A 54,424-nucleotide genomic window follows, 5' to 3' on the forward strand; every position below is an offset into this window, starting at 1 on the left:
ATCGGACCGATAACAGCGACTTCGTTGCTGGCACTGATAGGCGATGTCAGCGAATTTAAACGCGGCCGCAATCTGTCGGAATATCTGGGGCTGGTGCCACGGCAAAACAGCAGTGGCGGTAAAGACCGCTTAGGCGGTATTACCAAAAAAGGCAATACCAAGCTGAGGACACTGCTGGTGCACGGCGCGCGCTCAGCACTGCGGGTGGCGCAGAAACGCCATGACAGGCTGAGCCTCTGGGCACAGGATGTCGCTAAACGCCGGGGCAACAACGTTGCGGCGGTGGCACTGGCCAACAAGCATGCCCGGATAATCTGGGCGATGTTAAAGAATCAAGAAGATTACCGAATGGCCGCTGCTTAACAGCAACAGCCTTCAGTAAAGAGCAGAGCGAAGGTTCAAGCCTTCCGGGAGTTGCAAACGTCAACAGGATGGTAAAGTAGGGTAAACCGACGACAACTGAGACTGGTGAATGTCCGTACATCAAGTACGTTAGCCTGATAAGCCAGTTGTCGTGCGGAGTTCATCCAGGCCAGGTGCGCACAAAGCGCGCACCATAAACAGGCCGTATATATGCGAGCGCCCCGATATTTACCACGAGTTGCCGTTGCAAAACGGGAGGGGACCATATATGACATTCATGTCAGGTGAGATCCTCACGTCAGGAAAGCAGTAAACGTATAGGAACGAAAATAGATGAACAAGAAGACAATAGCTGCGGCAGTAGTGGCACTCTCGCCGATGTTTACCGCAGCTCAAAGTTTGGGTGACAGTATTGAACTGTCTGTAGAGAACCAGATTATAGAAGCGACGCTTGCCGAGCGTTTGTCGTCCGCTAATAGTTACCGGCTGACCTTTGAGAACGCATCGGGTGACACTCAGCATTTAGGCTTTTTGCATCAACGTGGTGACAATCAGCTTATCTCAATTACTCATCCGCAACTTGGCTCTGTCAGTATTCGCCGAGTGGATGGTAAAACCGTTACAGAAAACACGAACCTGCCGCCGGCTGAGCCTAAGCGCCGGTTCACGGAGCCTCAAAAGGCATTAAGTCTTGATGCCAGAGCTTTACCTCAAAAGTCGTATTCTGTGAACACATCTTCTGCCCCGGCAGATAGTGTACAGTCATTTGATGACTCACTTGATGTGTTGTTCGTGTATGACGACCGTTTAGTCAGCTACGCCGAAGAGAACGATTACGATTTGGAACTGGCTATTCAAGGGGCAGTAGATACCAGTAATAGTATATTTCAACGTTCTGGTGTCCCGGTAACAATGACGATTGCCGGACTAGAGCCTTTTCGTCCGGACAGCACTACTGATTTCCCCAATGAAAACCCGGATCCCTTATTGGATGAGCTTATCGACGACCAGAGAATGGTTCGTTTAATTGACCGCTATAAAGCCGATTTGGTTCATTTCATTGGAGCTGACAATCCCGATGTATGTGGCATTGCGTTTAGAGCTTCGGACTTTAGTACCGAAAATAACCAGGTGAGTTTTGTTGGTGGCGGTGCCAATGCAGGCTACACGGCATTAAGTTGTATGGGAACAGGGACGGTTGCGCACGAAGTGGGTCATAACTTTGGCCTGCGTCACGATCGTTACACATTAGCTGATAACGCCAGTGGTGGAGAAGGTGACCAGGAAGACTTTCATATTCCTTACGGCTTCATCGATGAGCAGGGACGTTTTTATACGACCATGTCTTATGGTTCTGTGTGTCGTAGCGAATTCAGTGAAGGTGAGTGTGTCAGTGAAGCTGCATACTCAAGTCCGGACTTAGTTGATGGAAACTATGGTGTGCCACTGGGTAAAGCGGCTTCTGAAATTGATGCAGCCGATGCTAGCCTGGCGGCTCAGCGCAGCAGTATTATTTGGGCCAACAACAGTTCACGGATGAATGTTGCTAGTATGCAGGTCACTCGCTCGGCGAATGATGAAGTTACTCTCACGTGGCCCAAAGTTGAAGGAGCAGACAATTACGCCATTTATGCAAATGCGTGCGAAGAACTTAGCTCAATAAGCCAACAGCAGCTTTTAGACACTGCGGATAGTCAGGCAATTAATACTAACGGGGCGACAAGCCAGGCGAATGGAGGCTATGACAATATTTGTATTATTGCCATAGAAGAAGTCAACTCCACCGCTGCTCGCTGGCGCTTTGTCAGTAACGCTAGCTTCCTGGGTGACTATACCGACGCAGCAGCAAACTATTTATTGCTAAACAGTAATGTTGTCAGTTTGGTTGAAGCAGGAGACCAGGCTGCCGTCTCTATTGATTTATCTGATGAGACCACTGCCAACGCTTCTATTCAACTGGCATTGCCGGTTACAGCCAGCGGCACCGATGTAAGTCAGCAAGTTGGTATCGACAATGCGGCTGAGTGGTTTAACTGGGAAGTGACGGGATCTGGCAATACCCGAACTATGACAATAACTTTAAAACAGTCGCTTGCTGACATTAGCGCAGGATTAGACAAAGACAATGTGCATAATCCTTACCATTTGCCGTTGAAAGTGGTGAATACCGACGAGCCGGACTTTTCTGTTTCAAGCGGCCTTTGGGTGGATCCATCGAATATGACTGGTGGTGCTGCACAGGTATTTGTGAGTCAGGGAGAAAGCATTGGCGAACTGTTAGCCGTGAACTCTGCGGTGAGTGTTTATAATGTCCCTAACGACGTTGTTATCAGCGTGGAAGAACCGGAAGGCTTCATTTCAAACTTTAGCGCTACGGAAGTTGACCCGGAAGTTGAAGGTGAGCGTCGAATTCAACTGTCGGGCGATACACCGATGGTAGATGAAGCGTTATCTGTACCACTGCGTGTTGACTTTAGTGACGGCAGCGAAAGTGTAACGGTATCACTAACTGTTGAGCCAAGAGCAATAGCGCCAGGCATTAGCGGTTTCCGGGCCAGCAATACTGTAGAGGGTCAGACAGTGACGTTAACCGCTACTGTAACTGACGAGGACCAGAACCTGGACGCATCCAGCATTGAGATTGTCCGGGTAAATAGTGATGGCAGCGAAACCGAAGTTTCTAATGTCAGCACAACTGGCGATACGGTTACTGCTTCTGTTGGAAGCTTGTCTGCCGGTCAGTACCAGTATCGACTGAGTGCAAGCGATACTGAAGGTAACAGCGAGAGTGACAGCGTTAACTTCACGGTAAGTGCAGCACCGTCAGAAAGCAGTAGCGGCGGACACGCCGGCTGGTTGGTTTTATTAGGGCTTATCGCTCTGGGGCTACGCAAGCGCGTAGCCTGATGCTACTGGAATTGCAGCTCTTTGTAACTGAAGTTAGCTTTAACTTCTTTTTGCATCCATTCCAGCATAACAAAGCAGCGTGATTCACCATCCAGTTTGACAATTTTGGCAAGGAACCCACGGAAGGGGCCTTGCTGAATTTCGACGGTGTCGCCCACTTGGGGGGCTTGCTCGTCGGTTAGTTGATCCACGCCCCGCATTTGGTCTATCCAGCTTTGAGGGACTTTTGGAATGTTATCGCCAAAACGTAATACTCCGGCGACACCATAGGTACTGCGAAGTTTGTAAAATTGCTCGATAATGTCATCGGGTTTCACAAAGACATAGCCCGGAAACATACGCTCAACCACCGATGTACGCACACCTCTGCGCACTTTCTTCACCGTTAACTCCGGCGCAAACACCTCAAACCCCTGGTTCTCTAAGTTTAAAATGGCGCGTTCTTCCTGCTTTGGCTTGGTTCTTACTATGTACCAAACGTCGGATTGGAGTTCATTCATAACAGGTCCTTTTGCTGATAGGCGGCTGATCTTTCCACATTCAGTTGAGTTACGCAAATTAAGCCGATAAGCCAATTGACAGCGCCAGTCTTATCAGGCATTTTAACGTAAAAATAACAACATGGAGAAACAAATGGAATTTCGTCACGGTGGTTTTTGGTTGCGCTTTGTTGCCGCAATTATAGATGCGATTATTACCCAGGTTGGGTTGATGCTTATTGGTGCCATTCTAGGGATTTTTATTGGTATTTTTATGAGCGCAGGCGGCTCCTCAATGCAGAGTATTGAAATGGTTGCCGGCGGTGTGGGTTATGCGGTTGGCCTTATCGGGCAGTGGTTGTACTTTACCATTTTTGAAATTTCAGGCTGGCAGGCAACGCCGGGTAAAAAAGTGCTGGGTCTGAAAGTAACGAATATGGAAGGTCAGCAAATTGGTTTTGGTCAGGCAAACATTCGTTACTGGTCTAAGATTATTTCTGCGCTGATTCTGTTAATTGGTTTTATCATGATTGCCTTTACCGAGAAGAAACAGGGCTTGCACGATATTTTTGCTAAAACCTTAGTCATTAAAGATAAGCCTGCATAAAATCATTGCATAAAACTGAGGCGGCAAGGTAAGCTGAACAGGTCTTTCAACGCAATAAAGGCCAAAGTCTATGCGAGCCAACCGCCTCAGACGTGAGAATAATTCCCGCCGCCGCGCTGTTATCCGTAAGCGCAGACAACGTATCATCGATAGACGCGAAAAGTGGTTTCGCATAGTGAACCGCGAAGGTACAGCCAAAGTCGAGTAGCCTGATGTTCACGTCGGGTTCGATATTCCACCTGACATAAATGTCAGGCTACTGTATAATCTGCCAGCAAAAATCGCCCAGCTTTGGAGACCTTGCTTGTGGAAATCTACCGCGGTGCACCTGCCTTATCAGCCTTCAAAACAACGAAGCAACTTGAACAACTGAAACAGGCAGGGATTCCTGTCAAAGAGCTTTATGCCGAGTATCAGCACTTTGTTGATTTGCACAATGAACTGAGCGACGAACACCGTTCCGTATTGGTTCAGTTACTGAAGTACGGCCCCGAAATGCCGGCACACGAGCCTCAAGGTGCTCTGGTATTGGTTACTCCCCGCATTGGTACTATTTCCCCCTGGGCTTCAAAGGCCACTGACATTGCCCACAACTGTGGCTTGAAAAGTATTCATCGTGTTGAGCGTGGCGTGGCTTTCTACCTGCAGGGTGACTTGTCGGCAGAAGAACTGAAGCAAGCGGCGTTACTGTTGCATGATCGTATGACTGAAAGTGTTTTGTACGACATGAATGACGCGCAGCAGCTATTCCGCTCGCAGGAACCGCAGCCACTGTCATCGGTAGACATTCTGGCTGGCGGCCGTGAAGCACTGGCACAGGCAAATATCAGCTTAGGCCTGGCACTGGCCGACGACGAAATTGATTATCTGGTAGAGAATTTCCGCAAACTGGATCGCAACCCTAACGACATTGAGCTTTATATGTTTGCCCAGGCAAACTCTGAGCACTGCCGCCACAAGATTTTTAACGCCGACTGGACCATAGACGGCGCGGAACAGCCCAAGTCGCTGTTCAAAATGATTAAAAACACCTTTGAAATCACACCGGACTACGTGTTGTCGGCCTACAAAGACAACGCCGCCGTTATGGAAGGCCATGAAGCCGGGCGTTTCTACCCGCAGCCGGACAGTATGAGCTATGGCTACAGCCACGAACCGGTGCATATTTTGATGAAGGTGGAAACGCATAACCACCCAACCGCGATTTCTCCTTACCCGGGTGCCGCAACCGGCTCCGGCGGTGAAATTCGCGATGAAGGCGCTACCGGTGTTGGTTCTAAACCTAAAGCTGGCCTGGTGGGTTTCAGCGTTTCTAACCTGAACATTCCCGGCTTTAAGCAGCCGTGGGAAGAAAACTACGGAAAACCTGCGCGTATTGTTTCGGCGCTGGATATTATGCTGGAAGGCCCATTAGGTGGCGCAGCTTTTAATAATGAATTTGGTCGTCCGGCGCTGACCGGTTATTTCCGTACCTACGAACAAACGGTCGATAGCCACAATGGACGCGAGACCCGCGGTTACCATAAGCCAATTATGATTGCCGGTGGTTTGGGTAATATTCGTGAAGCTCATGTACAAAAAGGTGATATTCCGGTTGGCGCTAAGCTGGTTGTACTAGGTGGCCCGGCAATGAACATTGGTTTAGGTGGCGGCGCGGCATCGTCTATGGCGTCGGGTGAGTCGACAGAAGATTTAGATTTTGCCTCAGTTCAGCGTGAAAACCCGGAAATGGAACGTCGCTGTCAGGAGGTCATTGACCGTTGCTGGCAGTTAGGTGCGGATAACCCCATTGCCTTTATTCATGACGTAGGCGCTGGTGGTTTGTCAAATGCCATGCCGGAACTGGTCAGTGATGGTGGTCGTGGTGGTCGCTTTGAACTGCGCGAGATACCAAACGATGAACCGGGCATGACACCGCTGGAAATTTGGTGCAATGAGTCGCAGGAACGTTACGTTATTGCGATTGCACCGGAGAACATGGCGCGTTTTGAGGCATTGTGTGAGCGCGAGCGTGCAGAGTACGCGGTTATTGGTGAAGCGACTGAAGAGCTCACTATTTTACTGAACGACGCCAAGTTCTCGAATCAGCCGATTGATTTGTCGCTGGACGTATTGTTAGGCAAACCGCCGAAGATGCACCGCGACGTGGCCCGCTTGCAGGCCGAAGGTACGCCATTGCATTTGGAAGCCGCTGATTTGAACGACGCGGCTGATCGCTTACTGCGCTTACCGGCAATTGCTGAGAAAACCTTCTTAATTACCATTGGTGACCGCAGTGTTACCGGCTTGGTTGCCCGTGACCAGATGGTGGGTCCGTGGCAGATACCGGTGGCGGACGTTGCGGTAACCGCGTCCAGTTATGATAGCTACCACGGTGAAGCTATGGCCATGGGCGAGCGCACACCGTTGGCATTACTGAACTTTGGCGCTTCGGCCCGTATGGCGGTGGCAGAATCTCTGACCAACATTGCCGCTGCGGACATTGGTGATTTAAAACGCATTAAATTATCGGCTAACTGGATGTGTGCAGCCGGTCACCCGGGTGAAGATGCCGGTTTGTACGAGGCTGTTAAAGCTGTCGGTGAAGAGCTGTGTCCGGAACTGGGTATTACCATTCCGGTGGGTAAAGATTCCATGTCGATGAAGACTCAGTGGCAGGAAGACGGCGAAGACAAAGCCGTGACTGCGCCAATGAGTCTGGTGATTACCGCGTTTGGTCGGGTGAATGACATTCGTGCGACCTTAACGCCGCAATTGCGCACCGACAAAGGCCAGTCGCATCTGGTACTAATTGACTTAGGTAAAGGCCAGAACCGCTTAGGCGGTTCAGCGCTGGCGCAGGTATACCAGCAGTTGGGGCAACACACGCCAGACTTAGACGATACCGAAGCCTTTAAAGCCTTCTTTAACACCACACAGCAGTTGGTAACCGAAGGGCGTTTACTGGCTTACCATGACCGTTCTGACGGCGGACTGTTCACCACCGTAGCGGAAATGGCGTTTGCCGGAAACTGCGGTGCGAAAGTGGCATTGGATGAATTAGGCGAAGACAATTTAGCGGCTCTGTTTAATGAGGAGCTGGGTGCTGTTATTCAGGTTAGTGACGAGCAGTACCAAAAAGTCATGGACGCCTATAAAACCGCTGGTTTGGGCGACTGTGTTAAACGCATTGGTGAGCCAACACATGAAGACTTCATTGTCTTTACCCGTAATGGGAATGATGTTCTGGGGCAGAGCCGTACACACTGGCGTACGGTGTGGGCCGAAACCACGCATCATATGCAGCGTTTACGCGACAACCCGGTGTGTGCTGATGAAGAGTTTCGTCTGAAACAACGTGCCGACAACCCGGGTTTACAGGCTGACTTAACTTTTGACCCGTCTGAAGACATCGCGGCACCTTATATTGCCAAAGGTGTGGCGCCTAAAGTCGCGATTCTGCGTGAACAGGGCGTAAACTCGCATTACGAAATGGCAGCTGCCTTTGACCGTGCTGGTTTTGAAGCGGTTGATGTTCACATGAGCGACATTTTAGCGGGTCGTGTTTCGTTAGAAGACATGCAGGCACTGGCTGCTTGCGGCGGCTTCTCATACGGTGACGTATTAGGCGCCGGTGAGGGCTGGGCTAAGTCTATTTTATTTAACGACCGTGCACGCGAGCAGTTTGAAACTTTCTTTAAGCGTAACGATACGCTGGCGCTGGGTGTGTGTAACGGCTGTCAGATGCTATCCACGCTGAAGCAGCTCATTCCGGGAACCGAGCACTGGCCTCGTTTTGTGACGAACCGCAGCGAGCGTTTTGAAGCGCGCTTTAGCCTGGTGGAAGTGCAGGAGTCTCAGTCAATTTTCTTAGGTGACATGGCGGGATCGCGTATGCCAATTGCGGTGTCTCATGGTGAAGGCCGTGCTGAATTTGCTAACCCTCAGCAACAGTCGCAGTTAGAGCAAAGTGGTCAGGTTGCACTGCGTTACATTGATAACTGGGGTGAAGTGGCTAAGCAGTATCCGGCTAACCCGAATGGTTCACCGAAAGGTATTACTGCGGTAACCAGTGACGATGGTCGTGTGACCGCAATGATGCCACACCCTGAGCGTGTTTTCCGCACCGTAGCCAACAGCTGGCACCCGGATGAATGGGGCGAAGACAGCCCGTGGATGCGCATGTTCCGCAACGCCCGTAAGCACCTCGGGTAGCTGGGCGTGTAGCCTGACGTTTACGTCAGGTCCAGATCTCACCTGATGTGAACATCATATATGGTCCCCTCCCGTTTTGCAACGGCAACTCGTGGTAAATATCGGGGCGCTCGCATATATACGGCCTGTTTATGGTGCGCGCTTTGTGCGCACCTGGCCTGGATGAACTCCGCACGACAACTGGCTTATCAGGCTAACGTACTTGATGTACGGACATTCACCAGTCTCAGTTGTCGTCGGTTTACCCTACTTTACCATCCTGTTGACGTTTGCAACTCCCGGAAGGCTTGAACCTTCGCTCTGCTCTTTACTGAAGGCTGTTGCTGTTAAGCAGCGGCCATTCGGTAATCTTCTTGATTCTTTAACATCGCCCAGATTATCCGGGCATGCTTGTTGGCCAGTGCCACCGCCGCAACGTTGTTGCCCCGGCGTTTAGCGACATCCTGTGCCCAGAGGCTCAGCCTGTCATGGCGTTTCTGCGCCACCCGCAGTGCTGAGCGCGCGCCGTGCACCAGCAGTGTCCTCAGCTTGGTATTGCCTTTTTTGGTAATACCGCCTAAGCGGTCTTTACCGCCACTGCTGTTTTGCCGTGGCACCAGCCCCAGATATTCCGACAGATTGCGGCCGCGTTTAAATTCGCTGACATCGCCTATCAGTGCCAGCAACGAAGTCGCTGTTATCGGTCCGATGCCCGGTATCGTCATCAGCCTGCGGCTGTCTTCGTTGTTATCAGCCTGTGCCGCTAAGCGCTTATCCAGTGCTTTAACCTCTTCGTCCACCGTGCGAAGCATTTGATACAGGCGGTTTATTAAGTCCCGGGACTGAAGCGTCAGCGCATTGCTGTCGTCTTCCAGTATCTCCGGCACTCTCTGCAGTATGGTACTCACCCGCTTGGGTAAAATAATGCCGTACTCAGCCAACTGACCTCTTAGTCGGTTCGAGAACTGCGTTCTCGTCTGCACGAAGCCTTCTCGCTGGTTGACCATCAGCGCTAAATCCTGCTGCTCAATGCTTTTCAGCCTTACCGTCTGACGGTTAGGCCGTGATGCTGCCTCGGCTATCGCCCGGGCGTCATTTGCATCGTTCTTCTCACCCTGCAAATACGCTTTGACGAAGCGTGGTGGCAGAGCCACCGTTTTATAACCCAGTTTTTCACATTCGCGGCGCCAGTAATGACTCATGCCGCAGGACTCAACCGCTACTTCACAGTCATCCGTACGGCTCAGCGTCGCCAGCTTCGCTAACACCTTGTTGCTGCGCAGCTTTTTATTAAACACTTCCTGCTCATTTTCATCCAGCGCCAAAACCTGAATAAAATCCTTTGCCAAATCCAGGGCAATTCTGTTTACAATAGCCATTGGTCCTCTCCACTCTGTTCCTATAGAAGCTTGAACCTCTATATTGGCACATTGCGATGCCGTAAGAGGGAGGGGACCATCTCATCAGGCTACAACCGTATTAAGCCATTTTTGAACAGCTGTCGCTAGTTCATCCGGATGAAATTTTGCAATAAAATCATCGGCTCCAACTTTCTTCACCATAGCCTGATTAAAGACGCCACTCAATGATGTATGCAAAATAACGTGAACATCACGCAAATTTGGATCCGCCTTAATTTCTGCGGTTAAGGTATACCCATCCATTACAGGCATCTCAACGTCAGAAACTAATACCGGAACATGAGGATGCACCAGCCCCCCAACCTCTTTGGACTTCTCTTTTAAATAATCTAAAGCTTCTTTACCGTTCTTTTTAATCTCTAACGAAATACCCAAAGACTGCAGCGCTCGTTTAATTTGATTACGGGCAACTGATGAGTCATCAGTAATTAAAATGGTTAAATCTTCTTTAGCCACGTTGATTGGCGCATTGGCAACATCGTCGCTGACGTCCATATTGGTTGGCATAATGTCAGCGAGGATTCGCTCAACATCGATAATCTCAACCAGCTCATCCTCAATTTGAGTAACGGCTGTTAAGTAAGCGCCCCTGCCTGTGCCTTTCGGCGGTGGCATGACATCTTCCCAGTTAATATTAATAATGCGGTCAACCCCACCGACCAGGAAGCCCTGAATGGTTCGGTTGTACTCCGCAATAATTACAAAGCGATTTTCAATACCGGTTAACTCAGGTCCACCAGTCGCCATACTTAAGTCAATAATGGAAATAGCCTGTCCGCGAATGTGCGCAACACCACGAATGAGAGGATTTCGCCGAGGCATAGCGGTCAGTTTTGGGCAAGGCAGAACTTCGCGCACTTTAAATACGTTAATGCCAAACCGCTGCCTGCCATTAAGGTTAAACATTAAAAGTTCCAGCCGGTTTTGTCCGACCATTTGTGTGCGCTGATTCACTGAATCAAGAATACTGGCCATTATTCACTCCTGTTATATGGCAGGGAACCTATACTTCGGCACGGTACTTGCTTACATCAACAACAACCATACTGAAACCATCGAACTGCCGAACTTTTGACGTTATACCGTTTTTTTCGGCACTCGACCAGAGAACCTTAACGAATAACATCAGGAATTTTTATGATAGTACGTAAATCGCTACTGATCAGTTCGCTTTTTATTTTCGCTGCAGTGTTTACCGGTATAGACTCGGCTAACGCGGATGAAACCAGTAAAAAGCAGAACCTACGCTTTGATTATAAAGCTCTACAGGAGTTGGCTCACAATTACGTAGAGCAAAGAGTATCAGCACCTGATAACGGACGCGTGGAAGTTGTTGCTAATAATCTTGACCCTCGCATGACGCCAAAAGTCTGTCCACAACAACCTAAAGTTGATTTAGCCAATAACGCGACTTTAGACAGTTACACTACGATTGAAATTGAGTGCCCTGCATCGGCGCACTGGCGAACTTACGTACCTGTCCGTATATATCACTATAAAAATGTTGTTACGGCTGCTTCGCCAATGTCGCCGGGGCAAATGATAAGCGAGAGTGACTTAGTTTATTCTGAAGTTGACCTTAATCGTGTGCGCTCCAATGTATTCACCGACATGACTGCTTTAGTGGGCGCTCGCATTAAAAAACGCATTAGCGCAGGGCAAGCCATAAGCGCCAGCGACACCTGTCTTGTATGTGAGGGCCAAAGCGTTACAATAGTAGCTCAGGATAAAACATTGCGAATTACTGCTGCCGGAAGGGCGTTGGCTGATGGCCTTAAAGGTGAATCTGTGGTTGTTGAAAACGCACGGTCGAACAAATCGGTACAGGCTGTTGTCACAGGATTAAATGAAGTGACCGTCAATTTATAAAATTGTTAAAATATTTACTTAAGTTTTTTTGAGTACGGTCGATAAGTAACCGAGAGACTTTATCTAGCGAGGCTAAACACAATGCCAATTAATATTAACAATGCCGGGCTGAAAAATGCCAACATTGACAGCAAATCCAGTAATCGCCAAGTGCAGAACGATGCTCCGGGTAAGCCTACATCGGTTTCGCAAAAAGGCGGAGACGCCGTTTCTCTAACAAGTGAAGCGCAGCAACTGGGTGGCTTACAAGAAAAAGCCATGAACAGCAGCGGAATTGATCAAGCCAAAGTTGACAAGATCAAAGCGGATATTGAAAGCGGTTCATACAAAATAAATGTTGAGCAGTTAGCAAATAAACTGGCTCAGTTTGAATCTGACTTGTTCAGTAACGGCAATAACGAATAATGACCGTGTTGGCGCCTGTCAATGAGCTCCTTCAGGAAATGGCGGACTCGCTAGATACCCTTGCGTTGTTACAGCAACGTGAGCTAAACGCCATAGTTGACCGCCAACACGCTGATGTAAATGCCATTACAGAAGCAAAAGAAAAAGCCCTGGCCAGAGTTAATCAACTCGACCAACAGCTTGCCGAACACCCCGATAAAGAACAGCTCAAAGATGATCCCGATTTAGCCCAAGCCGTTGCTGCAATAAAAAGCACCCTGAGTAACGTTCAGCACCAAAGCCAGGTCAACGAGCAAGTGGTGCAGTCAACATTGAATAGCATCGACCAGTTGAAGCAAACCATTTTGCAGTCTGCACGAAAAGACAGCCTCACCTACGATAGTAAAGGCAAAATCCGCTAAAGATTTCTGCCATTCAGCCGTTACAACCATAAGTACTTTGTTCTATCAGAGGTCGTTATGGCTAAGCATCTACTTTCTTTCGCGTTACTCGCATCTACACTGCTATTAAGCGGATGTAGTGCTTACAACAACTTAGCGTATGATCAAAAACACGTTGAGTGGGAAACTCAGACCCCGGATGAATTCCCGGTTCTGAATGCGGTTGGTTACGCTCCTATCGAAACTCAGCAAGGCGAAAACGCTCAGCTAAAAGATCTGAACGCTATGCGTGCCTCCAAACTTGCGGCCTATCGCGAGCTGGCCGAACAAGTGTATGGTCAACGTATTGCCGGTGGTAGTTCAGTTGAAGACTGGGCGTTAAACCAGGACAGCTTTCAGGCTTCCGTTGACGGTGTTATTCGTGGTGCCGAAGTGGTAAAAACCTACACGGTTGGCGATTATTACGCGACTGAACTACGTCTGGATTTTGAGAAAGTACATCGCCTGTATCAGAGTACAAACCGCCAGCAAAAAGTGAAGCGCGTTGTTTATTACTAGGTTCTGATTTCCTCTTTCAACATGGCAGGGTTTTTGCAGCTAATTCCAATAGCAAAGTAACGACTAAAAACTGACACTTGGGATGCATAACACCATGAACTGGAAAACCCTGCTGCTGATCACTTCTGTTTTCTTTATCGCTATGCCGAGCGAAGCACGTTGGGTAGAAGCCCAGGGTACCGCCCGCATTATAAACGGCGATACCGATGCAGCACGTCAAAAAGCTATAGAAAATGCGCTGCAACAAGCGCTTCTCACTTCTGGCGGAAATATCTCCAGTATTCAACAAGTGGTTGACGGCGTATTACGAAACACTGAAACCCAATGGAGCAGTCAGGGTAACGTGGACCAAGTCACTATTGTTCGCGAAGAAGTTCGTGATGACCGCGTTATTGTCCTGCTGCGAGCTGACATCTGGAACCGCGAAGGCGATTGCACTCGAAGCAGTTACAAAAACTCCGTTACTATCGTCCCGTTTGAATTGCGCGATCGCGCCCATGGGACCTGGGGACAAATCTGGGAAATTGGAGAAGTTGCCGCAGAGCGTTTAGCGCGTGAGCTTGGCGGTGTCGGCAGCCAACTGCATATTTCTCATACCTTGCAGCGACATGCGGGACTCGGGCAAGCACTGAATGGCCTTAACCTGGAAGAGCTGGGCCGCATGGCTCGTAGCCTCGGTTTAGCCAACGACAGTCAGTTTGTTGTCTTTGGTATGTTTGACGACTTAGCCATGATGGACACCAGCTCTAACTGGTTCTGGTCCAGCGATCCAAACCGCCACTACGCCTTAACGCTTTACCTGCTGGATGCGACAACCGGACAACTGGTTACCCGCGCACGAGTCGAAGACACTCAGCCCTGGACTTTTGATCGCAACATCGATGTTGATGTTGCCACAGCACAGTTTTGGAACGAGCCCTTCGGTGCCGCACTAGATAGCGGCTTGCGCGATTTAGCCTCTGGTGTGAAAGAGCAGGTAGTTTGCAAACCGGTACGAGCCAGAATTATTGCCGTCGATGAAAAAACGCTTCAGTTTAATTTGGGTGAAAAACACGGCGTAAGCCCGGGCGATAAGCTTAAAGTTGTTCAGCCCAGTCACTTTACCGATGATCAGGGCCGTTACCGTCAGAAATGGCAGGTGAGTGAGTTTGAGGTGGAAGTTTCCCAAGTGCAGCAATCTACGGCTATTGCTAAGCTGACTAGAGGAAATATGTTACATAATATTCAGGTGAACGACTGGGTGGTGCCGGTTAACTGATCTAATATGAGACTGTAAGTAACTTACAGCACAGATAGAGCAATCGCCTCGTGACTTATTTTTCACATCTGAAAAATTTCTTGCTTCTTATGCCACTGCTAGCTTTCGCTAGTCTTATGCAAGCATCCACAAGCAGAAACGGAGTGTCCCTCCGCTTTTAACATTATTAACCCTTGCTTCAATATATTAATAGCTGCATTGGTATCTCGATCATGCGTAATACCACAATTGCATGTCCAAACTCTATCATTAAGGCTTATAAAGCTTTTTTTACCACACGAATGACAAGTTTTTGTACTGGCAAAAAAACGGTCTACTTTTACCAAATGCTTCCCTGATTGATTAGCTTTATAAGCTAGCTTCTCAATAAAGCCAGACCAAACCGCATCAGCAATATGTTTAGATAGTCTATAGTTTCTGAGCATGTTAGCTGTTTCAAGAGTTTCTACAATTACCGCTTGGTTTTCGTCGATAAGTTTTCTAGACAGCTTGTGCTGAAAATCTTCCCTAGTATTAGTCAGCTTCTCATAACATTTAGCTACTATGAGTCTAGATTTATTTCTATTTTTACCACCGACTTTTTTCCTGCTTAGGGCTTTCATCTTTCTTTTCAAATTACGCTCAGCCCGGAGTAGAAACCTAGGGTTATCTGTTTTACAACCATTAGAGTCCGTAGCAAAATGCAATATTCCTAAGTCAATTCCGATGGCTGTATCAATTGACCTGCAAGTCTCAGGAGTACCTTGGTTATCATCGGATAAAATCGATGCAAAGAACTTCCCTGACGCATTGCAACTTATAGTGATACTTTTTACTTTCCCTTTAATTTCTCTATGCAGTTTAGCTTTTATTGGGCCAAGCTTGGGAATTTTTACCGCATCACTTAACACTTTGACACCAATGCAATGATAGCTAGTCTGCCGACCTCGTCTGGACTTAAATTTAGGATGCTTTGTTTTTAGTTTAGGGTTTAAAAAATTATCAAACGCCTTATCGAGGTTGATTATGGCCTGCTGTAAACTTATAGAATCAAAATTCTTCAACCAACCGTACTTTCTTGTTCTTTTGGCTAGTGCCAACAGGGGTTTTAAATCCTTTTTGGGTTTAATGCACATACCTTTTACTCTGTAATAGTGCTTTTTAAGGTACAGAGCTTTATTATAGCTGAAGCGCACTGCGCCAAAATGGGCAACTAAAAAATCACGTTGCACCTGTGTCGGATAAATCCTTACTTTGGTGGATTTCAGCATAGCCGGAAACTGTATATAAACACAGTACAAGGGTATAAGATAATCAGTTCGTGTCAAGTTAGTTTTTTAACTGCCAGTAATGAAAGACCAATTTTAATCTGGCATAATTCGTATCAAGTCCCCGTAGCTCAGCTGGATAGAGCCGCCGCCTCCTAAGCGACAGGTCGCAGGTTCGACTCCTGCCGGGGACGCCATTGATTTTTAGAACCATTCTCATACGAACCAGATGAACGGGCCACCTAAGTGAAAGGCCTTAGGTTCGACTCCTGCCGGGGACGCAAACTGTTTCTTACCGTCTGCCGTAACACCTCGTCATCCCAGGGTTTATCTAAAAACCGATACACTTCACTTTCATTAATTGCCTGAGTTAAAGCATCCTCGTTTCTATAAGCAGTCAGTACAATACGGGCGGCGTCGGGGTACATATTTCGCACGTTCGACAGAAACTCTAAGCCTTGCATATTCCTCATCCGTTGGTCAGAAATCACAACATCCACCGGCTCATGCGCCAATATATTAAAAGCCTCTTCAGCATTAGACGCCGTAAAAATATGGTAGCCGTCTCTTCTCAGCAGGCGCTGAAGCGACTTCAGGACATTTTCTTCATCATCAACAATGAGAACAGCCTGACGCTCGTGCTCTTTGAGTTTCTCATTGATGTTACTACGGTAGTCTTGCAGAAAGCTCAGTACTTGCTCTTTGGCCATTGGCTTCGCGAGCAAAAAGCCTTGCATCGCATCACAGTGGCATCGACGTAAGTATTCTTGTTGCGCGCTGGTTTCAACCCCTTCGGCTAATACTTCCAGTCCCAGATGATGGGCCATAGAAATTATCCCTTCAATAATTGCCGAGTCATGGCTGTTTGAAACCATGTCATTGACAAAGCTACGATCAATTTTTAGCAAGTTCACGGGTAAGTTTTTTAGGTAACTTAAACTTGAGTAGCCTGTGCCGAAATCATCCAACGCCACTTTAACACCCAGCTCAGAAAGCTCATGGAGTTTACTAATGGCCAGCTCGGGGTTCCGCATAAAGACAGATTCCGTAATTTCCAGCACCAGCTGTGCCGGCTTAATTCCAGTTTCTGTAATGACCTCCCGCACCGTATCAACAAACTCAGACCGCAAAATATGAACCGTAGAGATATTCACAGACACCGTAGTAAGTGTACTTCTCTTGGCAGCCAGCAGAAGAAAGTCTTTACAGGCCTGCCGTAAAATCCAACCACTCAAAGGGACAATTTGACCCGTATTCTCTGCAACTTCGATAAAATCATCGGGTGAGACCATGCCCAGCTCCGGATGATTCCAGCGGATCAACGCTTCCACCCCCGTAACTTCGCCATTAGAAAGGTAAAACTGTGGTTGATAAAACAACTCAAATTCTTGCTTCTCGATACCAGCCTGCAAAGAGTTTCGTATCTTAAGGTTCTTAGAAACCTGGTTATCGAGCTTCTGATCAAACCATTGATAACTTCCATTTCCAAAACGCTTGGCTTCGTACATCGCGATATCCGCCTGCTGTACCAGCTTAAGCGGGTCTTCATTGTAGCTGTTGGTTATTGCAAGCCCCGCCGTTGCCGACAGGTGCAGCTCACTGTCATCAATCATAAACGGACTTTGCATCGCCTTAATTAAACGCTCGGCGACTACCACAGCGTCACTTGAGTGACTCAGCTCAGGCAAAACAGCAACAAACTCGTCGCCATCCATGCGGGCTAAAGTATCGCCGGGCCGAAGGCACTCGTTCAATCTCTCGGCAGCTGCCTGCAGCAGCTTGTCGCCAATTGTGTGACCCAAAGTATCATTAATTGGTTTAAACCCATCGAGACCAATAAAAACAACCGCCAACTCAACGTCGTTACGTCGGCACAAGGTTAGGCTTTGTTGCAGTCTATCAGCTAACAGAACTCGGTTAGGCAAGCCTGTTAAAGTGTCGTGGTTAGCAAAAAAGGCCACTTTCTGTTCAAGCTCAATACGGTTGGTTATATCCTCAAAATGCACTAAGCGAACTGGCTGTCCTTGCCAGTATGTCTGAATGCTATAGTGTCGCACTCGTTTTTGCTTACCATCAGCTAAATTGAGAGTGGCTTCATGACTAAAGGCATAGTTGCTGCTGTACTCTAAAGGCAACTTGCGTCCGCGAAGCTCTGCATTGCTTTGCAAAAGAAGTTTCTCTGCCGCAGGGTTCGCATACATAATCACCCGGTTGTGATCGGCTAAAACAACCGGTTGCAAGCTGTCTTCCAGCAAGTATTCGAAAGTCAGCTGACTGTCTAATAAGTCTCGCTGGTAGTTACGCCGCTCCAATGTGTAATAAATGCTTTTCTTCAAAGCCAACGGCGTGACTTCGGATTTTTCCAGGTAATCTTCTGCACCTAACTGAATGGCTCTTTTACTCAGGTCATCCGTGCCCTGCCCGGTCAGAAAAATAACCGGAGTCTCTACATGGTTCTCTCGCAAGCACTCAATAATTGCCTGTCCGTCATCTGCTCCAAGGTGAAAGTCACACAGAATGACATCGAAGTCTTCTTGCTGAACTTTTTCTATAGCTTCTTGCTTCGACTTCACCCAGCTAAGCTGGTATTCAGGCGCGCCTTTTAATAACAAATCACGAGTCAAAATGTAATCGTCTGCGTCATCTTCTATCAGCAGAATATTCAGTGCTTCCGTTACGGATAAATTCATAATCATTCCAGCAAAAGTTACTTCGGTAAAACGAGCTTAAAGGTCGTCCCCTGGCCAATATGGCTTGTTAAACTGACTTCTCCGTTATGTAGATCGATAATTTTCTTAACAATAGCTAACCCCATTCCCGTTCCGGGTACCTCACTACGAGAATGCAGCCTCTTGAACGGACGGAAAACCGATTGATGGTAAGTTGCTTCAATACCAATACCGTTATCTGAACACGCAATAGTGACTCTATCGGCACTTGTTGCTGTAGAATATAGCTCTATTTTTAACTTTCTATCTTTTCTGGCGTATTTTATTGCGTTGGTCAATAAATTATCGAACACCCGCGCAAGTAATTTAGCATCAGCGGTTAGCCTATGCCTAAGGTTTATTTCGACCTGAGCCCCCATAGCTGAAAGCTTTGCTTGATGCTCCTCCAACACCTTACTGGCAATATCATTCAAATCAACAGGTTCCAGTTTTAAAGAGTCCCTTCCTAGCTTTGCCAGCTCAAGTATTTCTGCGATAAGTTGCTGCATACGACGAGATGCTGAAACCATTCGCTCCAGATAATCCCTCTCTTGTTCTTTTAATTCCGACTGCTTTAACAGCTCACCAAAACTCACAATTTTTCTTAAAGGTTCCTGCAGGTCATGCGAGGCGACGGCCGCAAAATTTTGTAACTCGTCGTTGACCTGCTCCAGCTCACTGTAGGTTTTCTTAATTGAGGTAATATCTTGCGCTATACCGAAAACACCAACAACTTTACCGTCTTCATGCATTGGGATATTACTGACGCTTAAATTAAGCCGTTCACCTGAGCGTCTCTGTATAACTGTTTCATAATGCATTGGCTCACCCTTCAGTGCTTTATCGAAAAACAATGCAACACGAGGCAGCTCATTTGACGCAAGAACATTCTCATAATGCTGACCAACCACTTTATCTTTCTCTCTTTCCAGAAAATTTTCACCTGATTTGTTCAAGTCGGTAAAACGACCGGATAAATCTAATGAAAAAGCGGCATTGGGGTTATGATCAAACAGCGAGCGATAATGTTGCTCTGAACGATGGAGTTCTTCCAACGCTTTGTCTCGCTGAGAGGTCAGCTGATGGAAGTTCAAAATAACATCCCGGCAAATATACAGCATGGTCAAAATGAGAAAATGCCCTACCAAGATAACGCCGGGGACAGAGTCCTGCAAAACACTGGCACCATGCAAAGTCTGGTTTAGCGCATAAAACCACCAAATGCTCGCAAGGATATAAAGTAACAGCATTATCCATAACCAGTTTCCGTCTTTGCGCAGGTTGTTAGAAACCGTGAAAAAGGGCAGGAAAATGAGTCCAACTCCAGTTATAGCGGCTAAAAAACCGGGAAACACGTATAAGTCAGTCTGAAAAGCAAAGTACAGTTGCCAGCCACTTAACAGAAAACAGAACCCGGCTATTATCCAGCAAATAACCCGTTGACGATGAATAAAAAGACGAAACCGCCGAAAATAAGAAAACACAACACCAGCGACACCGACGCCAGCAGCCAATAAAGCATCGGTTAATGACATACGGAAGCTAACGCTGACCAGACCCACGCTAATAACGAAGCATCCAATACTCCCCCATAACCAGCACGCCAGAGTCAAAGAACGCCAGTAACTGCGGGCAACCATCGGTAACCAATTATATTCCATGCTCATCCTCGGAGTTATTTGCCGGGACGGGGAAAGCCAAATAAATTCGGGTTCCCTCTCCTAATTCGCTGGAGATCCTTAAGCTCCCACCAAGACTTTTCATAATGCTGTAACTAATCGACAAACCAAGGCCAGTGCCCTCGCCCTCAGGCTTAGTGGTATAAAAAGGCTCAAGTGCTTTTCTGGCGGTTTCTTCATTCATACCACAACCATTGTCTTCAATAATCACTTCGACTTGGCCACTGTGACATTTGGTCGTTATGCGGATAACGCCAAAACGCTCAATTGCATCTGCTGCATTTAACAGGACATTCATTAAAACCTGGTTGACCTTAGCCGGGTCACAGTAGACAAGAGGTAAATCCGGCAGGTAGTTTCGGCTTATATCAACTTTACGCCGAAGCTCACCGCTCATTACCCGTAAGGTTGTATCAATCTGCTTATGAATGTCACACCAGTCCTGTAACCCCGAGCTTCGGGTGAACTGGGTAAGTGCCCGGGTAATCTGAGTAATTCGCTGTATCCCTTCATTGGTTTCATTGAGCAGTGACAGTAAATCTTTCTCCAAAAAAGCTAAATCAACGGACTCTTTCTGTGCAGCGCTAATATTCTGGTTTTTATGGATGAAATCTAATAGCTTCTGACTGTATTGGCTTAAAGTATTCAAGTTTGAACGTATATACCCCACCGGGTTATTGATTTCATGCGCAATACCTGCGGCTAATTGACCCAGTGCGGCCAGCTTTTCCGTTTGCAAAAGCTCTGAACTCACCGACTCCATTTTACTCAGCAACTCAGACTTGAGGGCACGTTGCTGAAGTAACTCTTGTTCCCGACGTTCAAGTTCCTGATTAATTTCTTGGGTCTGATCTCGTTCGCGAATCAGCTGCCGTTCCAATATTAAATGCCTGTCTGCCGGCATTAGAATAAGAGAAAAGCATTTTTTATCATCAACAACTGCATTTGCAACGAACATTCGGGGACCGTCCGCCGTTTTTAAATAAAGCGTCACTTGTTCGCAGTCGTTTCCCTGCCTTAAATTAGGTTCAATTGCTGAAAGAAAATAAAGCCTGGATGCAGGTGTTAGTAACTCACCCAAAGGTTTTCCAACGATTTCCTTAGGAGCTAACTGAAGACACAGGCAAAGGCGATCGCTCACCTCTGTAACAAGAAGCTGTTCAAGTTCGCATTCCAATGCCAGAACTGGCCATTTTTCCTTTCCATAGTCAGCCATTTCCATTTTACCGTTTAAACAAATTCATGAATGTACTGCGCCACAAGTTTCGGGGCGCTCAGTTGTGGGTAATGCCCACGGGCATCCATAACCACAAGCTTAGCTAAAGGCAGCTTTTCTGCCATATACTCAGACACTTTTTGCGGTACAACAATATCAGCCTTGGCTTGCAAAATAAGTACCGGGCATTTTAGTTTGGGTAAGGTGTCCCTTACATCTGAATAAAAAGTCGCTTTCGCAAAATTACGTGTTAACTGAGCGTCGCCGGCAATAAAATAGCTCTCCAGAGTTTCAGCTAATTGCGGGTTATCACTATTCTCCATAACCTTAGGGCTCATATACTCGGCCCACTGAAAAAAGTTTTGCTCCATTAAAACCATGAGTTCATCAACATCACTACGACTAAAGCCACTTTCATAAGAGGGCAAGTCATGAATATAGCGTGGTGAAGGATTCAGCATGACTATTTTTGATACTTTATTGGCAAGCTCGGGATACGCCAGAGACGCAATGCTTCCACTGACGGAATGCGCAACTAAAGTAATATCGGTTAAGCCAAGCGTTTGAACGACTTCGGTGAGATCTTGCGCATAGCCTTTCAGCGAATCATAACGTTTACTGATGTAATTACTAAAATCCGATTCACCACAGCCTACATAGTCGAAAGTCACTATCTTATAGCTGTTAGAAAGTGCTTCAATGACCGGCTCCCAAATACGCTGCTCGCAACCAAAGCCATGAGCGAAGAGTAATGTTTTACTTCCTTCACCGCGGATCCGAACGTTATTCCGTATTGCTATCTGCCGCCGGTCCATACTTTTTACAATCTCTTAACATACAGTATAAGGGTTGATAGCAAAGTTTAACGGGTAAGGCAAGATAAGTGTGAAGCCCGAGGTTAGTTGCGAAAAGGAATTTTTAGCAGTCCCCAAAGTTTCGTCGTAATACTCGCATCTCTATATTCTTTTAAGCCAATATCGACTTGATCAGAACCCGCCTTAGGCTTGGAAGTAAAACTGCCAAACAGATGATCCCACCAACTGACACTAAAACCATAGTTGCTGTTGGTCTCTTCTTTTTCAACACTGTGGTGGATACGATGTAACTCCTGGGTGATCAGAACTTTACGCGCAGCGCGCTCCAGAGGCGTCGGCAACGCAACATTGCCATGGTTAAACAAAGAACAGGCGTTGAGAATAATTTCGAATACAATAACAGCCAGTGCCGGTGCACCCAGCACAAGAATGGCAGCAGCCTTGATAAAAAAGCTGAGAACAATTTCTGCGGGGTGAAAACGCAAACCGGTGGTTACATCAAAATCAGGATCGGCATGGTGCACCCGGTGCATACGCCATAACACAGGAATACGGTGAAACAGCCGATGCTGCCAATAAAGAACAATATCCAGCGCCACAATGCTGACTAGAACAACAAACCAAAACGGGAGTTCATTGCCGGCAGTGCCGCTTAAATAATGAAACAGCCCCCACTCTTGTTCTGATGCCCACAATGCAATACCCGTGAGACCGACAGGTGCGATAACTCGCAGTAGTACGGTATCAACCGCAACAATAGCCAGGTTAGCAGTCCAACGCTGTTTACGGCTGTAGCGCGGCTTTCGCTTTGGCGCGAGAAACTCCCATAAAACCATAACCAGTAAGACACCAATAAAAACGCTTAGACGCCAGATAGTTTCAGACATTATGCTCCTTCGCCGCTACGGGCTGCTTTAATGTCCGATAACCAGCAACAATACGCGTTATTGCGGTAACCCAGCATGCGGTAGCAAACACGTAAGCCAACACTGAAAAGTGTTGGGGCCACAGACAAAACGCCACAAAAGCCATAATAGTTTCAAAGCCCTCGGTTAAACCGCCCATATAGTGCAACGACTTATTTGGGTAGTCCGGGTTTTCAATGCCACGTTTACCGGCCACACTGGCAAAAGCTAAGAAAGTCGCGCCGGTTCCCATAAAGGTAACAAGCAAAACCCCGGCCGCTATGGCGTTTTGTTCTGGCACAGCCAGTAAAAAACCAAACACCACCGCACTGTAAAAAATGAAGTCCAGCACGATATCAATATAGCCACCGGCATCGGTTAATTGCGTACGTCTTGCCACCGCCCCGTCTAAACCGTCAGATACCCGGTTCACTAAAATTGCGACCAGTGCCAGTTCATAATAATGGAAAGCCAGTAAAGGAACCGCCAGTAAACCAATGAAAAAGCCAGCAACGGTGACCTGATCAGCACTGATTCCGGCGCGTACTAAGAGTCTGGCCGGTATATCCAGAACTTTGCGGGTAACAGGGAGTATTTTAGGGTCAAACATTAACGTTTTCTCCTCTCATCTCAATCTCTCGCCCGCAGGCATCGGCAATATCATGAGTCACCAGCAACGTTGGAATCTCCCTTTCCTGTAACAGTGCAAAAGTCCACTGTCTGACGTCTTCACGCAGGCCTGCATCTAACGATGAAAAGGGCTCGTCCAGTAACATAGCTTGCGGCTCTGCCAGCAATGAACACAGTAAAGCAACGCGGGCATACTGCCCTCCACTTAAGCTGTCGGGGTAAACGGCCCATTTATCGTCAAGACCCAGGGTTTTCAGCATGGTTAAGGCGCGTTCCTTCTGTTCAATGCGGTGCAAATTAGAGCGCGGTTTTTGAGCAAACAGGCAGTTCTCTTCAATGGTCAAATGGGGGAATAAACCACCTTTTTGAAACATCATGCCTAGCTGACGCTGCGCAATAGACTTACCGCTGATGTCCTCTCCATTTAAGCTTAACTGTCCCTGAATACGAAAGTTAACCAGAGGCTCTCCCAAAACCCAGCGTAATAAAGTTGACTTTCCGACGCCACTGGGGCCCATTAATGTCACGACTTCACCTTTTCCAACGGTTAATTCATCCAGCTGGAATAAAAGCTCTGCCTGGTCGCCTCTCAGCAGCTCAATTTTAAGATCACGAATGTTCAGCATAACTTCCCTTCCTGATTCCCCCTACAGCGATAAAGACCAATAAAGGCAATAACATCTGCAGCAGTGCGTAAAGGCTGCCTATACGCCAGTCTCCGCCACTGGCCACACTCACCGCTTCGGTGGTTAAAGTAGGCGTAGCTCCTTGCCCCAACCATTGAGTTGGCAAGTACTGAGCAATACTGACTGAGAAAGCAACAGCAAAAGCAATGGCAACCGGTTGTTTTAGCATTGGCAGCATAACTCTCCACCAGGCCGCCCGTGCCGAATAACCAAGGCTTTGTGCCCGAATCAACCATTGTTCGTTAAAGCTGGTATAAGCGCCATGTAAGACTAAATAAGCATAAGGCAAAGTATATACGGCATGAGACCAGAACACCCACCAAAGCTGCCAACCTTCAGTTAACTGTTGGCCAAGCACTCGTTGCCAGCCTAATACCAATGGCACCTGCGGAATTAACAAAGCAATAAGAACCGGCCAGTAAAATGACTTAACCGCTTTTTGCCTCTGCCTTTGCAGTAAAACCATGGCCGCTATCGTACCGGTAATTGCGCTGAGTAACGCCAGCCAAAAACTGTGAACCGTTGGTTCAAGCAAATAACTCCATTCCGTTTGCCAGCGTTCGGGACTTAAAGCAGCCGGCCATAAATTGGGGTAAAACCAGCTTGAGGCCAGGCTTTGTAACGCTAAAACAGTAATAACCCCAAACGAGAGAAAGCCTAAAAAGCCCCATGCATAACGGCTGGCCTTGTCCGAGTTCAGCCGGCCTGGCGTGACTGCGCGTTTCCCCAGTACTAAACGGCGATACAGAACAGAGTGCTTTGAATTCATTAAGAGTAAAAGCAAAGCCATTACTAACAGAACCCAGGCACCTGTCATTGCTTTTATCTGACTATTGGCTGCAAACTGAAAGGTCCATTCGTAAACTCGCTGAGCCAATACGGCAGGCGTGTTACTACCAACCAATAAAGGAATATCAACCACGGACAATGAGTAAATTATTACGGCGGCCATAGGAAGTGTCATCCGGCGTAATAATTCCGGCGTAACAATACGCCACCAGGCCTGGCGTTCGCTATAGCCGTAGCTCTGCGCCTGGACAAGCCAGGACTTAACCGGTAACTGTTTTAACTGAGCCGATATCATCAACAACAAAAACGGCAGCTCTTTTAAAGTCAGTACAATTATCACGGTCACTAAAAACTTTTCTGGTAAGGGCCAACTCGCCGGCGGCACAGGGAAAAGCCCGCTGATAGCTTCCACCAGCCGCACTAGCCAGCCCGACGGGCTCATTAACAGCATAAGTCCCACCGCAAAAGCCACGTGCGGAATAGACAGCAAAGGGGACAGCAACTGTTGTAAGCGCGGTTTACGAAGTATGCCTGGTGCCATCAAAAGCGCCAGATAGCACGCTACAAAAGGCGCCACAACCGCAAGAGCAAAGCTCGACAATATCGACTCGTAACCCAATAGTAGTTCGCTGAATGCCGCTAAACTAACCCCGGTTTTTGCATCAAGTGATGTTAACAGCAGGAAAAGCACACCGCTGCCGACAGGCAGAATAATCAGCAGTAACCAGACCGCTATTGATAACGCGCGGACCATTCCCGCTCCAGATAATTCTGCCAGCTGGCATGAAAGTCATCGGTAGGTTCGAGTAACGCCGAGCTTTTATCACCTTTTTGCGTGCGTTTTAAAACGGAAGGATCGCCCCAGCGGTTGGTATCGGCTTTTCTTTGCTGCGCCTTTTCAGACAACAAGAACTCGATGACCGCCTTTGCAGCTTCGGCATTATTCGAACTGACCGGAATGGCCAGATAATGATTATTGGTTATGGCTTCATCTGACAACGTATGACGCTCAACACCGGCCGGTAACCGCCCATGATTAACTAAGGTTTGATAATCATTAGGGTTAAAACTGACCGCCATTAACAACTGCCCGTTCGCCAGATAAGAAATTTGTTCTCCGGCTGACGACGGAAAATTTTCACCCCGCTGCCACAATAGTGGATGCAGTTTGTCTAAATAGTGCCATAAAGGCTTAGTCCATTCATTCGCATCAACTTCGCTTACTGGCTGCTGAAAAACTTCACGCTGCTGCGAATGCAATGACAACAGCAGTGACTTTAAAAAGGTGGTGCCATGAAAGTCCGGCGGTATTGGGTAGCTAATACGACCTTTATTTTCCCGCGCAGCGTTCAGTAACGCTTCGGCACTCACTGCTTTATCAGGAAAAAGCCCGGGCCGACTAATAAGATTAAACTGCCCGACACCCCAGGGCACTTCCAGCCCTTCAACCGGCTCGCCAAAGTCACTCTGCCAGTTAAGTTCAGGGCTGATGTTATTTAACGCTTTAATGTCATCGGCAATGGGACGTAAGGCTCCGGCTTTTTTCAGTGCATGAAAGTTCTCACCGTTTATCCAGATAATATCTGCATTGGAGCGTCCATCAATTAATTGCTTAACCACCTCTGAGGCATCGGCCACTTTATTGTGGCGAAGTTGAATGCCTTCAGCCTTTAGCTCTTTTTGAGCCCAGCGTAAGTAATTGTTTACTTCCGGCGAGCCACCCCAGGCATAAAAATTCACCTCACTCGCTTTTAGCGGTAAGGCAAAACAAAGGGTCGCTAACAATAAACTGATGGCTGCTATAAAACGCATTTCAACTCCGGCGCCAGCGATGAAACTTCTCAACCCATGTTAGCAGCTTCTGCGGGGCGTTGGCCCGCTTCCACTCTCCGGCAACGTATTTATTGGCTTCTGCCAGCGTCGGATAGCTGTGTATCGTGCCCAGTATTTTATTCAGACCAATACCATGTTTCATTGCCAGCACATACTCCGCCAACAGCTCTCCGGCCTGCGGCCCAACAATATTCACACCCAACAGTTCGTCTTTACCAGGTTTGGTCAGAACTTTGACCCGACCATAGGCATTGTCATCGGCAATAGCACGGTCCAAATCGCCAATATCGTATTCAGTCACCTCGTACGCCTTACTTGCTTTCCTGGCCTGCTGCTCAGTTAGGCCCACATTGGCTACCTGCGGCGAAGTATAAGTTACCCAAGGGATAACAGAATAGTCAGCACGGAATGTCTTAAAGGGGTCAAATAACGCGTTAACTGAAGCATACCAGGCCTGATGCGATGCCACATGGGTAAACTGGTAAGGCCCGGCAACATCACCACAGGCGTATATGTTTGGAAAGTTAGTCTGAAGCAGTTCATTGGTACTGACCGTTTTATTGGTCTGTATCCCCAGTTCCTCTAACCCAAAGCCGGAGATATTAGGTTGCCGACCCAGTGCAATAATCACTTTGTCGAACGGCAACTGAGTTTCTTGCCCATCATGCTCAGCAATTAGAACCGATTCGCCATCGTGTTGCTCGAATCGTAGCGCCTTATGGTTCAATTTAATATCGATACCTTCAGCATTTAAACGCTCGCTCAGCAGTCTGGCTGTATCGTCGTCTTCCGGGCCCATAAGCCGATCAGCCATTTCCACCTGAGTGACCTGCGAACCTAAACGCTGAAACGCTTGTGACAATTCACAACCAATGGGACCGCCACCCAGTACCAATAAGCGTTTGGGCAGCTCTTCTAACTCCCATAATGTATCCGAGGTTAAGTAATCAATTTTATCCAGGCCCTCAAAGTTGGGTACTAACGGCTTTGCTCCGGTTGCAATAATAATACTGCGGGTAGTAATACGCTTTGTTTCTTTCTTACCATCGACATCGCTGGTTACGTCAACTTCCCAGGGCGAAACAATACGAGCTTCGCCCTGCTCAACGTTTACACCCAGCTTGGTATAACGCTCAACCGAGTCGTGCGGTTCAATGTCCTTAATGACCGACTGTACCTGCTGCATCACTTGTTTAAAATCGACCGACACCTTTCCAACACTCACCCCAACGCGAGAGGCATTGCGTGCGTTATGAGCCAGCTCCGCTACATGTAACAAAGCCTTTGAAGGCACACATCCGGTATTAAGGCAGTCGCCACCCATTTTATGCTTTTCTATTAACGTAACCTTTGCTTTTACCGCTGACGCTATGTAAGCACTGACTAACCCGGCTGAACCGGCACCTATAACCACCAGGTTATTGTCAAAAGACTTAGGCTTTTTATAACCTTTGAATGTCTTACGGCGTTTCAAAAAGGCCAGTACAGCTTTGGCAATTAGCGGGAATATTCCTAATAAAACAAAGGCACCAATTAAGTCCGCAGAAACGACATCCCCCAGACTGGATATCTGGGCCAGTTGGGTTCCTGCATTAACGTACACAGCGGTACCCAGTAGCATGCCCACCTGACTGACCCAGTAAAAGGTCCACGCCTTGATTTTGGTCAGGCCCATAACCAGGTTAATAACGAAAAACGGAAACAGCGGAACCAAGCGTAGGCTCAGCAAATAAAATGCGCCGTCTCGCTCCATTCCGCGGTTAATAGCGGTTAGGCGATCACCGAATTTTTCCTGCACCCAGTCATGCAGAATAAAGCGGGCGCTTAAAAAAGCCAGAAAGGCACCAAAAGACGCTGCAAAACTTGCCAGAAGTAAGCCCCAGCCGAGCCCGAATATAGCGCCGGCCCCCAAAGTTAAAATGGTTGCGCCTGGCAAGGATAAAGCCGTAGTCACCACGTAAATAACAAAATAAACCGCGAATACAGTAAAGGGGTAATCAGCAAAAAGCTGATTAAGCTGCTGTTGCTTTTCTTTTAAAACATCTAGAGATAAGTACTGCGTCAGGTCGAACGCAAACGCACTAATAAATAGTGCAACAATAACCAACAGCAACAAGAGCTTTTTCAGTGACATAAAGATTAATCCAATCGCTTCTGAGCGCTAATATACACTCTGTTTTTATCACGCTTGCCTACAGCTACAACGGTAACCACAAGCTCGAAATCTCTTACTTGATAAACTAATCTATAACCTAGTTTTCGCAATTTCACTTTGTAACAGTTATCCATTCCCTTTAAGCGAGACGCTGGGACATGAGGTGATTCAAGCCTTTGCTTGAGTCTGGCTTTAAATTGCGCCTGAACATCCTTGTTCAACTTTTTCCATTCTTTATAAGCTGAACGTTTAAACGTCAGCTTATAAATCATCGATGTTCACCTCAACTTCATCTTCATGCTGGCGTTTTTTAACTAACTCCAGTAAATCCCTGTCTTCCAGCTCTTCCATCAACGCTTCATAGGTTGCTGCCGGAATACAATAAAATGCGGGCTGATTCCGATTCAGTACAGCCACCGGCTCGCCATGAGACTCTTCAACAACCGCCATTGGATTCTTTTTTAACTCACTAATGCTAGTTGAGTTGCGTGCGTAAATAGGTCTAACTGATCTCATATGACCTCCAAAAAGACTTTTAACAGGTCTAATTATAGGTCATTAAATCTAATTTTCCAGCTTTAAAACTTGTAATCAACACTCAACCGCGCGTGTCTTGGCTGCGACGGAAAGGCAAGGGTTGCACCAAAGTAACCGCCCTCAAACACCGGCGACCAGTTGTCCTGATCGGTTGCATTAAACACGTCAATGCGGGCACTTAACTGGGGCGTAAACCGATACCGCGCGTTCAGGTTTAAGGTATGCTGATCACGTATAAATACGGTCTGCAGGTAATCCAGCGGATAATGCTTGGTATAGCTTAAGTCACCACCTACTGACCACTCAGGCGTAACCTGCCAGCCAGCAACTGCCGAAGCCTGCACTTCCGGAATACCCTGAAGCTGCTGATTAGAAGCCGGGAATAAAGTAAAGTTCGGAGAGCCTACCCACGTACCTTCTATAATGTCGGGGCGTGAATCATCAAACGCATCGGCTATCTGGCCTGTTCCCTGTGAGGCTGCGGAATCATCCCAGCGCGCATCAATATAGCTGGCGGCCAGAGTTAACCAGTAACCCGCTTCATGACTATAGTGCCACTGGGTCTCAAAACCCTCGGTGCGAATACCGCTGTTCGACCCATCGCGATTCCGCAAACTGCGTTTTTGGTCAAAAACCACGGCATCGGCGTACCAACGCGTATCACTCGGAGCGTACTTCACGCCCAGCTCGTAAAGCGAGTTCTCTGTCGCAAAGTTCTGCGCATCAATTTGGCCAGACGCATTCAGTACAGTCCCTCCAGCCATTGAGTTCGACGTCGAGTCACTTTCATAAGCTGTAACATAGAACGTAAGTTCGGGCGTCCAGTTGTACTGTGTCGATAAACTAATGGCCGTCAACCAGTCGCTGTAGGTATCATTAGCAGCTTCAACGCCCTGTGGAGCTATTGGGTCTTCAGCTTCTACATAATAATAATCAGCTCTTACCCCGCCCGTAATGCGCCACTTGTCGGTAATATCCAACTCGTGTTGAGCGAAAGCGCCCCATTGGTAACTGGTTGAATCTGTGGTGTCCGATAAATTGAAATCACCTGCACCATCACCGTCAATATCGTACTGACTACCTGGAGATACAAATAACCCCGGGCGTAGCTCAATTAAACGAGCTTCCTGCTCATCGGTTAAAGGAATTCGGCGGTTACTGACAGGACCGGTCAAGTCTATGGGGTTATCCGCCTCGGTCGTAAACTGGCTGTAACCAAGCACGTCGTTAACACGCAAATTCACACCCACCACTGTCTTCTTATTAATGTGAAGTTCAATCCGATTTTCGAAGGTATGCGCGTCATCAATAATTTCGACAAAACTGTTCTGATTAATGCCTTCTCGGGTTAAGTACTGATAGTAGGTACGGTTAACGAGTACCATATCGTCGTTCAGCCAGTGCTGAAGTTTGGCATGCAATAATGTCGTCTCAGCGGTATTCGTGTCCAGAGGATCAGTCAGCGTGGTGCTGCGGTCAATTTCCACTTCTCCGGTGGGGCTAATAACCGCACCGGCACCCGGAACCTGTGAACCATTTGGCTGAACGCCCTGCCCCGTAATGTATAAGTTATTGTCTATGAGATTCTGCGTTGGCCGGTTGATACCGGCATTATCTGTCCACTCTACGTCATAATACTCAAGCGAGACATCCAGCTGTGTATCATCGTTCGGAGCAAACTTGTACGCCAGCAAAATGTCGTCACTGCGATGATGGTGGTAATCGTAAAAGCTGTCTTCATCCACATACTCAGCACTAATGCGCAGACCCTGTTCGTTGTCTTCTAACACCCAGTTGTGGTCAAGCTGCAAACGGTGCTGATTCCACTCGCCAAACTGCGCCTTTAATGTCGAGTCTGACGCTGTCACACGAGCCGTTTTAGGCTGAAGGTTCACAAAACCGCCAACGCGCTGCGAAGTGCCAAGCATGACCGGCGGCGCGCCTTTCACCACAGCGATACTTTCAATCGCGTTAAATGACATAGGAATTCCCAGGCCATTATTGCCGGCCTGACGGCGCATACCCGCTTCATAGAGCTCACCGAGCTGGCCCCGAAGTGTGGGTAATGACGGGTTACCAAACCCCGCCGCAGCAAAACTATTTGGCGCAAAACGAGCAATGTCATGCAAGTCGTTAATTGCGGCTTCTTCCATTAAGGAGCCACTAATTGCGGTGGCGGCGCGCGGAATATCCTGCAAGCTTTCAGCTAAGCCAAATAAGCCTTCGGTTGACTCTTCAGAGGGTAATACCACCCCTGAGTCATCGCGACCAATCACCTCTATCACTTCCATGGGCTTTTCTTGTGCAACCGCCGTTAAAGGTAATAAACCGAGCCACAACCACTTTTTCATTCTTGTTTTCCTTATTAACACTCTGTATTTGCCAAGTAGCACTAAAAACTTTTATTAGCCGCGCCAGTCGATTACGCCTTTCATTAACAATAAGATCGTTTTTCTCTCAATTAAGTCACCGGAAGTAAAAGCAAAGCTGCTAAATCTTTACTCCCAACTGACATCAAGCATAATAGCCAGTATTAACTAATTGAATTGATAACGGAATGACAAAAACAACAGAACACACAACTCAAACAACGGAAGCCCTAAATGAACTGCTAGAGCAAGTAGCACAGGGTACCGAACTCCACTTTGAGTCAGGCCTTTGTGGAGACTGGACTCTAATGGTCAAACGGCCGGAGAAAGTTGCGTTTCATGTTGTCACAAAAGGAGATTGCTGGTTTGGCTTTCCTGATTCTTCCGTCGCCCCTGCAAAGCTCAGTGCATCCGATATCATTTTCGTGAATAAAGGGGTTTCACACTTTTTGAGTGAGACTCAGATCCCATCCGATATCAATGAATCAGATATTCCCCAGTATTGTCAGCCCGACCATCAACAATATGGTGTTGTCTGCTACGATGTAAAATCGGCTCCGGGAGCAAATGACACGTTATTTCAACTATTGCCGCCCTGGCTCATTCTGAAGCAAGCAGACCAGTACCAGCAGTTGTCACATATTATCGAGATGATCAGATTTGAGACAACTCAACAAGCCCCCGGATACCATACCGTAATTAGTCGACTCAGTGACGTTCTTGCTCTTAACCTGCTGCGGCAAGTTATTGATCAAGGCGAGTCTCTCAATGGACCTTTAGCGGCGCTCAATGATCGCCAGTTGCGCTCGGTGGTTATTGCCATAATTGACGAACCCGGAGCAGACTGGTCAGTAGAACACTTGGCAGAACTCGCCTATTTGTCGGTCAGTGCATTTGCAGAGCGATGCATTAAGAAAACTGGCCTGACGCCCAAAAAACTCGTCGACCAACTTCGACTACAACGAGCGCGAATGTTACTCAATGGCTCGCAGCTACCGCTGGACTTAATTGCGGAGCAGCTTGGTTATCAGTCGGCAACTGCTTTTAGCCGTTTCTTCAAAAAGTATGCAGGTCTCTCTCCTGCGGATTATCGTAACGGTTATTGAGCTAGAACTGAGAAATAGAACCGTATCCAAGCAAAAGAGGCTCCCGCACTTATCAAAAGGTTTATTAAACAGTCAGTTCGATCCTTCATACCTAAAGGACTCTAATAAAAAAAGCCCCTCCGAATTGGAAGGGCTTTAGTTGTTGAACTCTAATTTTCTAGACCTTTATCGTTCCAGAGAAAATATAGAAATTAGAAGTTAAATGACGCACGCAAGTATGCAAAACGACCAATATTGTCATAAATTGCAGAACCTGCTCCCGTACCTGTTGTAGTGCCAGGTAATCCCCGGTTGAAGAAGTTATCAACACCTAAAGTTAGACCTAACCCATTATCGAAAGTATAGCCAGCAGTTACGTCAGTTACAGCGTAGCTACCATATTCCATATAGTTACTTGGATTCGGGTTATTCTCCAAAGCGGTAGGCGTATAAAGATCCACACCATCTAGGAAGCGAGTTCGAGTTCCAAATGCCCAATTATCAATAGAGTAATTGATATTAAACTGTAACTGAAGCTCCTGATCACCTAGAACACCCGCGTAGTCAGTGAAGTTGTCTGGCTCATCAGCAAAAGGAAAGTCTTTCGCTTCAATCAACTTAGTACCGATTAAGTTAGTATTAAACTGGCCGCCTAAAGCTGCAAAGTCATAACTCATTTCGAAGTCAACACCAGAGTTCAGTGAACGTGCGATGTTAAGCGCAAAACCACGGATTAAAGTGATTTCGCCTGTTGCCGGATCGCGAGTCACCAGATCACAGAACTGGTTGTTGACAGATTCAGCGTCAACACAGCGATTCAGTACAGTCTGAAAACCAATACCACTGATAGTGTCGTCAATATCAATTTCCCAGTAATCAACAGTCGCACTAAAACCTTCAAACCAAGATGGTGAATAAACGATACCAGCAGTGATTGACTCGGAGGTCTCTTCCATCAAATCAGGATTACCACCAACTAAGGTTTCCAAAGTTGCTGAGTCATAACTTGAGTCAAAGCCAGCCGGAACGCCTAATGCGGCGCAGTTTGCTTCACGTTGAGCACGGCTTTCTGCTGTTTGGTTAGCTAAGTTTGATACTTTACAAGGGTCATCAACATTAGCGAAAGACTGGCTTTGTCCAGAGAATAGCTCGTCAATGTTTGGCGCACGAATCGCTTCTGAGTATGTGAAACGTGAACGTAATTCATCATTGATAGTCCAGTCTAGACCAAGCTTCCACGCTGTTGCTCCACCGATGGTAGAATAGTCCGCATAACGCACTGCTGCATCTAAGTTCAATTGTTGAACTAAAGGAGCATTAGCCAGTAAAGGAACCGTAACCTCACCAAAGACTTCTGAAACATCGTAAGAACCATCAGTTTCCCCTAACGCATTAAAGAAGGTTGCGCCTGTTTTCGCAAAATCATCTTCAACCGTTACGCTTGACTCATCACGATATTCAACACCGCCAGCAAAACCTATAAAGCCTGCCGGTAGCTCATATAAAAATGAGTTACTGAACGTTGCGTTAAATACCACTTGTTCGATTTCAGAAGTACCAATAGATGTTGTTGTTACGTAATCCTGAGCAGCATCACTGGCCATACCCTGTCCAAACGGATTGTAAGGCACACAGCCATCAGCCTGAGCTTCTTCGCTACGGCAAACAATATTACCATTGCCATCATCAACCGCATCAAGCGCCCATTCCATATTCTGAAGAATAACGTTAGCACCATTAACACGCTCTATATCAGACTTACCCCAAACCAATGAAACGTCATATGACCAATCTTGGTTTAGCATTCCTTCGAGTCCGGCAACCGCGCGAGTGGTTTCACGAGTATTCTCTTCAATGCGTCGGCCAGCATCATTGTACATGCGGCTTAAACCAAGGAACGGAACACCAAGTTCGTCCATTTGATTTGCCATGCCTTCAGGCATAAACGCGTTGTCACGTTTAACAGCATAAGGATAGTTATTTGCAGCAGATCCTAATGAGAAGAAACGGAAAAATGGTTGACCAATGTTCTGACCTTCACTTTTAACGTACTTAGCGTCGTAGTAAAAGTTCATGTCATTGTTGATTTCATAGTTACCTTTCAGATTGTAATTCACTCGCGAGAATTCCGGCTGAACTTCACTGAATTGACGTAAGTTAATGTAATCACAATCCTGACAATACAAACGAGCTGGGTCGACAACATCTCCAGTATAGACATCACGATAGCTACCGTCCGGGTTAAACGTACCTAGTACGCCACCAGTAAACGGGTTCCACGTAGTACCTGCGGTTGAAATCGCATAATACCCAGCGTTAGGAAGTGTTAACACATCTGGGTATGCAGGATCATCTAACTGTTCGTCGGTACGAGGACCGTAAAGCGACTCCCAACCAAAACTGCCATAAGACGTTGCCGTCCATGGGTTATCTAGGGCATTGAGTGATTCCTGAGCGTTGTATTCAGCAGAAAACGCAATGTTCCCTCTGCCCCCCGCAAAGTTTGTTCCGTACGAAAAGGTATACTTTTCGTTACTGTAGTCACTATTTTCCGCGTACCCGCGTGTTGCCGTAACGTCTAATCCCTCAATGTTTTTCTTAAGGATAAAGTTAACAACACCAGTTACTGCGTCCGCTCCATAAACAGCTGAAGCTCCACCTGTAATAATCTCAACCCGTTCTATCCACGAGCTAGGAATTGTGTTTGTATCTACGGCACTTGAACCCGGGGCTGAAGCAACGTGACGTTTTCCATCAACCAATACCAATGTCCGGTCTGTACCCATATTACGCAGGTTAAGCGTGCTTATCCCAGCAGTACCGATAAATCGACCAGAGTTCGCAAGTGTGAAAGTAGTTGCCAATGCAGGTAAACGACTTAACACCTCACCGATGTTCATAGCGCCTGTTTCGACGAGATCATCACCGCTAATAACGGTTACTGGCGACGGTGCGCTTGCGCCTATACGTGCTATACGTGAACCAGTTATCTGAATTTTTTCAACATCTTGATTCTCGGCTTGACGCTGCTCTGATGCGGAGTTAACGACCTCCTCTTCAGAACCAGAATTCACGTCTGTTTGCTGAGCCATTGTCGGCGCAGCTAAAAATGCAGAACCGACACCCGCCATTAAAATATTTTTAATAGAGCGAGCCAATAATGACTGTTCGTTCATGTTCAGTCTCCCTGAATCTATTTAATTAATTTTATAGTTGTATAATTAAAGACCACATATTCTAGACCTGCCTTGTTTTCAGGCAAACCCTTTAGCAATACGATCCAAAGAGAAGAAGACCACATCTTCTTTTCAATTGCAACATTTTGTTAACGATGGAAACAAAAAATATGTATAGCTTTTTTTACTATTCACCGTTATCCAAACTCTAATGTTTTCTTAACAGAAACACCTGTCTATATGACTAAAACACTCAAGTTGACATCTGCCCGCTTCTATTTTTGAGCTTTTATTCTATATTGATACTCACCTATTCAATAAAGCTCAAAACGTCAGGAGTAAAATATGAGTGATTTTAAACGACACGACAAACAGTCAGCGCCGGAGGAAAGTAAAAAGCTGCTAGAAGGCTCAGAGAAAGCTTTCGGTATGATTCCAAACTTGCACGCCGTTATGGCTGAAGCGCCCGGTATTCTCGAAGCCTACCAGCAAGTACACGAGCTTTTTGTGAATAGTAGCTTTGACGAAAACGAGTTAACCGTTGTTTGGCAAACCATTAATGTATTCAATGAATGCCATTACTGTGTTCCTGCCCATACCGCTATTGCCAAAAATATGGGCGCCGATGATTCAATAACAGAAAATATCAAAGCGGGTAAAGCTTTAGACGACGATAAGCTAGAGGCGTTACGCCAGTTTACCCTAGTAATGCTTAAGAAACGGGGAAACGCCAGTGAAAGTGAGCTTGAGTCCTTTTATGAAGCCGGTTACGGACAGCGTCAGGCATTGGAAGTGATCTTAGGTATTGCTCAGAAAACCATGAGTAACTTTACCAACCATATTGCACAGACGCCTATTGATGAACCCTTTAAGAAGTTTGCGTAGCTTGTTGTTACATCAGGTGAAGTGCAAAACCAACAACGGAAACAACTATGAGCCAATCACTCGAACAAAAACTCCCGTGGGCGCTGCTTGCCCTGCGGGTTGGTATTTTCATTGTAATGTTTGTCTGGGCGTTAGATAAATTTGTAAACCCGGGACATACCGCCGCGGTATTCGAAGGTTTTTATGGTATTAGCGGATTATCAGCCACTTTGGCTGCAATTCTGGGTGGCCTTCAAATTGCACTATGTCTGGCATTTTTAGCCGGGCTATGGAAAAAAGTTACCTACGGACTCATTCTAATCTTACACGCGGTATCGACTTTTTCCTCTTTCCCACAATACTTAGATGCCTTTAATAATCTTCTGTTTTTTGCAGCATGGCCTATGCTGGCAGCCTGTGTTGCGTTGTTTATACTGCGCGACTACGATACCAAACTCAGTCTTTAAGGTAGCCGCCAATGCGAATACTCGTATTTATTACAGGTGCTGTGTTTCAAATGGCTGCGTTCGCGCAGTCATTTGACCACTCGCATGAAAATTTTACTCAAGTGTTAGACAAGCAAGTCGTAGTCTATGACAACAACTTAAAGTCTGCGGTTAACTACAATCAATTAGCTCAAAACAGTGAGCCGCTTAACACCTACCTGGATGCACTTTCAGCCGTAGAAAAACCGATGTATCAAAGCTGGACTAGCCAACAGCAGCTTGCGTTTTTAATCAACGCATACAACGGCTTTACTCTAAAACTTATCGTCGACAATATTGAGGAGTTTCGTTCAGGTGAAGCTGAGTCCATTCGGGACCTGGGTGGATTATTCTCTACACCGTGGGAAAAGTCTTTTTTCACGCTACTAGGAGAGAGGCGCACGCTGGACTGGGTTGAACATGAAAAAATTCGAGTCGACTTTGACGAACCACGAATACATGCCGCCTTAGTTTGTGCCGCTATCAGTTGCCCCAAACTTCGTGCTGAAGCCTTTACAGCTGAAAACCTGAATACCCAGTTAGACGACCAAATGCTCACCTTTTTAAATGATCGTGACAAAAATGGTATTGATGACAAAGGCATTTATTTGTCTAAAATTTTTGACTGGTATCGAGACGACTTCAACGGTCTTCAGGACTATCTTTTAGAATACATCAGTGCGCTTTCTGGTGACCCCAGGCAAAAAGAGAAAATGAAACAACAAAGCTTAGATATCCGCTTTGTTGACTACAACTGGACATTAAACAGTATAGATAATCGCTGACGTTTAAAAACTGTTAAATTCTCGTTGACCCAAACCCGGTATAGTGACGTAATATCAGGCAACCTTATTAAGGAGATTGCTCTATGAAAGCGTTACACGGTTTGTTTATTTTTCTCGGGTTACTGTCTGTGGTGCTCCTTGCCATATCGGGGCCTTTATATAAAAGCGGCACGGCCGAGCTTGGAACAGCTTTTTTAATGCTCCGCTGGGCGGCCTATATTGGTGCGGCAGCCTTTGTTCTTAATATTATTGGGTACTTAATTAGACGCCCACAGGGGCTTGTAGCAGGGCTTAGCGGTCTGGCAATTATTGCGGGCGGCTTTGCGTTCTATATGCCTTTCAGCCAGTACTTAAAAGCTCAGAACGTTCCCGCAATTCACGACATTACAACCGATACACAAAACCCACCGGAGTTTGTCGCTATTGCGCCATTGCGTGCTGACGCATCTAACCCGGTTGAATACGCCGGCGAAGATACCGCAAAACAACAACGCAAGGCTTACCCTGAACTCACAACTTATGAGTCGCTGGAGTCCCCGGATGAACTTTTTTCAGCCGCTTTATTAGCCGTTGATAAAATGGGATGGGAGTTAGTCGACAGCTCAGAAACCGAAGGGCGTATTGAGGCCACTGCCACTACCACCTGGTTTGGCTTTAAGGATGACGTTGTTATCCGGATTCGTGCTACAGCAGACGGCAGTGAGTTAGATATTCGCAGTAAGTCTCGTGTTGGACGCAGTGATGTTGGTAAAAACGCTGATCGTATCCGCGAATATTTATCTCAGCTAAAACCTGAGCTGCGATAATTTAACAGAATGGGCCTGGCTGATAACCGACAGGCCCAATGACTTCTATGGCGCTTTTCTAAGTAACGGCTGACCATCATTTTCATCTAACTGTCGTACAGCAGATTCAGGTAAAAACACCTGGGCAACGCTAGCAACTTTTTTAGAGTTAATGTCGACTAAACGCGTGTTAACCATTATGCCGTCACGATGTCTGGATAAAGTCCCCACCACAACATGAGAAATTGGCATGATCTCGTCCAGCTCCAGATAATCCCGACTTAGCGCAAAGTCACCGTTACTGGTAACGCGTATAAAGTCCGTTGTTTTAAAATCCATAACATTCCAGTTACGGCGATGCAGTTCCAGCATCAGTTGTTCTGACAGTACCTGACTCAAAGCTGAGCTCTCATCATACTGGCTGGTAACGCCAACCAAGTGCGTAACACCAACCTGTGCTTCTTCCAGTTTAATACTGGCGTTGTCTACTAATTGCTGCGCCAGCTCTGCGGTAAACTTGGCACTGCCCGGTTGCTGATAAACATCAGAGCTCTTTTCTTCGGCGTTATCATGCGCAACTGGCTGCTTAGCCGGTAAAACAGTGCAGGCTGTGGATAAAGTAAGTGTGAGTAATGTTGTTAAAAATACTTTCATTATCAAAACCTCTTAGTTGCGCTGCAAACGGCCATTGACCATTTCAGACTGTTTGTTAGGCCAATATAAATGCTTAGGAACGTAACGGTTCGCAGCAGCCAAAACCTGCTGATTTCTGCGGTCAATAACACGCAGGTTGACCATAGCACCACTGTCTTTACGTGAGAGCGTCCCCACCAGCATCCAGTCTAAGTTCGGGTTCTGGTTTAGTGCCTCGGCGTCTCTGCTTAATGCCAGAGCCCCTCTTTCACTTATGCTGATATAGTCTTGTGCTCTGAACTCAACTAACAGTATGTCGCGCTCTTCAAGATGTGCATATAGCCCCTCGCTCAACTGATGACTTAACTGATAGAGAGAGTCGCCATGCTCAGGTTGTTCGAGTGTTTCGGCTAAAACCAAACGCGTAATACCAAGTTGAGACATTGGGTAGGCTTTAATGTCAGCGTCCAGTTGGTCCGCTAACTGGGCGGCTAAATCATCTGCAATAGTCTCGTGTGGGTTTGAGACATGGGCCTGAGCACTGCTCGAAAAAAATAAAAACAGCGTGCTAAGCACAATACTAGCGAGAAGCCGATAAACCATAACACTCACCTTAGTTAATTCAGTTCATGCTTTGTTATCGGCCAGTTTTAGCTAACGTTTAGAAGGATTCACTAAACAAATGTTCGTTTAAGATGGAAAAATATCACAGGGGATGGTGATCCGCTCTTCGTCGGTATCAAAGGGTATCGTGCCATGCCAGCAATAACTGGGGAAAATCACACACATACCAGGCTTGGGACAAACGCTCTTATCAATAGTGTCTAGCTGACCTAAGTTGAGCGATGTCTGCCCAAATTTGATCCAGCCTTTATGTTCAGAGTCGTCTTCTGTTACTTGCTCAGGAATGCTCAAATATGTGCACATTGAAAGCCAACCCTCGGGATGAACATGGTTGGTATGAAAGCCTTGTTTAAACAACTTAACTGACCAGCTTCCGCTAAAATGGTACCCGCTGTTATATCGGGAAGTGACCGGATGCATATTATCATCCGGAAGTTGTGCGAGGTAATCGTTAATAAATTTCTCTAAGCTCTGTTTATAAGCCTGAATAACCGGGTCGTCCATTGAGAGCAATGAGCCCACCGTCTGCGTACCTTTGCATACGGACTGATCTAACGGCTGGTGCTGAGTTCTATGAAGCGCCTGAACCCGCTTAACTAAAATGGGCCAGAATTCTTCCAAAGAATCATAACCATCGGGCGCAGGTAAATAACCCACTTTGACGTAGTCATCGTAATTATTAAGGTATTTCTCCTCTTGCTCTTTACCGCTCAGCTTCATACACAAGCCTTTAAAAGCATGTATCTCCTGATTAAGCGGTTGATTCTCGTGGGCGCGATCCAACAATTGAAAAGCTTTATCGTACGCCTTCTGCCTAAGCAAAACATTGGCCTTATCAATCAAGTAGCGTGGATGCCTGGGTTGCTGCTCCAAGACCTTATCAAACAAATTCGACGCTTCCTCAACATTACCTTTACGCAAGCACTGAGTGCCCTTCATATGCAGCAAACTGTGCACATCCCCGAAGCGTTTAAGGAATATTTCTATCTCTGAGTCTGCTTGCTCGTATTGTTGGGAGCGAAGTAAGTGAGCCAGGTACGCATAAGCTAATGGCAAGGAATCGGGCTGAGTTTTTAACGACTCCCGGAAAGAGGCTAAAAACTTATCTTGATGGTCGTGCTCCCAGTAAAGCTTATTAATAGCCTCGTGCGCCGGAACAAAATCGTTTTTAAGCCCTATGGTTTTCAGTAGCAGTTGTTCCGTCTGTTCAAAGTCATTGTCATCATAAGCAAGACACCCCAGTTGAAACTGCCGCTGCGCTTCGTCAAATTTTCCACCCAATTGTTCTAAAATTTCGCTAGCTGACTTCGTACGCTCGGTGTAACGATAGACCAAAGCTAGATTAAACAATAACGACGGCTCCTGAGGCCATTGCTGGAGAGCTTTTGCAAGTGTCTCTTCTGCCTTATCAAATAACTTATAGTCGAGCTCAGAACGCGCCTTAAGAATCACAGCATTTTTAAAATCCGGTTTTTGTTGTAGCGCTTTAGTCGCCGCTTCTATAGTGGCTAAGTAATCTCTCGACTGATAGTGGAGCGATGCCAAGTTGTACCAGGCGTCAGGCAGTTTCGGGTTTATTTGCAAAGCTTTATTATAGTTCTGCTTTGCCGCCATTAACTGCTGGGTGCCCTGTAAAAAGTTAGCATAGTTCGACAAAACACTAGGTTGTTTGGGGTTGGCTTTTAAGCTACGCGCAAAATAATCAGCGGCTTTATCAGGCTGTCTTTGCTTAGTTGCAAGAGCCAACAAATGCAGGATATCCGGATGGTTAGGAGCCTGCTGATTTAACTGACTGGCAATTTTTTCAGCTTGAATAAAATCTTTTTGCTGTAAAGCATTAACGGCTTTTTGGAACTGTTGGGCGAGTTGAGACATAGTAATAACATACAACTTTTTGACAATGTTTTTACAATAACACAACTTTCTCCTTGTGTGAGTAGATAAACTTAAGAGAAACAGAAGGTAAAAAGGCGACCCGAAGGTCGCCTTTATTGTTAAGAACTGTATTCGCCTAAGCGATAGTTTCTTAGAAGCGGAAAGTTACGCTACCGAATACATAACGTCCTAGCGCATCCTGGTAACCAGCAAGAGTGTTACCGTTCAGGCTGTTAACGTCACCAACAAGAGTAGGTTCTTTATCTAACGCGTTGTTCATACCCAACAGTACAGAAACGTTTTCTGTAACGTCGAAGTTTGCGTTCAGATCTAAGTAACTAGTAGAACCTAAACCGTCGCCGATTAGCTCGTCAGTATCTCCAACATAGTCAACTGAACCAAGGTAACGCCATTTAGCACCGACACTCCACCAGTCACCAGTACTGTATGTGAAGTTCATTGAATGGCGCCATTCAGCTTGTGGGAAACAGTCTGAGCTGATTACGCCAGCACAGTCGATTGTAGTACCAGCAAGACCAGGAACCGTTGTGGTTTCTTTTGTCATGTAGTACGTACCAGTTAAGCTGATACCTAACTGACCGCCACCAATTTCGGTGTTGTAGTTAATGTTGGTATCGATACCAGTGTTGGTAGATTCAGCAAGGTTAACGCTGGTTGCGCTAACGTAGCCGTCTGTACCACGCCACAAGTCACCTGATGGGCTACGGGTAATCGCATTACACCATTGTGCTTCACCAGTTTCCGCACACTGACGGATGATAAGTTCTGGTGAAATTGTACCAATGCGGTCTTCCATCTCAATGTTCCAGTAGTCGATTGAGAAGTTGAAGTTATCAGTTGGGTTACCAACAAGACCGAAGGTTACTGTGTCAGCAAGCTCTGGATCCAAATCTGGGTTACCACCAAAGATTGCGTTGTACTGGCCTGCAGCGTTAGCTGCAACGTTTCCGTACTGACCTGAGCTCATTCCGGTGCTTGCACACTGTTCCTGAGTGTACTCAGGGCTGTCGCCGGCACATGGATCAACACCTGCCCACAAACCTATGCCCTGGGTTGCGAAAAGTTCTGCAACGTTTGGCGCACGAACTGCACGGTTGTATGTACCACGAATTTTGTAGTCGTCGTTAACCTGCCAGTCTAAACCAAGTTTGTACGCTGGCTCACCACCAGATGAACTGTAGTCAGAGTAACGGTAGCCTAAGTCAACCTGCAGGTTGTTTGCCCAGCTAGCGTCTTCAACTAACGGTACGTTGATTTCTGTGAACACTTCAGAAACGTTGTAACCACCAATTAAGCTGTCAGTTGGACCACCCTGGCCTGAAAGAGCGCCCTGCTGGTAAACTTCGTCGGCAACACGTTCGAAGTCAACTTCACGGTTTTCAACACCAAATACCGCTGCAACATTGTAGTTAGAAGAAGGCATGCTGAAGCCTGTTTCACCAGTTACGAACGCGTTAACAATACGCTGCGTTGTTAAACCAGTCAGGATAGCTGTACCACCCAGAGCGTCTGCTGCTTCGCCAGTTACGCCTTGGTATTTGAAAACTTCATAAGGAATACAGCCTTCGCCACACTCATCTGCGCCTGCTGCACCCAGTACTTGGGGCATACGAGGAACGTAGAAGTCGTTAATGTAAACCGATGATGACTGAGTTGAGCCATACTGGAATGATACATCGTATTCCCACATTGCGCTCAGCTCACCAGTTGCACCAGCAACGATGCGGTATGAGTTGTGCTCAAGGTTGTTAATACGAGGGCCGCCTTCTACGTTACGCTTACCAATGTAAGCCATAACCTGATCAGTATCTGCGCCGAACTGGTCACGGAACTGCTGACGCTGTCCATCGCTGAATACGTCGCTGTCTACGTCAAACGCGAAGTTCTGATAGAAAATACCAGACTGTGCGATCTGACCAGCAGTACGGTCATGCATATAGCTGGTTTCTAAATAAGGACGGAAGTTATCGTTTGCTTCATAGTTTACGAATGAACCGAAAGTATAACGGTCATTAGGACGCATGAAGTGGTTGATTGGTGCGTAGTTATATAAGTTGTCAGTAAATGGTGCAAAGCTGCCATCTTCAGTCAATGACCAGAATACTTCTTCATCAAAGTTAGGTGAACCACCTTCAATTGGCGAGAAGAAGAAGTTAGGTACAGGAGCAGTTGAAGAACCACCACATGCAGTACCAGCACCGTTCAATGCACAAGAAGAGTAATCGCGCTCACCCTGCAACAATTCTTCGTTAGTACGGAAAGTTGCATAGAAACTTGCACTACCTTTACCGCCAGCAAACATGCTGCCGCCTGTAACGTCTACGGTATAAGTTTTACCGTCAACGCCAGAACCGCCTTCTGGATAGTCGTAACCAGCTTCATCCATCAAGCCTTGCATGTAGCTATTGCTGTTATCGTGCTGATAGCCTGAAGTACCTAAAGTTACTTCAAAACCTTCGATGTCTTTCTTCATTACGAAGTTAACAACACCGGCAACAGCATCAGAACCGTAAGTAGAAGAACCACCACCGGTTAATACTTCAACACGCTCGATAAGAGCTGTTGGGATTTGGTTAACGTCAGCAGCCTGTGAATAAACACCACCTGGCTGTAAACGGCGACCGTTTACCAGTACCAAAGTACGGTTAGCGCCCAAACCACGTAAGTCAAGGTTTGCAACGCCCGCTGCACCGTTAGCAACAAACGAGTTTTGTGCCGCTGTTTCTAGCTGCGGTAAAGTTGCCATCAGGTCTTCCACACGGGTAAAACCAGATGCTTTAACTTCTTCAGAAGAAACCATCTCTACAGGAGATGCCGTTTCTAAGTCCGTACGTTTAATACGAGAACCTGTAACCTGAATACGCTCTACTTCTTCTGCAGCCGTATCAGTATCATTTTGATTGTCTTGTGCAACTGCTAATGCAGGAAAACCTAAAGACGCAGCAACTGCTGCAGCCGTTAAGCTTTTTCGAAAGGTCATATTTTTCATGAGTAAAAACTCCCTGGAACGTTTTTATTATACCGCTTCTTTAATAGAAGCTGCTTAAAATTTAACAGGAAGTTAATAGCTTGTAAACTTTTCGTTCTAATTTTGTTGGCTTTGTTGCAAAGAGTGTTAACAAGGCCACAAAAAGTGGCCTGCGCCATAAACAAAAAAGTTTACTTAAAAGCAATGACACAATTCCCAAACACACCACTCTCAGGAAACTGTACCTGCTGCACTGTCACTTTTTTAAAGCCCGCAGCCTCAAACTGCTTTTGAGTTTCGTCCATATCACCTAACTGTTCAGTTGCTTTCAGTAAGGTTTTGGTTCGTGCTTTGTGCGCATTTAATGAATCCATATAACCGTTAAGAACCTGGCGCGACTCTGCGTCTTTACCTTCTGCTGCCGCATTTAACAGGTGCTTAGTAGCCGGCACAAAATTCATGGCATGAAATGATGGGTTGCGTTCATGCTTGCGAACAAACTGATTGAGTATCTGTTGTGCCTGCAAAGCAGAACGCGGTAAGTTTTTGGGACCATGCTTTAGCAGCGCTTCTTGCAGCGGCTCCACTGATTTTTTAAGTTGCTTAATTACAGAGGGCATTAAGTCATAAATTGCTTCACTCTTCTTATAAATAACAGACTCTTTTGAGTGAACCAGAGCAATCAACATACCGCCACGCTTTAGCTGAGCATTGAGGTTCTTCAACCCCTCAGCCATATCCCCGTACTCCAGCCCGTAGTGAGAAACAAAGGTACCCACTTTTTTATTTGAAGCTAGCTGGAAACTCTCGTAAGGCGTATCACCCTGAAGTTTTAGCTCCGTATTAGGTGGGTTTAGTTGAGCAGAATCGATGCCCTGCACATCAAGTTTCTTGCTTTTTTCTTTTGCATACTCGTTTAACCATTGAACAACAGCGCCATTACCGGTACCGATGTCCACAATAGGCTGTTTCACGTCATTTTCATCCATGCGTTCGAACCAAAACTTTCGCATTTGGTAAGCGGGTAAACGTGAGCTGTCATCTAAAAAACTCGCCTTGGCACCCTTTTGCCAAAAATAACTCCACGGATTACTTTGCGTCATTTCCTTCCCTTATTGTTAGTTTTGTCTTAGCCGAATCATAATAACACTCTCTTATTCTGCCATAAAAAAACCCAGCCGAAGCTGGGTTTTTAAACAACTAACGTTGTCAGGCCTTAGAACTTCATGCTGATACGACCATACCAGTATTGACCAGCAGTGTCATAAGAAGAGTTCAAAGTATTCATATCGTTATTGTTAGTAACGTATGGAGGCTGCTTATCAAACACGTTACGCGCACCAAGAGTAAAGGTGGTTGTTTCGCTGAAGAAGTAGTTCATCTGTACGTCATGATATACGTAGCTTCCTACTTCGCTTGACAGATCATCCACATCGTAGTTGATGTCAGTTACGCCATCCTGGTAGCGAGTGATCCAGCTCCAGTCGAAGTCACCAATTTGGTAACCCATAGTCAGGTTTGTACGCAACTCTGGGAATGCCGCTACACGACCACCGAAGTTGGTGTCTGCGCCGAATTTTCCAGCCAACTCAAGAGTTTCCGCACCTTCTTGCGCCAGGTATTTGTACTCATCGAGTACAGTACCGTCAACACGCAGGTTGAACATGCCGTCACCCAGGTCAGCTGCCCATTTCACATCGAAGTCAAAACCTGAAGTTGTGAAGGTTGAGATGTTTGCAGTACCGGCAAGAATACCAGCCATGTAACCTTGAGAGTCACGGAACTCAGAACCTGAGTAACCAGGACGACCTACAGCTTCCGGACCTAAAATCAGGTCACAAGAATTCGCTGAGAAGTTTTCACTGTTGTAACACTCAGAGATGATAGCGGAAGTACTTGGCGCACCTAAACCATCTTCAATTTCGATGTCGTAGTAATCAACTGCAACGCTGAAGTTCTCGATGAACTCTGGTTGATAAACAACACCTAAAGTGAAGCTTTCAGAGGTTTCAGGTTTCAGATCCGGGTTACCACCAACCAATGTTGAAGACTGGTTGTTGTCCAGGCTGAAGTCGCCCGGTAAGCCTTCTGATGCACAGTTGTCTTTAACTGTCTGGCTCTGGCTACCTGTACCGTAGTCGATACATGGATCTGTGTAGCTGATGTTTGACTCAACTTGTGGTGAATACAAGTCACCGATACCTGGAGCGCGGAAGCCTTCAGCAAAGGTTGCACGAACCAATGTACCTGTAGTTGGTACGTATTCTAAACCGAATTTAGTGGTAGTTTGTGCATCAAGGAAGTCGTAATCAGAACGACGCACTGCCGCAGACAGGTCAAGACGCTCTACGCCAGGCATACCAGCTAACAATGGAGCATTAATTTCCATGTAAGCTTCCTGAACGTCGTAAGAACCTTCAGTTGGCTCTGCTGCAACGCTGTAGATTTGGCCTAAGATTGCGCCACCGTCTGGCTGGTTCTGATATTCTTCCCAACGTTTCTCAACGCCGACAGCCCATGAAATTGGACCTGCAGGTAAGCCAAATGAACCAGTGTCACCAGTTAAGTTAGCCATTAACTGTTTTGTCGTCGCACGATCAACTGGCGAGTTAGGAATTGTTGCGTAGTCCTGGAATTCTTGCGTGAAGGTACCTTCCTGGAACGGGTTCCACAGGCCTGGGCACTCTTCATCTGCGTCACACAGTGTTGGATCTAACAAGTTACCGATACGCTCTGGGTTTGAGCGACCATACTCTACGCGGCTGTCAACATAGCGTGCGTAGTTGTATGAGATGTCCCATGACCAACCGTTATCCAGGTAACCTTCCAGTCCGAATACCATGCGGTAGTCAGAGAAATCCTGAGTAAATGAACGTCCGCCAGTTTCGGCCAGACGACGGTAGATGTATAGGTCTTCACCAATTGGGTTGTCAGGATGATCGCCAGCAACTGTTGGTCCCCAGAAAGTGCCTTCTGCAGCCATTAGCTGGTCAGACTGACGGTTAGTGAAACCACCTTCCATAAATGCTGAAAGGTCACGAGTTAGCTCGTAGTTTGCAGACGCATTAATTGAGAAGATGTCCTGCGGTGTAACCATGTAGCTTGCAGGTGCAAAGTTGTAAGCGTCTTGCTGACCATCATACGGACGAATTTCGCCAGTGTTAGGGTCTACGACAAAGCTTGTACCTGCGTTGCCTGAGTTATACTGAGAGTCTTCATCAGCTGCAGACCAGTTACCGTAAGGAATAGTTGAAGAACCACCACGTACGATTTCGCCGCCAGACTCACTCAGAGGGTAGCGCGAAAAGTCGCGATCGCCCTGCCAGATAGGGTTACGGTTTTGGTACTCAAGCGCTAAAGTTACGTTGCCTTTGTCGCTGGTAGCGCCGATAACACCTGAAACTTTAGTCGTTTCGCCGTCGCCTTCACCGGTTAAGTCGTACTGAGCTGAGAACTCCGCACCTTCAAAATCTTTCTTGGTGATAAAGTTGATTACACCGGCGATAGCATCAGAACCATAAATGGTTGATGCGCCGTCACGTAATACTTCAACACGCTCAATGTAAGCCATCGGGATTGAGTTTAAATCACCTGAAGCGTAACGACGGCCGTTGATCAAGATCAGCGTACGAGCTGAACCCAGACCACGTAAGTTAGCAGAAGCGTAACCAACAGAGCCGTTGTTTGTGTTTGAGCCGTTGTAACCACCGTTCATGGAAGGAATGTTATGGATGAACTTTTCCATGCTGGTGAAGCCTGAGTTTTCAATTGCTTCTGAATCAAAAACTGTGATTGGGCTTGCAGTTTCAGTGTCGGTGCGTTTAATACGCGAACCAGTTACCTGAATACGCTCGACATCGTTAGCTCCTGCTTCTTGCGCAGCAACTAGTGCCGGAAAGCCTAATGTGGTTGCAATAGCTGCAGCCGTTAAGCTTTTACGAAAAGTACTATTGTTCATTGAAATTACTCCCTGGAACATTATTTTTTAGTTGCTTGATTGGCGAAAGCAACATGAAACCGACGACGCACTTATCGTTTTTGGAAGGTGCATCGTGTTTTCGGTTACAACCTTTTAACGCCGCAGGGATTTCATTTCAATAGGAGTTCAGTTCTTTTCTTAAACCTTAAGAGCTGTTTGCCTAAGAAGTGAGCTAATAGATTATTATTAAAGCTCTTTTATTAAAAAAATTAACAATAGTTTCTACGCTATTAACAGGTGTTTCAGGGTTGTAAAGAGCTAAAAAGTCGCGCTTTAAATTTACACATTTAGGTTACATGCTTTTCTTTAGAGTTTAGTCAAGACACCATTAAAATGTTAAATCAGCACGCCTTCTTTAAGACTGCTCTAGCATCTCGATGATCCTTTTCAGTAGAGTAACACTGCGCCAAAAAAAGCTCTGCACAAGCGAGGGTATCTGTTAGTGCGTGATGAGCATGATAGTCAGGTAAGTTATAACGCTTTCGACACGCACTCAGCGTTAGTTGGCCACCTTGAATAGGTTGCTGGGGGTTACGCTCAAGTTTGTTTTTTTCAAAAGCTAAAGTGTCGAAAACTGCCAGCGGTTTAAAAGGAATACCGTACTCCGCCTCAATATGCTTCAAAAACCGCCAGTCCATGCCTTTGTGGTGGCAAACTAATACGGCATCATTCAAAGCTCGACTTAACATACCGAACGTTTGCCTGGGCTCCGAGCTATGCAGAAAATCTTGCTGGGTTAAACCGTGGATAGTCGGGCTTTGACCTAATTCAAGCTCCTGTCCGTGAGCAAAAACATGATATTGAGCGTTGCCGTAGTGCATTACTGGCGGATGTATAGTCATCCACGCAATCGACAATATCTGATGCTTCTTTGGATCCAACCCGGTACTTTCAATATCCAGCGCAACATACCTCAACTCTTGCCAGGGTCGTTTTAGCTTTTGCCGGCGGTCGTACCAATGAGCAAGTTTCTCTAACCATTGCGCCATAACTAATAACCCTGGCGACTGAATTTTAAGCCTACGCCCTGTTGGGCTTCTTTAATTATCTTAAATGCGGTTTTCAATTGTCGTCTTGATAAGGTACTTAACTCATCCGGATCTATTGCGTTTTTGGGTTTATCTGTTCCCCAGACTTTTAGTTGATGATTCAACCTCAGTTGAGTCAGAAACTCCCAGGCTTCCAGCAGCGACTGGTTATCGCGTCTGTTTAGCAGATTACTACCTTTTAAAGCTGCCAGTCGTGCTGGCGTACTCGGCGATGTCAGCCCTGCCTGCAGAGAATAAATGCGGGCAATATCATTAATAAGTGCAATTCCGTAGCGCTTGATATCAATGGTGTCACCATCATCCGTGTCTTCTGTACGCAACCGATTAAAAAGCCCAAGCGGAACACTTATTTTATTGACTAAAATAGCCAGATTTCCTAAAAACATTTCATTCCTGGCTAAATCAGCTATTTGCTTACGATACTCCTGGTAAAACTTACCGGGGCCCACCACCGGACGACTGTCAAAGAATATCTGACAGTACATCAGAGCCTTAGGTGTCGGACTCTCTATCCAGCTAGTAAAACGCTTTTTCCACTCATCTATTGTGCCGCGACAATCAGGGTTAGATGCCATAATATTGCCCGGGCATGATGGGATACCGCATTCATTGAGTCCCTCACAAACATACTCACCCAAACCGGCAAACCAGTCCTTTTGTTTGTCGGTTAAACCGTTACTCAATAACAGGCCATTGTCCTGGTCGGAGCTTAACGTTTGGTCTTCCCGTCCCTGCGAGCCAAACGCGAGCCAACTGTATGCAGCCGGAGCAGCACCATTTTCTTGTTCATACAAATGTATAAGCTGGCGTGTCATACCGTCGGTAACCGACGCCATAAGACGACCCAGTATTGAGGTTTGTTTTACGCGACTGGCAAAGGTTTGCAGATAGTCCGGCAGCTTTCTAGCCTCTTCTACTAACTGCTCTTTGCTACCCGCTTTACGAATGGCACTAATAAGAAACACAGGATCACTGCGTTGCTGGCGGATTAAATCGGTAGCGGTCACCATGCCTACAGGTTGGTTTTGATCGTTAACCACAGGCAGATGATGGATGTTGCTGGAAGTCATTGTTGTCAACGCATCCATTAATGAGCGGTTCTCATAAACAGATTCAGGTAATTGCGTCATTACTGCGGCAACTCGAACGTCAAGCGGCAAGCCTTCTGCCACAACGCGGTTTCGCAGATCTCTGTCCGTCAAAATTCCCACAAGCTGGGTATCATCTACAACCAGTACAGAGGATATACCGTTGCTGGACATCAGTTTTGCCGCTTCCTGTACAGAAGTGTCACTGGTTAAGCTAACGGGGGGCATTGTAACGACACTACCAACGGTTTGCTCACTCCAGTCAAGCTCATCATTTTCGTCGCTTTTTTGTTCTGTTAGCAAGCGTTGTCCATGCGCGCGAATGAAGTACTGTTCGAAGGGTTTCGACACATTACGAAGACGATCGAAGGCAGACTGAGGCAAAATATAAACAATGCCATCCTCTATCGTTTTAAGTTTATTTACTACTTCTCGACCCGATAACAACGACGGATAGCCGAAGAGATCACCACTTTCCAGACGCTCAATTAATCGTCCGTCGGCACCTCGCAAATCAAAGACCCCCGAGCGCACAATAAAAAGTGCAGGTCGCATGTCTTTCATAATTTCATTGCAGTTTTCTTCATTCATATAAACGGACTGCAATTGAGATACCGCCCAACTTCTCTGCTCTTCAGATAACGTATCAAATGGAGGGCAATCTTTTAGAAATGCATTTACTTCCATGAGCTGACCTCAATGTGGAAAAGCTGATTTCAGTTTTGTGTATTAACACAACTTAGTCAATAAAAAGCCCAGCACTCGGGCTGGGCTTTAACTGTATTATGTTATTCATTAGTGAGACTGAGCTTCACCCGATCCTTTCGGATAACGAATAGACTCAACCAGCTCCTGAATATCTTCCGGGGCGTCACCAGTAAATTTATGCACAATAACAGCAACGACAAAGTTGATTATCATACCTAAAGTACCAATGCCCTCCGGTGAGATACCGAATAACCAGTTTTCCTGAGTATTTAACTCCGGAGCGACGAACTTGAAGTAAACAATGTAGCAGAAGGTAAACAGTATACCGACAACCATACCTGCTACTGCACCTGCACGGTTCATGCGCTTATGGAATACGCCCATGATGATCGCAGGGAAGAAGCTCGCTGCGGCTAAGCCGAACGCGAAGGCGACCACCTGCGCCACGAAGCCGGGCGGATAGATACCGAAATAAACAGAGATAATTATCGCGACCGCAGCTGCGAGTCGGGCGTAGAAGAGCTCCTGCCTATCCGTGATATTCGGTGCCAAATTTCGTTTCAATAAGTCGTGCGAAACTGACGTTGAAATAACCAATAACAAGCCTGCAGATGTAGAGAGCGCAGCGGCTACCCCACCGGCAGCTACAAGAGCAACGACCCAGGCAGGCAAATCTGCAATCTCAGGGTTAGCTAAAACCATGATGTCACGGTCGATAGTCATTTCATTGCGTTCATCACCTGAATAGAACATTTTGCCGTCATCGTTCTTATCTTCCCAAGTGATCAAACCCGTTTTTTCCCAGTTTTTAATCCAGCTTGGTGCATTCTCATATTCAACGCCCGTTAATTCAGGACCGTTGATAGTATTGAACATATTGACCTTGGCAAACGCAGCAATAGCAGGCGCTGTTAGGTAAACCACAGAAATAAAAGTCAGAGCCCAGAATGCAGAGCGACGTGCATCGCGTACTTTAGGTACGGTGAAGAAACGCACAATAACGTGAGGCAAACCGGCAGTACCGACCATTAATGCAGCTGTGATGAAAAACACATCGACTTTACTACGCATACCTTCCGTATATGCAGCAAAACCAAGTTCCTGAGACAGTCCATCGAGCCGGTCGAGCAGGTAATTTCCTCCGCCCGGAACGTCTTGAGCTATGGTTGCGCCAAATCCGGTTTGCGGCAAGAAATGATCCGTCATTAATAGTGAGATGAAAACAGCAGGGACAACGTAAGCAAACATTAGTACGACGTACTGTGCCACCTGTGTATAAGTGATTCCCTTCATACCACCGAGTACGGTGTAGAAGAAAACGATGATTGCGCCAATAATAACACCCGTTGCAATATCCACTTCCAGGAAGCGGGAGAATACAACACCGACACCACGCATTTGTCCTGCAATGTAAGTAAAGCAGATCAAGATAGCGCAGATTACTGCGATAGTACGAGCGGTTTGTGAATAGTAGCGGTCGCCAATGAAGTCCGGCACAGTGAACTTACCAAACTTACGTAAGTAAGGAGCAAGACACATGGCCAATAAGACATAACCGCCAGTCCAGCCCATTAGGTAAACTGAGCCATCATAACCAGCGAAGGCTACGATACCCGCCATTGAGATAAAAGAAGCAGCTGACATCCAGTCAGCAGCTGTGGCCATCCCGTTCATTACCGGGTTAACACCACCGCTTGCTACATAAAAGTCATTCGTTGAGCCAGCACGTGACCAAATTGCGATACCAATGTATAGCGCGAAGGTCAGGCCGACGATTATAAAGGTGAGCGTTTGAATATCCATAGCGCCTTAGTCCTCGTGTACATTATATTTGTTATCTAACGCGGCCATGCCCTTCACATAAATGAAGATGAGCACGATGAAAGTCAGAATGGAGCCTTGCTGTGCAAACCAAAATCCCAGCTTAAAGCCAAAGAAAGTAATTTCGTTAAGCACGTCCACCAGTATAATTCCAAAGCCATAGGAAACGATAAACCATACAACTAACAGCTTGAGCATCAAGCTGAGGTTTTCTTTCCAATACGCTTTGGCATGAGATTCGCTTTCGAATGCCATAACGTCCCCTCCAGTTGTTCAACATTATTGTTTTTGGGTCGCTAACAAATGTAAGTGGGATTGTTAATAGGGGAAATTGGACTTTGGTCGTAGCTGCTACTGAAGGGAGGTATTTTGTTTGGGACATAAAAAAAGCCCCCAGCGTTAGCTGAGGGCTTCTTAGAATTAAAGTCTGGCGGTGACCTACTCTCGCATGGGGAGACCCCACACTACCATCGGCGCTGGTGTGTTTCA

At 46.6% G+C, this 54,424-nt stretch carries 43 protein-coding genes and 1 tRNA gene; 16 read left to right on the forward strand and 28 right to left on the reverse strand.

The genetic code is table 11. The features are described 5' to 3' along the window. Both BM359_RS12575 and BM359_RS12580 read left to right on the forward strand, forming a co-directional pair. Positions 1-363: transposase (locus BM359_RS12575; protein WP_143441149.1), on the forward strand; the 363-nt coding region annotated here is incomplete at its 5' end. A 333-nt stretch (positions 364-696) separates the two neighbouring features. Next, complete coding sequence (locus BM359_RS12580) at positions 697-3,270, forward strand: zinc-dependent metalloprotease family protein (protein ID WP_054491339.1); 2,574 nt, start codon at positions 697-699, stop codon at positions 3,268-3,270. A 2-nt stretch (positions 3,271-3,272) separates the two neighbouring features. On the opposite strand, the gene rfaH is transcribed toward BM359_RS12580, so the two are convergent. After that, the gene (gene rfaH / locus BM359_RS12585) at positions 3,273-3,770 is read right to left on the reverse strand and encodes a transcription/translation regulatory transformer protein RfaH (protein WP_054491340.1); all 498 of its coding nucleotides are present in this window, start codon (positions 3,768-3,770) and stop codon (positions 3,273-3,275) included. 133 nt (positions 3,771-3,903) lie between these two features. Here rfaH and BM359_RS12590 point away from each other — a divergent pair, with 133 nt between their 5' ends. The 3 genes from BM359_RS12590 to purL all read left to right on the forward strand — a co-directional run bounded on the left by BM359_RS12590 (position 3,904) and on the right by purL (position 8,550). Beyond that, a complete protein-coding gene (locus BM359_RS12590; protein WP_054491341.1) occupies positions 3,904-4,356 on the forward strand; it encodes an RDD family protein in 453 nt (150 codons plus the stop codon). Positions 4,357-4,426: 70 nt separating this feature from the next. Continuing rightward, positions 4,427-4,564, forward strand: coding sequence for a hypothetical protein (locus BM359_RS13075; RefSeq protein WP_155826283.1), 138 nt, complete (start codon positions 4,427-4,429; stop codon positions 4,562-4,564). Between the two features lie 98 nt (positions 4,565-4,662). Beyond that, positions 4,663-8,550 (forward strand): phosphoribosylformylglycinamidine synthase, encoded by a 3,888-nt coding sequence (gene purL, locus BM359_RS12595; RefSeq protein ID WP_054491342.1) that lies wholly within the window; start codon positions 4,663-4,665, stop codon positions 8,548-8,550. Between the two features lie 326 nt (positions 8,551-8,876). On the opposite strand, the gene BM359_RS12600 is transcribed toward purL, so the two are convergent. Next, positions 8,877-9,908, reverse strand: coding sequence for an IS110 family RNA-guided transposase (locus BM359_RS12600; RefSeq protein WP_074930890.1), 1,032 nt, complete (start codon positions 9,906-9,908; stop codon positions 8,877-8,879). Between the two features lie 84 nt (positions 9,909-9,992). Beyond that, entirely contained in the window at positions 9,993-10,925 is a 933-nt protein-coding gene (locus BM359_RS12605; RefSeq protein WP_054491215.1) for a chemotaxis protein CheV, read from the reverse strand. Positions 10,926-11,087: 162 nt separating this feature from the next. On the opposite strand from BM359_RS12605, the gene flgA reads away from it, so the two are divergent. From flgA to BM359_RS12630, 5 genes are all read left to right on the forward strand, one after another. Next, positions 11,088-11,819, forward strand: coding sequence for a flagellar basal body P-ring formation chaperone FlgA (gene flgA, locus BM359_RS12610; protein ID WP_054491214.1), 732 nt, complete (start codon positions 11,088-11,090; stop codon positions 11,817-11,819). A gap of 81 nt (positions 11,820-11,900) precedes the next feature. Beyond that, on the forward strand, positions 11,901-12,224 hold the full coding sequence (flgM, locus tag BM359_RS12615) for a flagellar biosynthesis anti-sigma factor FlgM (RefSeq protein WP_054491213.1): 324 nt from the start codon (positions 11,901-11,903) through the stop codon (positions 12,222-12,224). Continuing rightward, a complete protein-coding gene (gene flgN, locus BM359_RS12620) occupies positions 12,224-12,625 on the forward strand; it encodes a flagellar export chaperone FlgN (protein WP_054491212.1) in 402 nt (133 codons plus the stop codon). Before flgM ends, flgN begins: the two co-directional genes overlap by 1 nt. 57 nt (positions 12,626-12,682) lie before the next feature. Continuing rightward, the gene (locus BM359_RS12625; protein WP_054491211.1) at positions 12,683-13,162 is read left to right on the forward strand and encodes an LPP20 family lipoprotein; all 480 of its coding nucleotides are present in this window, start codon (positions 12,683-12,685) and stop codon (positions 13,160-13,162) included. A gap of 94 nt (positions 13,163-13,256) precedes the next feature. Continuing rightward, the gene (locus tag BM359_RS12630; protein ID WP_054491218.1) at positions 13,257-14,420 is read left to right on the forward strand and encodes a flagellar assembly protein FlgT; all 1,164 of its coding nucleotides are present in this window, start codon (positions 13,257-13,259) and stop codon (positions 14,418-14,420) included. Between the two features lie 98 nt (positions 14,421-14,518). Here BM359_RS12630 and BM359_RS12635 read toward each other — a convergent pair whose 3' ends face one another. Next, a complete protein-coding gene (locus tag BM359_RS12635) occupies positions 14,519-15,670 on the reverse strand; it encodes an RNA-guided endonuclease InsQ/TnpB family protein (protein WP_054491210.1) in 1,152 nt (383 codons plus the stop codon). A 117-nt stretch (positions 15,671-15,787) separates the two neighbouring features. On the opposite strand from BM359_RS12635, the gene BM359_RS12640 reads away from it, so the two are divergent. Further along, a tRNA-Arg gene (locus BM359_RS12640) sits at positions 15,788-15,864 on the forward strand. A 45-nt stretch (positions 15,865-15,909) separates the two neighbouring features. On the opposite strand, the gene BM359_RS12645 is transcribed toward BM359_RS12640, so the two are convergent. The 13 genes from BM359_RS12645 to BM359_RS12705 form a co-directional block, all read right to left on the reverse strand. After that, positions 15,910-18,357, reverse strand: a complete 2,448-nt coding sequence (locus BM359_RS12645; protein ID WP_054491209.1) for an EAL domain-containing protein — start codon at positions 18,355-18,357, stop codon at positions 15,910-15,912. Positions 18,358-18,374: 17 nt separating this feature from the next. Continuing rightward, positions 18,375-20,036, reverse strand: a complete 1,662-nt coding sequence (locus BM359_RS12650; RefSeq protein ID WP_054491208.1) for a sensor histidine kinase — start codon at positions 20,034-20,036, stop codon at positions 18,375-18,377. Continuing rightward, complete coding sequence (locus tag BM359_RS12655) at positions 20,026-21,270, reverse strand: sensor histidine kinase (RefSeq protein ID WP_054491207.1); 1,245 nt, start codon at positions 21,268-21,270, stop codon at positions 20,026-20,028. The genes BM359_RS12650 and BM359_RS12655 overlap by 11 nt, the downstream gene beginning before the upstream one ends. Positions 21,271-21,284: 14 nt before the next feature. Further along, entirely contained in the window at positions 21,285-22,085 is an 801-nt protein-coding gene (locus tag BM359_RS12660) for an alpha/beta fold hydrolase (RefSeq protein ID WP_054491206.1), read from the reverse strand. An 83-nt stretch (positions 22,086-22,168) separates the two neighbouring features. Further along, the gene (locus BM359_RS12665) at positions 22,169-22,972 is read right to left on the reverse strand and encodes a sterol desaturase family protein (RefSeq protein WP_054491205.1); all 804 of its coding nucleotides are present in this window, start codon (positions 22,970-22,972) and stop codon (positions 22,169-22,171) included. Beyond that, positions 22,965-23,600: a CDP-alcohol phosphatidyltransferase family protein gene (locus tag BM359_RS12670; protein WP_054491204.1), complete on the reverse strand. Its 636-nt coding sequence runs from the start codon at positions 23,598-23,600 to the stop codon at positions 22,965-22,967. The genes BM359_RS12665 and BM359_RS12670 overlap by 8 nt, the downstream gene beginning before the upstream one ends. Continuing rightward, positions 23,593-24,246 carry an ATP-binding cassette domain-containing protein gene (locus BM359_RS12675; RefSeq protein ID WP_054491217.1) on the reverse strand — a complete coding sequence of 218 codons (654 nt, stop codon included), beginning with the start codon at positions 24,244-24,246 and terminating at the stop codon, positions 23,593-23,595. The genes BM359_RS12670 and BM359_RS12675 overlap by 8 nt, the downstream gene beginning before the upstream one ends. Next, positions 24,230-25,849, reverse strand: coding sequence for an ABC transporter permease subunit (locus tag BM359_RS12680; RefSeq protein ID WP_054491203.1), 1,620 nt, complete (start codon positions 25,847-25,849; stop codon positions 24,230-24,232). Before BM359_RS12680 ends, BM359_RS12675 begins: the two co-directional genes overlap by 17 nt. Continuing rightward, positions 25,828-26,907, reverse strand: coding sequence for an ABC transporter substrate-binding protein (locus BM359_RS12685; protein ID WP_054491202.1), 1,080 nt, complete (start codon positions 26,905-26,907; stop codon positions 25,828-25,830). The genes BM359_RS12680 and BM359_RS12685 overlap by 22 nt, the downstream gene beginning before the upstream one ends. A gap of 1 nt (position 26,908) precedes the next feature. Continuing rightward, positions 26,909-29,062 (reverse strand): FAD-dependent oxidoreductase, encoded by a 2,154-nt coding sequence (locus BM359_RS12690; protein ID WP_054491201.1) that lies wholly within the window; start codon positions 29,060-29,062, stop codon positions 26,909-26,911. A 5-nt stretch (positions 29,063-29,067) separates the two neighbouring features. Next, the gene (locus BM359_RS12695; protein WP_054491200.1) at positions 29,068-29,355 is read right to left on the reverse strand and encodes a type II toxin-antitoxin system RelE family toxin; all 288 of its coding nucleotides are present in this window, start codon (positions 29,353-29,355) and stop codon (positions 29,068-29,070) included. After that, positions 29,345-29,599, reverse strand: a complete 255-nt coding sequence (locus BM359_RS12700; RefSeq protein WP_054491199.1) for a type II toxin-antitoxin system Phd/YefM family antitoxin — start codon at positions 29,597-29,599, stop codon at positions 29,345-29,347. Before BM359_RS12700 ends, BM359_RS12695 begins: the two co-directional genes overlap by 11 nt. Before the next feature lie 62 nt (positions 29,600-29,661). Continuing rightward, the gene (locus BM359_RS12705) at positions 29,662-31,971 is read right to left on the reverse strand and encodes a TonB-dependent receptor (protein WP_054491198.1); all 2,310 of its coding nucleotides are present in this window, start codon (positions 31,969-31,971) and stop codon (positions 29,662-29,664) included. 206 nt (positions 31,972-32,177) lie between these two features. Here BM359_RS12705 and BM359_RS12710 point away from each other — a divergent pair, with 206 nt between their 5' ends. Next, on the forward strand, positions 32,178-33,095 hold the full coding sequence (locus tag BM359_RS12710) for an AraC family transcriptional regulator (protein WP_054491197.1): 918 nt from the start codon (positions 32,178-32,180) through the stop codon (positions 33,093-33,095). A gap of 191 nt (positions 33,096-33,286) precedes the next feature. On the opposite strand, the gene BM359_RS12715 is transcribed toward BM359_RS12710, so the two are convergent. Then, positions 33,287-36,250, reverse strand: a complete 2,964-nt coding sequence (locus tag BM359_RS12715; RefSeq protein WP_054491196.1) for a TonB-dependent receptor plug domain-containing protein — start codon at positions 36,248-36,250, stop codon at positions 33,287-33,289. Between the two features lie 345 nt (positions 36,251-36,595). On the opposite strand from BM359_RS12715, the gene BM359_RS12720 reads away from it, so the two are divergent. From BM359_RS12720 to BM359_RS12735, 4 genes are all read left to right on the forward strand, one after another. Beyond that, a complete protein-coding gene (locus tag BM359_RS12720; RefSeq protein WP_054491195.1) occupies positions 36,596-37,135 on the forward strand; it encodes a carboxymuconolactone decarboxylase family protein in 540 nt (179 codons plus the stop codon). A 47-nt stretch (positions 37,136-37,182) separates the two neighbouring features. Further along, the gene (locus BM359_RS12725) at positions 37,183-37,581 is read left to right on the forward strand and encodes a hypothetical protein (protein WP_054491194.1); all 399 of its coding nucleotides are present in this window, start codon (positions 37,183-37,185) and stop codon (positions 37,579-37,581) included. 11 nt (positions 37,582-37,592) lie between these two features. Further along, positions 37,593-38,384 (forward strand): DUF547 domain-containing protein, encoded by a 792-nt coding sequence (locus tag BM359_RS12730; RefSeq protein ID WP_054491193.1) that lies wholly within the window; start codon positions 37,593-37,595, stop codon positions 38,382-38,384. 83 nt (positions 38,385-38,467) lie between these two features. Further along, positions 38,468-39,190 carry a DUF1499 domain-containing protein gene (locus tag BM359_RS12735; protein ID WP_054491192.1) on the forward strand — a complete coding sequence of 241 codons (723 nt, stop codon included), beginning with the start codon at positions 38,468-38,470 and terminating at the stop codon, positions 39,188-39,190. 45 nt (positions 39,191-39,235) lie between these two features. Here BM359_RS12735 and BM359_RS12740 read toward each other — a convergent pair whose 3' ends face one another. The 10 genes from BM359_RS12740 to BM359_RS12785 all read right to left on the reverse strand — a co-directional run bounded on the left by BM359_RS12740 (position 39,236) and on the right by BM359_RS12785 (position 54,190). Next, positions 39,236-39,823, reverse strand: coding sequence for a FlgO family outer membrane protein (locus BM359_RS12740; RefSeq protein ID WP_054491191.1), 588 nt, complete (start codon positions 39,821-39,823; stop codon positions 39,236-39,238). A gap of 12 nt (positions 39,824-39,835) precedes the next feature. Then, on the reverse strand, positions 39,836-40,405 hold the full coding sequence (locus BM359_RS12745; RefSeq protein WP_054491190.1) for a FlgO family outer membrane protein: 570 nt from the start codon (positions 40,403-40,405) through the stop codon (positions 39,836-39,838). A gap of 87 nt (positions 40,406-40,492) precedes the next feature. Further along, positions 40,493-42,301 carry a tetratricopeptide repeat protein gene (locus tag BM359_RS12750; RefSeq protein ID WP_143441150.1) on the reverse strand — a complete coding sequence of 603 codons (1,809 nt, stop codon included), beginning with the start codon at positions 42,299-42,301 and terminating at the stop codon, positions 40,493-40,495. A 151-nt stretch (positions 42,302-42,452) separates the two neighbouring features. Next, positions 42,453-45,311, reverse strand: a complete 2,859-nt coding sequence (locus BM359_RS12755; protein ID WP_143441151.1) for a TonB-dependent receptor domain-containing protein — start codon at positions 45,309-45,311, stop codon at positions 42,453-42,455. 170 nt (positions 45,312-45,481) lie between these two features. After that, on the reverse strand, positions 45,482-46,393 hold the full coding sequence (locus BM359_RS12760) for a class I SAM-dependent methyltransferase (protein WP_054491188.1): 912 nt from the start codon (positions 46,391-46,393) through the stop codon (positions 45,482-45,484). Positions 46,394-46,506: 113 nt separating this feature from the next. After that, the gene (locus tag BM359_RS12765) at positions 46,507-49,248 is read right to left on the reverse strand and encodes a TonB-dependent receptor plug domain-containing protein (RefSeq protein WP_054491187.1); all 2,742 of its coding nucleotides are present in this window, start codon (positions 49,246-49,248) and stop codon (positions 46,507-46,509) included. A 362-nt stretch (positions 49,249-49,610) separates the two neighbouring features. After that, positions 49,611-50,258 carry a 3'-5' exonuclease gene (locus BM359_RS12770; RefSeq protein ID WP_054491186.1) on the reverse strand — a complete coding sequence of 216 codons (648 nt, stop codon included), beginning with the start codon at positions 50,256-50,258 and terminating at the stop codon, positions 49,611-49,613. A gap of 2 nt (positions 50,259-50,260) precedes the next feature. Continuing rightward, positions 50,261-52,093 (reverse strand): DUF294 nucleotidyltransferase-like domain-containing protein, encoded by a 1,833-nt coding sequence (locus BM359_RS12775; protein WP_054491185.1) that lies wholly within the window; start codon positions 52,091-52,093, stop codon positions 50,261-50,263. A gap of 108 nt (positions 52,094-52,201) precedes the next feature. Further along, positions 52,202-53,917 (reverse strand): sodium:solute symporter family protein, encoded by a 1,716-nt coding sequence (locus BM359_RS12780; protein WP_054491184.1) that lies wholly within the window; start codon positions 53,915-53,917, stop codon positions 52,202-52,204. 6 nt (positions 53,918-53,923) lie between these two features. After that, entirely contained in the window at positions 53,924-54,190 is a 267-nt protein-coding gene (locus tag BM359_RS12785) for a DUF4212 domain-containing protein (RefSeq protein ID WP_054491183.1), read from the reverse strand. Positions 54,191-54,424: the final 234 nt, after the last annotated feature.

It is taken from the genome of Idiomarina abyssalis, from assembly GCF_900116625.1.
GTDB lineage: Bacteria > Pseudomonadota > Gammaproteobacteria > Enterobacterales > Alteromonadaceae > Idiomarina > Idiomarina abyssalis.

Coding starts and splice junctions, on each gene's coding strand:
- BM359_RS12750 (WP_143441150.1), bottom strand. CDS start 42,301: ATGTCTCAACTCGCCCAACAGTTCCAAAAAGCCGTTAATGCTTTACAG.
- BM359_RS12740 (WP_054491191.1), bottom strand. CDS start 39,823: ATGAAAGTATTTTTAACAACATTACTCACACTTACTTTATCCACAGCC.
- rfaH (WP_054491340.1), bottom strand. CDS start 3,770: ATGAATGAACTCCAATCCGACGTTTGGTACATAGTAAGAACCAAGCCA.
- BM359_RS12765 (WP_054491187.1), bottom strand. CDS start 49,248: ATGAACAATAGTACTTTTCGTAAAAGCTTAACGGCTGCAGCTATTGCA.
- flgN (WP_054491212.1), top strand. CDS start 12,224: ATGACCGTGTTGGCGCCTGTCAATGAGCTCCTTCAGGAAATGGCGGAC.
- BM359_RS12780 (WP_054491184.1), bottom strand. CDS start 53,917: ATGGATATTCAAACGCTCACCTTTATAATCGTCGGCCTGACCTTCGCG.
- BM359_RS12775 (WP_054491185.1), bottom strand. CDS start 52,093: ATGGAAGTAAATGCATTTCTAAAAGATTGCCCTCCATTTGATACGTTA.
- BM359_RS12730 (WP_054491193.1), top strand. CDS start 37,593: ATGCGAATACTCGTATTTATTACAGGTGCTGTGTTTCAAATGGCTGCG.
- BM359_RS13075 (WP_155826283.1), top strand. CDS start 4,427: ATGCGAGCCAACCGCCTCAGACGTGAGAATAATTCCCGCCGCCGCGCT.
- BM359_RS12710 (WP_054491197.1), top strand. CDS start 32,178: ATGACAAAAACAACAGAACACACAACTCAAACAACGGAAGCCCTAAAT.
- BM359_RS12715 (WP_054491196.1), bottom strand. CDS start 36,250: ATGAACGAACAGTCATTATTGGCTCGCTCTATTAAAAATATTTTAATG.
- BM359_RS12660 (WP_054491206.1), bottom strand. CDS start 22,085: ATGGACCGGCGGCAGATAGCAATACGGAATAACGTTCGGATCCGCGGT.
- BM359_RS12625 (WP_054491211.1), top strand. CDS start 12,683: ATGGCTAAGCATCTACTTTCTTTCGCGTTACTCGCATCTACACTGCTA.
- BM359_RS12785 (WP_054491183.1), bottom strand. CDS start 54,190: ATGGCATTCGAAAGCGAATCTCATGCCAAAGCGTATTGGAAAGAAAAC.
- BM359_RS12680 (WP_054491203.1), bottom strand. CDS start 25,849: ATGGTCCGCGCGTTATCAATAGCGGTCTGGTTACTGCTGATTATTCTG.
- BM359_RS12745 (WP_054491190.1), bottom strand. CDS start 40,405: ATGGTTTATCGGCTTCTCGCTAGTATTGTGCTTAGCACGCTGTTTTTA.
- BM359_RS12695 (WP_054491200.1), bottom strand. CDS start 29,355: ATGATTTATAAGCTGACGTTTAAACGTTCAGCTTATAAAGAATGGAAA.
- BM359_RS12580 (WP_054491339.1), top strand. CDS start 697: ATGAACAAGAAGACAATAGCTGCGGCAGTAGTGGCACTCTCGCCGATG.
- BM359_RS12755 (WP_143441151.1), bottom strand. CDS start 45,311: ATGAAAAATATGACCTTTCGAAAAAGCTTAACGGCTGCAGCAGTTGCT.
- BM359_RS12635 (WP_054491210.1), bottom strand. CDS start 15,670: ATGCTGAAATCCACCAAAGTAAGGATTTATCCGACACAGGTGCAACGT.
- BM359_RS12705 (WP_054491198.1), bottom strand. CDS start 31,971: ATGAAAAAGTGGTTGTGGCTCGGTTTATTACCTTTAACGGCGGTTGCA.
- BM359_RS12645 (WP_054491209.1), bottom strand. CDS start 18,357: ATGAATTTATCCGTAACGGAAGCACTGAATATTCTGCTGATAGAAGAT.
- flgM (WP_054491213.1), top strand. CDS start 11,901: ATGCCAATTAATATTAACAATGCCGGGCTGAAAAATGCCAACATTGAC.
- BM359_RS12630 (WP_054491218.1), top strand. CDS start 13,257: ATGAACTGGAAAACCCTGCTGCTGATCACTTCTGTTTTCTTTATCGCT.
- BM359_RS12690 (WP_054491201.1), bottom strand. CDS start 29,062: ATGTCACTGAAAAAGCTCTTGTTGCTGTTGGTTATTGTTGCACTATTT.
- BM359_RS12670 (WP_054491204.1), bottom strand. CDS start 23,600: ATGTTTGACCCTAAAATACTCCCTGTTACCCGCAAAGTTCTGGATATA.
- BM359_RS12685 (WP_054491202.1), bottom strand. CDS start 26,907: ATGCGTTTTATAGCAGCCATCAGTTTATTGTTAGCGACCCTTTGTTTT.
- BM359_RS12590 (WP_054491341.1), top strand. CDS start 3,904: ATGGAATTTCGTCACGGTGGTTTTTGGTTGCGCTTTGTTGCCGCAATT.
- BM359_RS12600 (WP_074930890.1), bottom strand. CDS start 9,908: ATGGCTATTGTAAACAGAATTGCCCTGGATTTGGCAAAGGATTTTATT.
- BM359_RS12605 (WP_054491215.1), bottom strand. CDS start 10,925: ATGGCCAGTATTCTTGATTCAGTGAATCAGCGCACACAAATGGTCGGA.
- BM359_RS12655 (WP_054491207.1), bottom strand. CDS start 21,270: ATGGCTGACTATGGAAAGGAAAAATGGCCAGTTCTGGCATTGGAATGC.
- BM359_RS12650 (WP_054491208.1), bottom strand. CDS start 20,036: ATGGAATATAATTGGTTACCGATGGTTGCCCGCAGTTACTGGCGTTCT.
- BM359_RS12735 (WP_054491192.1), top strand. CDS start 38,468: ATGAAAGCGTTACACGGTTTGTTTATTTTTCTCGGGTTACTGTCTGTG.
- BM359_RS12665 (WP_054491205.1), bottom strand. CDS start 22,972: ATGTCTGAAACTATCTGGCGTCTAAGCGTTTTTATTGGTGTCTTACTG.
- BM359_RS12725 (WP_054491194.1), top strand. CDS start 37,183: ATGAGCCAATCACTCGAACAAAAACTCCCGTGGGCGCTGCTTGCCCTG.
- BM359_RS12720 (WP_054491195.1), top strand. CDS start 36,596: ATGAGTGATTTTAAACGACACGACAAACAGTCAGCGCCGGAGGAAAGT.
- BM359_RS12675 (WP_054491217.1), bottom strand. CDS start 24,246: ATGCTGAACATTCGTGATCTTAAAATTGAGCTGCTGAGAGGCGACCAG.
- BM359_RS12700 (WP_054491199.1), bottom strand. CDS start 29,599: ATGAGATCAGTTAGACCTATTTACGCACGCAACTCAACTAGCATTAGT.
- BM359_RS12760 (WP_054491188.1), bottom strand. CDS start 46,393: ATGACGCAAAGTAATCCGTGGAGTTATTTTTGGCAAAAGGGTGCCAAG.
- BM359_RS12770 (WP_054491186.1), bottom strand. CDS start 50,258: ATGGCGCAATGGTTAGAGAAACTTGCTCATTGGTACGACCGCCGGCAA.
- flgA (WP_054491214.1), top strand. CDS start 11,088: ATGATAGTACGTAAATCGCTACTGATCAGTTCGCTTTTTATTTTCGCT.